Below are 57671 nucleotides of genomic sequence, written 5' to 3' on the forward strand. Positions count from 1 at the left end.
CTACGTCAGCGGGTTAGGGCGCTCAATCTGTTCATCCACGACGTGTACCACGATCGCAAGATCGTGCGGGCGGGCATCGTGCCCGCTGAACAGGTTTACACCAACGCGCAATATCGGCCGGAAATGCAGGGTGTGAATGTGCCGCTCGGTGTTTACGCGCATATCGCGGGTGTCGACGTGGTGCGCGCTGGCGACGAGGGCGAGTTCTACGTGCTCGAAGATAATCTGCGGGTGCCGTCGGGTGTGTCGTACATGCTTGAAAATCGCAAGATGATGATGCGGCTTTTCCCCGAGCTTTTCGTACAGAACCGCATTGCGCCGGTCGCGCATTATCCCGATCTGCTGCTCGATACGCTGCGCTCGGTAGCGCCCGAAGGCGTCGACGATCCGGTCGTGGTGGTACTCACGCCGGGCATGTACAACTCCGCGTATTTCGAGCACACGTTCCTCGCGCAGCAGATGGGTGTCGAGCTGGTGGAAGGCAAAGATCTTTTCGTCGACGACAACTATGTGTTCATGCGCACCACGCAGGGACCCAAGCGTGTGGACGTGATCTATCGCCGCGTGGACGACGATTTTCTCGACCCGCTCGCGTTCCGTAACGATTCGGCGCTGGGCGTGCCGGGCCTCCTGACTGCGTATCGCGCGGGACGGGTCGCACTCGCGAACGCAATGGGCACCGGCATCGCCGACGACAAATCGATCTATCCGTACGTGCCGGAAATGATCGAGTTCTATCTGGGCGAGAAGCCGATTCTCAACAACGTTCCCACGTTCCAGTGCCGCAAGCCCGACGATCTGGCTTACACGCTTGCGCATCTGCCGGAACTGGTCGTGAAAGAGGTGCATGGCGCGGGCGGCTACGGGATGCTTGTCGGGCCCGCTTCCACGAAAGCAGAGATCGAAGCGTTCCGCGAGCGTCTGATCGCGCGGCCGGCGGGCTATATCGCTCAGCCCACGCTGGCGCTGTCCGCTTGCCCCACGTTCGTCGAAGCCGGCATCGCGCCGCGCCACATCGATCTGCGTCCGTTCGTGCTGTCAGGCAAGACCGTCACGATGGTCGCGGGCGGACTGACTCGCGTCGCGTTGCAGGAAGGCTCGCTCGTCGTCAATTCGTCGCAGGGAGGCGGGACCAAGGACACGTGGATGGTCGACTGACGCAGTTGCCGCGCGGTTGCAACCACCGCGCCCGCAACCCAGCGCGCCGGGGCGTTTATCAAGAAGCCGCCGGCGCATACGGATAACCAGCGCGAGCTTTCACTTCATCGAGCTTCGCGTCATTAGATACGGAACGCCGTCATGTTAAGCCGCACCGCCGATCACCTTTTCTGGATGGCCCGCTACATGGAGCGCGCGGAGAACACCGCCCGCATGCTCGATATCAACCTGAAAGCGCTTTTGTTGCCGCAGACGCCCGAGCAGGAGGCGCGCGCACAACGTTCGGTGCTGCGCATTTCCGAACTCGAAACAGCGTTCGCACAACGCTACGACGAGCCGACGCGCGAACACGTGCTCGACTTCATGGTGGCGGACGCGAACAACCCTTCGAGTATTCACTCGTGCCTGCAGGCGGCGCGCGAAAACGCGCGTGCTGTGCGCGGTACGTTGACGACCGAATGGTGGGAGACCATCAACGATACGTGGCTCGAATTCAACGAGCGCATTTCGTCTGGCCAGGCGGCTGGGAATCCGGGCGCGTTGTTCGAATGGGTGAAGTTCCGTTCGCATCTTTCGCGTGGCGTGACGATCGGCACGGCGCTGCAGGACGACGCGTTTTTCTTCACGCAGCTAGGTACTTTCCTCGAGCGAGCCGACAACACCGCGCGCATTCTCGACGTGCGCTTTGCCGACGTCGAACCGAATTCGCGCGACGCCGCGCGTCAGCTCGAAGACTTCTATTACTGGACTTCGATCCTGAGCTCTGTGTCTGCGCTGGAAATTTACCGCAAGGTGTATCGCGATGTCGTCACGCCAGCGCGTGTGGTCGAACTGATGATCCTGAACCAGCAGATGCCGCGTTCGCTGCTGGCTTCGCTCGAAGGCGTCTGCGCGAATCTGGCGATGCTGCGAACGTCCGGCTCGAACCAGTGCGAGCGTTTTGCCGGCAAGCTGCGCGCCGAACTGCTGTACTCCGACATCCGGCAGATTTTCGAAGCCGGCCTGCACGCCTACCTGACCCAGTTCCTCGCTCGCGTGTTCGAGCTGGGCAATCTCGTCGCGCGTACTTATCTCATGCTGCCAGTCGCCTGACGGAGTGCTTATGTACCTGACGATCCGCCACGACACGTCCTATCGTTACGAAGCGACTGTCCATTATTCAATCCAGCAATTGCGCCTGACTCCGGCCAACGGCGCTTCCCAGATGGTGCGGCGCTGGAGCATCGACACGCCGGGCAAGCTCGACCCGGCCTTCGACGCCTATGGCAACGTGCTGCATACGCTCGTCATCAACAAGTCGCATAGCGAGATCCGGCTGCAGGTGTCGGGCGAGGTCGAGACGATTGCGCTGATCGACGGCCGGCTTCCCGACGACGTCGGCCCGATTCCGCTCGAGCACTTCACGTGCGCGACGCGTCTGACCGAAGCGGACGCGGCGATCCGCGAACTGGCGGGCTCGGTCCCGAGCCTCACCAGTTCGGCGAATCTGATCGCGCTGTCGGAACGGATCGTGGAGCGCGTGAAGTACCACCCCGGCATCACCGAGGTCACCAGCACGGCGGCGCAGGCGCTCGCGCTCGGCAATGGCGTCTGTCAGGATCATGCGCATCTGATGCTCGCATGCTGCCGCGCGCGCGGGGTTCCGGCGCGCTACGTGAGCGGCTATATCGAACCCGGCGACGTGCCGCATGCGGCGAGCCATGCATGGGTGGACGTGTGGGTAGACGGCACGGGCTGGGTCTCGATTGACGTCACGCATGCGGCCTTTGCCAGCGAAATCTACTGCAGGCTGGCGGTCGCGCGCGACTACGAGGCCGCGGCGCCGGTGCGCGGCCGGCGGATCGGCGGCAGGGAAGAGGAGTTGGAAGTTTCCGTCACGGTCAGCGCGCAGATGTCGCAGTAGATTGCGGCAGGGCACGGCAGCGCGCGGAAGGTGGCAGTGTAGGCTGCATTCGGCCGCGTTAGCGTTAGGTCCGCGACTGCCGGGCGCGCGAGTCTGTTTTGTGCGGGCGCCTGTCGAGCGCGCGCTCTTTCCCGCTTGACGTTCCGCGTGGCGCCCGCTGCGGCTGTCCGGACGTGGCGGTGTTCGCCACTATCAAGAACAAACCGGCCGAGGCCGTAATACGGTGAAGAGGCGCATCTGCGCCGCATTACAATAGCGCCGTTCAGTCGTTTTTCGCGGGTATCCTCTCTTATGACTTACTGTGTAGCGATGTCCGTCGACGAGGGCCTCGTGTTCCTTTCGGACACGCGGACCAATGCGGGCGTCGACCACATCAGCACCGCCCGCAAGATGTCCGTGTTCGAGCAGCCGGGCGAACGCATGCTTGTGCTGCTCGGCGCGGGCAATCTGTCGCTGACGCAGGCGGTGTTGCACGAACTGTCGGAGCCGAGCGACCCGTCGCAGCCCACGCTCTGGAGCGCGCCCACCATGGCTGACGCGGCGCGCGTGATCGGCCGCGCGGTGCGTTGCGTGCATCAGCGGGAGGCGGAAGCGCTGCAGGAATTCGGCGTCGACTTCAATTGCAGCTTTATTCTCGGCGGGCAGATTGCCAACAACCGGCCGCGACTGTTCATGATCTATGCGGCGGGCAACTTCATCGAGGCCTCGGCGGTCAACCCGTATTTCCAGATCGGCGAGGCGAAATACGGCAAGCCGATTATCGACCGGGTCCTCACGCCGTCCACGCCGCTCGACGAAGCCGCGAAGTGCGCGCTCATCTCAATGGACTCGACGTTGCGCTCGAACCTCTCGGTCGGGCTGCCGCTCGATCTGCTGGTCTATGAGAAAGATTCGCTGCGGGTCACGCGTTTCGTGTCCATCGATCACGACAACGCCTACTTCGAGATGATTCATCGCACGTGGGGCGAGCGGTTGCGTCAGGTGTTCGGCGAGATCCCCGATCCCGACTGGCACGAATCGCCCAATGTGCCGATGCTGCAGCGCGAGCGCGCGCTTGTGATGCATCGCGCGCCGGTGGGTGCGGACGGCGTGGAACACGATCTCGACGCAAAGCCCGCGCAGACTCTGGCGCAGGCGGAGAAGGGCAAGGCGCAGCGCAGGTAGCCGTCGACGTTTCGTGTTTGCTCATGGCTGCGCGCCGCAATCGACGTGGCGCAGATCTTGGCACAAGCGGATAAGCCGAACGCGCGGCTGGCCGGATGCTGCTGCGGTGCGACGGCTTCGAGCCGCTCCGTGTCCCGAACGCTTCCCTGCTGGACGCCCACGCCGTTTCCGTCGCCCAATGAAAAAAGCCAGCCTTCGGCTTGCGCCTCTGGCTGGCTTCAGAATACGGCTCGATGTCTCGAGCCGTAGGCCATGCTGTTCTATTAGAACTTGTGACGGATACCCAGGCTGACGATTTCCTGGTGGTTCGCAAGTGCATTATTGCCGTACGAACCGATCGACGCGCCTGCTGTTTGCGTAGTCGTTGCGTTGACACGCTGCGTGCCGGTTGCGTGCTGGTATGCGCCGAGCAGATACAGGTCGGTACGCTTCGACAGATTGTAGTCGGCGCCCAGCGAAACCTGATTGTAGCTTGCCGACAAATCGCCAGAACCGTGCGTGTAGGTGTAGCCCAGACCGACCAGCATAGCCGGCGTGAGCTGCCAGCCAGCGTAAGCGCCAGCAACCTGGAACTTCTCCTGCGTCGTGAAGGACGAGAATGCGTCCGGCTTGTACTGCGCGAAGCTATAACGCACGTTGAACGTGAACGGACCCGTGACAAATTGTCCCGCTGCCGACGTGATGTCGATCTGCTTGGCAGACTGGTAACCGCTGTTGATCTGCGAGTCGAACGTGGCGCCCGAGGTCGCGCCTGAACTCCAGGTGCCCGGGCCTGTGGGCGTTGCCGGGGTGATGCCACGGCTTGCCAGCGTATTGCCGTTTTCCATACGGAAGTAGCCAGCAGCAACGCTGAACGGACCGCCGCTCCACGTTGCTGCGCCCCCCCACGATTGCCCTGCGCCCGTTGCGCCAGCGACACCGCCGAGAGCGTACATGCCTTCGACCTGGAAGCCGCCCCACACCGGCGAGACGTACTTGATCGCGCTGTTCGTGCGCGAGCTGTTGTCGTTGTTGTCAACGTCGCCCGGCGTCGTGAACGTGCTGCCGAAGAAGTTGTCAGCCGTCAGCGGCTGGACCATGTCGACCAGCGGGTCGTACTGGCGACCCAACGTCAAGGTACCGTAGGCGTCCTGCGTCACACCGACGTATGCCTGACGGCCGAACATGAGACCACCTTGGCCCAGCTTGCCGTTGTTCACGTCAAAGCCGTTTTCCAACTGGAAGATTGCCTTCAGGCCACCGCCTAGGTCTTCCGTGCCCTTTAAGCCGAAGCGGTTACCTTGAATGTTGCCGGCAAACGTCTGGAACAGATGGTTGTTGTTGCGGTCGGCTTGGCCAACATACTGGATCGATTCATCGATCAAGCCATACAGGGTCACGCTGCTTTGTGCATGTGCTGCGCCTGCAGCGCCGAGCAGAGCCAGCGAGAGAGTCGACAGTGCGATTCGTTTCATCCAATTCTCCACGCAGATGATTAGTTTACTTGTTGCGGAAAGGAGAATAGCTCAGGGCGTCAATCGGTAAGAACTGGAAAAAAAAGAGTGTCGCCAAAAACCGACAATCGTCGCAAAGCCTTGTATTTAAAGCGGCTTTGAGATTGTTTCTTTTTTCGCAATATTGATTCGTCGTATTCGCATTATTGTTGTTTCATTGACTGAGACCGTATCGGAACCGGCCGTTTAGGTAATTATATGTAAGTAAAATGTAAGGAAGTCGTCTAAATCGAGGCTACGGGTTTTGGAGCGGGCACATGCGCCAGCGGCGCGACTACGCCAAAAAGCGGACTAGACACGGTGGCGCGATTGTGATCAATACGCACCATTGCGGGGCAAAGACGGTCGCAACAGCCGTTGCGCTACTCTGGCGCGATGTCGTCGTCCCGGTTGTGACGCGCGATGGTGGCCGCTGCGAGGCCCGCAGCCGCGGCGAGGGCGACCGATTTCCACGGGTGCTTGCGCACGTAGCGATTTGCCTCGACCGCTTTGCGGCTCGCCCCGAGCAACGTGACTGCGGCGAGATGGGTCGCTTGAGCTTCCGCCGAGATTACTGAGCGTCCGACGTTCAGCGCGGTCGCACGCGCGGACGCCTTTTTGCGTAGTTGCAAGCGGCGGGAGTCGGAAGCCGTCTGCGTGGCGGCTTCCGTTTCCGCGTGGGCGCTGCCGAGCGAAGCCGTCGGCGCGTCGCTGCCGGACGCGTCGGCGCCGGCGTGCAAGGCCGCGTTTGCCGGCACCGTCGACGCCGCCAATACCGATGCGAGTTTCGCGCGGCTGCCCGGCGGCGAGTCGGCTTGCATGCCCCAGCCGCCGCGCGGGTCGTTGAGGCGGCCTCGCGCGGCCGAAAACTCAGCGCCGAGCAGCAGCACGGCGGCCGAGAAGTACAGCCACATCAGCAGCACGGCGAGCGATCCCGCCGCGCCGAACGAGCTTGCCATGCCGGCGTGCGCGAGATACAGCGCGAACAGCTTCTTGCCGGCCGAAAACAGCACCGCCGCGACGACCCCGCCGACCAGCGCATCGCGCCAACGTACCTTCGCGTCCGGCAGGAATTTGAGCAGGCCGGCGAACGCAAACGCGAGCACCAGCAAACCCACGCCGAGTTGCAGCAGATTGCCGATCACGACATACGGCGAGTCGCCCCACAGCCATTTGCCGATGAACGTGATCACCGTATCGAGCACGAGGGAGACGATCAGCAGAAAGGCGACGCCGAGCACCAGGCCGAACGAGATCAGCCGCACGCGCACCAATGCGATCACGCTCGATGTGCGTGGACCGGTGTTCGGCCACACGACGTTAAGAGCGCTGTTTAGCGACGAGAAAGTGGCAGACGCGCCGATTGCCAGCATCGAGAACGAGATGATGGCCGCGATGCCGCCCGCGCTGCCGCTGTGGTGCGCGTTCTCGACGATGGTCTGCACGCCCGCCGCGGCCTGGTCGCCGAGCAGCCCGTGAATGTGGTCGAACAGTTCACCGCGCGCCGCCTCGGCGCCGAAGAACCAGCCCGCCACTGCGATCACCATGACGAGGGTCGGCGCGAGGGAAAACGCGGCGTAGAACGCAATGCTCGCTGCCATCGCCGTGCAGCGGTCTTCGGAGAACTGCTTGAGCGCTCCGATTGCCCAGTTCGCTTGCTGGCGAGCCGCGTGCTGAAGGTTCTCGGCGGAAAGCGTGTCGATGTCCATGGTCGAAGTCTCGATGGGTACGGGCGCCGGCCGGCACGCGCGACCCACTCGGCCAGGGCGGCGCAGCCTCGTATGGCAGTCTTTCGCAAACCTTGTGCCTGTGACTATAGCAAGCGCGTTAGTCTGCGAGCCGCTCGGCCACGCGCCAATGCGCACTGCCGCTAGACGCTAGAATGCGATGGGTTACCTCATCTACTTTTATAGACTGCCATGCATTCGCACGAAGCCTTAACGCAGTTGGACGTGATCCCCGCAGAAGAACTCGCCGCGCATTTGCCCGCGCATGTTCTCGCGCAGTTGCCGCCGAAAGGCGTAACCGTTTTCTCCGTGACTGACGACGCTTCGGACACCGCCGCCTTCAGCGCGCGCTACGGTTTTGGTCTTGAAGACTGCGCGAATACGATCGTTGTGCGCTATAAAAAAGACGGCGGCGAGCATTATGCGGCGCTCGTTTCGCTTGGGGCGTTGCGGCTCGACGTCAATGGCGCGGTGAAGGCGGCGCTCGGCGCGCAGCGGCTGTCGTTTGCCAAGCGCGAGGTGGCGGTCGAACTGAGCGCAATGGAGTTCGGCGGCATTACGACTTTCGGATTGCCGGCGGACTGGCGCATTCTCGTCGATGCCGCCGTGATGGAGCGCGCGCAGATCGTCATGGGAGCGGGCATCCGCGCGGCGAAGCTTCTGCTGGCGCCCGACGTGTTGCGCCAGTGGCCGCGTTGTGAGGTGGCCGACCTGACGTTGCCCGCGGAGTGAATTTCGTCAGCGTGCCCATTCAGGAGCACGCCGCATGAGCGCGAGGAATGAGCCCCCTGAGCCCAACCTTCAGGCGAACCCCACACCCGCGCGGCTCAGCAAGCGCCGGTTATGCTCGGAAAGGTTCTTCACGCGAAGCTGTTTGCCGGCTTTGCGATAACGCTCGTAAAGACCTTGCAGCGCCGCAAGCGCGGAATGATCTGCGAGCAGCAAATGACTGCAGTCGATCGTGACATCCGCCGGATCTTGCTGCGGATCGAACAACTCGTGAAAACGCGCGGTGGAAGCGAAGAACAGCGTGCCGCGCGGCACATAGGTTCTATTGTCGGCGCGGTCTTCGACATGCGCGTGAATTTCGCGCGCGTGCTGCCACGCGAAGTTCAGCGCCGCGATCACGATGCCGCACAACACGGCGATCGCCAGATCGGAAAACACGGTGATGAGCGTGACCGCGATGATCACGAGTGCGTCGTTGCGCGGCACTTTGCCGAGCACGCGCAGCGAACCCCACGCGAAAGTCTGCTGCGCGACTACGAACATCACGCCGACCAGCGCCGCAAGAGGAATGCGTTCGATGAGCGGCGACAGGAACAGGATGTACATCAGGATCATCGCGCCGCTGACAATGCCTGAAAGGCGTGAACGTCCTCCCGAATTCAGATTGATCATCGTCTGGCCGATCATCGCGCAACCGCCCATGCCGCCGAACAGACCCGAGGCGATATTCGCCGCGCCCAGCGCGAGACACTCGCGGTTCGGCTGGCCACGGGTCTCGGTGATCTCATCGGTCAGGTTGAATGTCAGCAGCGTTTCCAGCAGACCGACAATCGCGATCAGCACCGCATACGGCAGCACGACTTGCAGCGTCTCGAGATTCAGCGGGACGTCCGGGAGATTGAAACCCGGCAGCCCGCCCGCGATGTGCGCCATATCGCCGAGCGTGCGTGTGGGCAGGTGCAGCAGTTGCGCAAAAACGCCCACGCCGACGATCGCTACCAGCGCGGGCGGCGCTGCCCGCGTGACGCGCGGCAGTACATAAACGATCAGCATGGTGAGCGCGACGAGGCCGCACATCATCGCTAGCGCGCTGCCGTGCAGCCATGCTTCGCCTTGCGGCGTGCTCTGCCGGAAATGCGCGAGCTGCGCGGTGGCAATCACGATTGCGAGTCCGTTGACGAAGCCGAGCATGACCGGATGCGGGACCATGCGGATCAGTTTGCCGAGCCGGAATGCGCCGAACAGCATCATCAGAACGCCGCTGAGTATGACGGTAGCGAGCAGATACTGCGCGCCGTGTTGAACGACCAGCGCCACGATAACAACCGCCATCGACCCGGCCGCGCCCGAAATCATTCCCGGGCGACCGCCGAAGAGCGCAGTGATCGTGCAGATGAAGAACGCGCCATACAGGCCCATGAGCGGATTGAGGTGCGCGACGAGCGCGAACGCGATGCATTCGGGAACGAGCGCGAACGATGACGTGAGACCCGCGAGCACATTGGCGCGGATTCCGGAAAGCCTTGCGGGCCAACCGTGAGTAGGGCTAGCGGTATTCATCTTGAGCAAGGTGGTTTGCCGCGGCGAACGTTGCATCTGCAGATGCGGATGCCTGGCAATATGAGCGTCCTGGCCTGAGCTGTTTCGTGGGCCGGGCGTTTGCGAAAGGGGTGGATTTTACAGCAGGCCAGCGGTTTTGACCGGTGACGGTTTCAGCGTTCGCGGTGGATCGCGCTGGTTCGCGTGGAAAAGCGCAAGACCGTCGCCACGCGGTCCGCAATGCGGCCGCGTGGCTTCTCATGTCGATCAGATGATCAGGCGCGAGACCTTCGTGCCTTCGAGCGATACGCCGGCCATCAGGCCGCCGTTCGTCAGGACGAATGCTTCAACCGGGCTCGTCGCGGTCGACGTATCGATCGCGCCATTCGCGCCGACCTTCAGCACGGCAACGGTTGCGTCTGCACCGGCTGCCCAGCCCTGGCTGTTGAGGAATTTGTCGAGTGCTTCCTGCGTCATGAAGAGGAAGACGAGCGCTTTCGACTGTGCGCCGATCTGCAAGCCGAACGAGCCGGCCACCGTGCTGTAGTAGCCGCTCGTATGGCCACCGACGCGCAACGCGCCTTCGCCATATTGGCCGCCGACCCAGAAGCCCGCGGAGATCACCGACGGAAACACCAGCACCCCGCGCGCTTTCGCCACGAGTTCACGCGAACCGCCGACATTCGCATACAGACGCGAAAGCGTTGAATCGACACCCGCGTTGATCGTATCGCGCTTGCTGGCGTTGGCGGACGCCGACCCGTTCGAAGACGAGGACGTGGTGGTGCAACCGGCGAGGCCGAGACCCGCGGTAGCGAATGCCGCGCCGGCCGTCGTGATGAATTGTCGTCTGCGCATGTTATTTGTCCTTTTACGTTATCGAGGTGGTTTTTCTTTGTCGATGAAACGGTAATGCCATGACGCCGGCCGCTAGACCGGTGTCCATGATGATGCAGCATTTCCCGTGCCTGCACATGCCGCCCGCGCAAAGGCGACATGGAGGCCCGCGCGGCGCGGGTTTCGCGCACGCGGTTATGTCGAATTTCACGTTCCGCCGCTACACGGCCGGGCGAATGTTCTGGTTGTGACTGAATAGATTGTGCGGGTCGTAACGGCTTTTCACGGCGACAAGGCGTTCGTAATTCGGACCGTACGCGTCGGCGACGCGGCCCGCTTCTTCTTGCGTCATGAAGTTGACATAGACGCTGCCGAGCGAGAACGGCGCCGATGCGTCGAAGAATGCGCGCGCCCAGGCTATGCAACGGTCGTCGTCGGCGGGATCTTCCCAGCGACCATGCACGTTCATCGCGTATTGAGTGTCGCGACTCGAATACGCCGTCGCGTTCACCGGTACGCGTTGCGTTTGTCCGCCAATCTGCCCAAAGAAAATTTCACACTGCGGAGACGGCAGATTCTGGATCGACTGGAGCAGTGCCTCGATCAGGCCATCGTCGATGCTGGCAAGGTTGTGGGACTTCCAGTAGTTGCGCGATCCAGGCGCGAGCAACGGGTCGAACGCCTTTTGCCACATCGTGTAGGGCATTTCGCCGAGATGTTCGCCGACCGGCGTGCCGAAGGTCTTCACTGGCGCGACGGCCGAAGGGCCGTTCGCGGTCGGCCCCGTGTAGCACATCGCGAAGATGATGACAGGCTTGCCGTGTACGTCGGAGGGCAAGAACGGCAGCGGCGGCGCGAGGCGCAGAACGGCCCACACACTGAGTTCGTCTGGCATGTCCGACGCTGCTGCGCGATATTTGACGAGCGCGTCCCTCGCCTGATCGAGCGGTAATACGACGAGTCCGCCGAACACCATCGGTCCTACCGGGTGCAGCGCGAACACAAACGACGTAACGACGCCGAAGTTGCCGCCGCCGCCGCGAATCGCCCAGAACAGGTCTTCATTCGAATCGGCGCTGGCGTGAAGCAATTCACCATCGGCGGTGACGACGTCGGCTGAAATCAGGTTGTCCACTGTCATGCCGTATCTGCGGCTAAGCCAGCCGAAACCGCCACCAAGCGTCAAGCCTGCGACGCCCGTGGTCGAATTGATGCCCAGCGGAGTTGCGAGTCCGAAGGCCTGCGCTTCATGGTCGAAGTCAGCGAGCGTCGCGCCCGGTTCGACGTACGCGCGTTTCGCGAAGGGATCGATTCGCACCGATTTCATCAGCGAGAAATCCAGCACAAGACCGTCGTCGCATACGGCGCTGCCGGCAATGTTGTGACCTCCGCCGCGAATCGCAAGCGGCAGACCGTTGTCGCGCGCGAAGGCTACGCCGCGCCGCACGTCGGCGACACCGGCGCAGCGAAGGATCATCGCAGGGCGGCGGTCGATCATTGCATTCCAGATGCTGCGTGCTTCGTCAAAACCGGCATCGTCGGGCAGCATCAGTTGCCCGCGTACAGCGGTTTTCAGTTCCTCGATAGCGCTGTTCGACACATGAGCCATGGTTTGTCTCCAAGGTTTGGTGAGGGCGCTCGTCGAGCACCGTTGACTGACCAGGTAGATCGCAAGAATCTTGACAGCTTGGTTCAGCGTTCAGTAAACGGGGCTGTCTTATATAGTCAAACGCACGTAAACCCGCGTACGGCTCGACGCTCGTGCGGAAGCACGCAGCGCGGGCGTGCACGGACGCGAGGCGGCACTACAGCGGCGCTCGCGTGGCCAATGGTGCATGTGCTTGCGGAAAAGGTCGTGTCTGAAAGTGTTGGATCGCCAGCTGTGCGAGCGTTGCGCTACGACACATATGACAAAACGACGCAACCGTGTGCGGCCCGCGCGATCAGCGAGGCACCTCGATCACCTTCTCATGAACGACGAGAAAGACCCTCTCGCCACTGGATCGGCCGTCTTCGCGTGCACCGCCGGTAAAGCTGCCAAATGCGGGCAATACGCCGTGTCGCGGGCCGAAACGAAAGCACGGCACGCGAACCGAGTCGTTGCGTGTTGCGATTCGATAGACGGGATGCAAATGGCCGGCGAGTGCATACGCACCGTCGACGTTCTGGGGGTGATGACACAACGCCCACGGTCCTGTTCGCCACGGCTCCTGCACATAGTCGACATTGAGCGTGGCGGGCAAGGCGCCCGCATGCCGATCGTGATTACCTTCAACCAGCACGACCCGCAAAGCCGCATGCCGGGCGCGCCAGACGTGCAACGCATTGAGCATTTCGTCGGCGTGTGCCTCGCGCGCATGCAGCAGATCGCCGAGAAATACGAGCGTGCTCGGTTCGAATTCGGCAATCAGAATGTCGAGGCGCATCAGGTTGTCAGCAGTCGAGCCGACTGGCACGGGAACGCCGCGCGCGCGGAATACCGCGTCCTTGCCGAAGTGCGCGTCCGCAACGAAAAGGCAGCGCAGCGCGGGATCGAACGCGGCGCGCAAGCTCGACAGCACGAGCGCGTGTCCGGCGATTTCGACCTGCAACGAAGCAGGCTTCATGTGCGAGCCGCCTTTTCCAGTTCCGCGAGCATTCGCTCGACGCGATCCGCGAGCTTCTCCGTACTGACTTTTTCGCGTAAGCGTCCGACAATGAGCGGGAAGGCGAACGGCGTTGGTTTTTTTGGGCGCGTGAGAACGAGGCGGCTTTCGTTCATCCGTTCGAGCGCTGAGCGAATGCGTTTGGCGTCGAGTTCTTGCAATAGCACTTCGGCGTCTGCCTGATTGAGTAGTAAATTGCCGCTGTCGTGGTTGCGGAAGATATCGTAAAACAGGCCGCTGGAAGCCTGCAATTGCCGCGCGCTTTTCTGCTGGCCGGGATGTCCCTGGAATACCAGTCCCGAGACCCGCGCAATTTCGCGGAAACGCCGTTTGGAGAGTTCCGACGAATTGAGGCTCGCGAGTATGTCGTGGTCGAGTTCTTCAGGGGACAGCAAACCGCTCTCGAGTTCGGCAGCCCAATCGAATGGTTGCGCGGACAACAGCTCGAAACCGTAGTCGTTCATTGAAATGGAGAACGTGCCCGGTTTCTCTCGCGCCACTCTCCATGCGAGCAATGCGCCGAGACCGATATGCGCCGTGCGCCCTGCAAATGGATAACAGAAAAAGTGGTGCCCTTCGCGCGATTTCAGTACTTCTGCGACCAGCACGCCGGGCTCCGGCAACGCCGACCACCTCTGCTGCAATTCGAGCAGCGGTCGAACCGCGCGCATTTCAGGTTCGTCATAGATGCCGCCCGCGGCGCGCGCGAGCATGGTCAATGTCGCCTCGGCGAGTTCAGAAGAAAGCGGCATGCGGCTACCCGCCCATTGCGGCATTGCACCGCGTCCCGAGGCCGCGCGCTTGACCCATGCGGTCATGTCCTGCACTCGGATCAATTCCAGCGCCCGTCCGCCGAAGGTAAAGATGTCGCCCGGCTTAAGTCGCGAAACAAACGACTCTTCTATTGCGCCTATGCGTCCGCCCGCCAGATAAGCGACATTCAGCGTGCCGTTTGCGACGATAGTGCCGACGTTGTTGCGATGCCGCCGCACGAGGTCCTCGCGTGGCACGCGGTATAAGCCGTCGCTTTCGCGCACCACGCGATGATAGTCGGGATACGCGCGCAACGCGGTGCCGCCGCCCTCGACGAAGCCTAGTGCCCAATTGAACTCATTTTGCGTGAGATGCCGGTACGCATACGCGGTGCAAATTTCGTCGTACAGTTCGCGCGCGTCGAAACCGCCACCGATCGCCACGGTCACCAGGTGTTGAACCAGGACGTCGAACGGCTTTTCCGGCGTTTCGCGGCCCTCTATTTGCCGCTTTTCAACCGCTTCCCGCGCCGCGGCCGCTTCGACGAGTTCCAGCGCGTGCGTGGGCACGATCGTCACGCGCGACGGCCGCCCCGGCGCGTGGCCGGAGCGGCCGGCACGCTGCATCAAACGCGCGACGCCTTTGGGCGAGCCGATCTGGAATACACGCTCCACCGGCAGAAAGTCGACGCCCAGATCCAGGCTCGATGTACATACAACTACTTTCAATAAGCCACTCTTCAAGCCGCGCTCGACCCACTCGCGGACTTCCTGATCGAGCGACCCGTGATGCAATGCAATTGCACCCGCCCATTCGGGCCGCGCTTCGAGCAGTGCCTGATACCAGACCTCGCATTGCGAGCGGGTGTTCGTAAATACAAGCGACGTATGCGCTTCGCCAATGGCATTGGCGACCGCCTCGACCTGCCGCATGCCCATATGACCGCCCCACGGAAATCGTTCGATGGTCTCCGGAATAACCGTATCGACGATCAATGCTTTAGGCAGCTTGCCGTGCACGCTCACGCGCGGCGTTCCGACAGGCGCGAGAAGTACTTCGGCTGCGAACGGAAGGTTGCCGAGTGTCGCCGACAAACCCCAAACCTGCAGTTCCGGTCTCCAGTGCGCGAGCCGCGCAAGCGCGAGTTGCGTCTGCGTGCCACGCTTGTTGCCTAGCAACTCATGCCATTCGTCGACGATCACGAACTTTAAGTGCGACAGTACTTCGCGTGCGTCGGCGCGCGTGAGAATGAGCGACAGGCTCTCGGGTGTGGTGATCAGCGCGGACGGCATGCGCCGGTTCTGCCGCGCGCGTTCTGCGGAGGATGTGTCGCCGGTTCGCAGACCCACTGTCCATGGCACAGCCAGTTCGGTTGCCGAGCTTTGCAGTGCACGCGCGGTGTCGGCCGCGAGTGCGCGCATTGGCGTGATCCAGAGAACCGTGAGTGGCTCGGGCTGAGTCGCTGCCGCTCGTTTCCGGGTGACAGTGGGTGCGGACGACGCGCTCGAAGCAAGGGCGGCGAGCGCGCCGAACCATACGGCCCACGTCTTACCTGCCCCAGTGGTTGCGTGCAGCAACCCACTCGCGCCTCGTTCCATTTCGCGCCAGACTTTGCGCTGAAAGTCGAAAGGCTGCCAGCCGCGCGCCTCGAACCACGCGTGAAGCTTGTCGGCGAAAGGGCGGCGCGCCGCATCTTCGTCGATGGCGAATGGCAGCGGCTCGAATGCCGGCTCACGCGCGTCGAGCCGCGCCTGCTGCTCGCGGCTGCGCGGAATGCGTCGCGGCCGGGGCGCGCGACGCCGCTCCGGCATAGCCGTGGGCGGTGGAACTTCGCGGTTGTCGGGATCGGCCGGTTCACTCATCGAAAGCGCTCATTGGCATCGGGTTCGCATCGCGGCGATCGTTCGCAATGCAGCTTCTGTGTGGACCATGCATGTACCGTGCTGGTTCACCATATCCTCGCACTCCCACTTTGTGACCGTCCGTGATTAAATGCCGTGGCTTCACGTGTGCTTTGATAACGGAGTCTACGGTGAATAACAAGCTCGCGTCGTTACCTTCGGCGCCATTGCAAATTGCCGCTGCGCAGGCGCAACCGGTTTGCGGGGACGTGACGGCGAACATAGCGAAGACGGTCGAATTGACCGGTCGTGCCGCCGATCGCGGCGCAAGACTGGTGGTTTTTCCCGAGAAATTCCTGAGCGGATATGAACCCGGCCTGATTGCGGGCAATCCGTCGGAATACGCGTTCGGTCAATCGGATTCGCGGCTCGACCCGATTCGTGAAGCGTGCCACCGGCATGCCATTGCCGCGATTGTCGGCGCGGCCACGCGCGACGCCGATGGACTACACATCTCATCGCTCGTGTTCGATCGTCGCGGCGAAGACGTCGAGCCTTACCACAAGCAGTATCTGTATAAAAGCGAAGCGGAAATCTACCGTGCAGGCATGCGAGGCTGCATGCTGGAACTCGACGGATGGCGGCTCGCGCTCGGCGTGTGCTACGACTCGGGCTTTCCCGAACACGCACGTCATGCGGCTGTGAACGGTGCGCATGCCTATCTGGTGAGTGGATTGTTCAGCGTCAAGTCCGGCTATCGCCAGTTACGTGTCTGGTTCCCTGCCCGCGCCTTCGACAACACAATGTATGTTCTGTTGTCCAACCATGTCGGTACCACCGGCGGCTGGGATACGTGCGGCGCGAGCGCGATCTGGACTCCGTATGGCGACGTGATTGCAGAAGCCGGTCGCGAGCGGGAAGAAGTGATTAGTGCTTTGCTCGACCCCGCGGTTCTTGCCGATGTCCGGCAACGCGAAACGGCACTTGCGGACTTCGTCGCGCATGTCGACGCGCCGGCGCGCGACCATGCAATAAGGCGGATAGATTGACGGCACGCAGCAGTCGTTGCGCTAGAATGATCTGTACTACCCATCTGGAGATTCGTTTTGAAATCTATCGTTGCTCTGCTCGCTGCCACTGTACTTTCGTCCACCGCAATGGCCGCCGCTCCGGCTACGGAGAAGCTGCCTTCAGGCGTGATCGTCGAGCACCTCGTGCAGGGTACCGGCGCGCAGCCCGCGGCCACCGATGTCGTCAAGGTCAACTATCGTGGCACGCTTGCCAACGGCACTGAATTCGACGCTTCCGCAAAGCACGGCGGCGCCGCGACATTCCCGCTCAACCGTGTCATTCCTTGCTGGACGCAGGGCGTCCAGACCATGAAAGTGGGCGGCAAGGCCAAATTGACCTGCCCAGCCGCTACCGCTTACGGTAGCCGCGGCGTGGGCGTTATTCCGCCGAACAGCGACTTGACGTTCGAAGTCGAGCTGGTCGACATAGTGAAATAAGGCGGCGCAGAATGCGCTGAAAAACGGGCCCCGCTACGGATAACGCAGCGGGGTTTTTTTATGGGCATGGCATTGGGACAATGCCAGTCGGCGCACGCGGACAGGAACACATCATCAAACAATAAGAAAGAACACCGGCAAGCAGCGGCATGCTTTTAACTCACCGTCCGCTCGCTCGTTTACCAATGCTGTTGCTGTCATTCATCGTGCAGTAGGAGCGTATGCCATGAACATCGACTTTCACTACGGCGTGGTCTATATCGTTGCCCGAGTTGGCGGGATGACGCCCAGCGAGGCGCTGACTGTCGCCCATGCCTGCCAGTATGTCGACGACGCGACCACGCCGGGCATCCTCCGTTTTCAGGGCGGAGAAACATTCGAGCGCTTCGCCACCGCCCATAAGACGTTCGACTACGCCAATACCGAGAACGACCAGAACCGGCTCGTATGGGCGCCGTTCCATTTTCTGCCGGCAGGAGTGGGCGCAACGCTGGAGGAAAAAGCCGTGTGCCGTGCGGACAGCGCAGTCGCGCGCGAGGTCGTACGGCGTGCGATCCGTCAGCGCGGCGCGGAGATGGGCTTGCATCGTCTCGGGGTCACGCTTCATACGTATGTCGATACATGGGCGCATCAGGGATTTGCCGGTATCGAAAGTCCGGGGAACCGGGTTCATTCACTCGTGGCGCAGGATTGCACGCGTCATGGCTGGCTGGCCAACCTCACGCTCGCGATGCAGCACCTGATCCAGCACGTCGAGGAAGATGTCCTTACGCTCGCACTGCCCGTCGGACACGGTGCTGCCTTGCACTATCCGGATCAGCCGTGGGCAAAGTGGCACTACATCGACGGCCGGAACACGCTGATACAGAGACATAATCTGCCCGAATTCGTCGCGGCCGCGGATATGGCGTGCCGCGCGGTGCGCGCGTACGTGGCCGGGCGAGAAGACTTCGAAAACGAAGCGGGGCTGCCGGAAAACGTCAAAGAGGCCGTGACGGAATTGCTCGATACCAACCGGATCATGGACGACAACGAGCGCTTGCGCGCTGTCTGCGAGGTAGTCGGGAACGGCGGTATTCCCGGCTTGAAAGAGCCCATTCCGGATTACGTCCCCAAAGGCGTCGGCTCATGGAAATACAAAGCCACCGGACTTCGCTCTGAAGACGACTCCGGCGACAAACCGGTCTGGACCGAGGCATTCGAAAAGAGCGATTACCGGCTCTTTCACGACGCCGTCAAACAGCACCGTTTCTTGACGACCCAGGAGATCCTGCCCGCCTATGGCCTGCGGATTGCCTGACGTGCGTCCTTTTCAAAGCTCGGGTTTGCGAGGCTAATCTGCCCGCTGGACACGCGCAGAAAGGGCATCGCAAGACCAGTAACGCATGGTTACCGGCCAAAGCGGCGTTAAAAAACGAACTGGAAGCCTTTGAATATTCGAATGCTTGCCTATAGTAGAAGCGAGTATTGCCGCGACGCATAGTGGCGGCTCTTTCTTTATATAGGTGACGGGGTACCGACATGACGCCATCGAATGCTGCGATATATCAGTCGCAGACTTGCACGCCCGAGTCGTTGCGAACACTGGCCGGCTACCTGGAACTCGCGCTCGACGAGGGGGAAAGCGTGGTCCTGATGCGGATAGGTACGCAGGTACGCAGCGTTTATGTCGGCGATCCGTCCGGCGTTTTCGAGAACCTGCGGGACGAAGGCGTCATACCTGCCCAGCAGGCGGACGAGATCCTGGCGTTGACGAGAATCGGCCTCAACAGGATCACTGCCGACGACCAGCAGTACCGTTTCTTGCGCGGCGTCAGGTACATTGCCGACCGCCAGGTTGCTGTGTTTACGCCGACCTGATCTGTCCTGCAACAATTGGAAAGATAAAGAGAAGGCGAATAGCAGAAAGAAGTAAGCCGATAGTGAGACCAAAAAAACATCGAGGGCAAAGAACGAAGGCTCGAAAAAGGCGTCTATCGAGTGCATCGAAGAAAAGTTTCGTACTCCGGCACGCATAGCTGAAATAAACTGGGGTTTTTACGGCCACTCGACTATGCCTTTCTGACGCTATTCATGGCATAGTTCGATCGATTACCACATAAGGAGCAATTCAATGCCCACGTTAGAGCAGATCCAGGCAAAGCTTAAGAAGCTCCAGGCGCAAGCTGACATCCTGATTGCAAGGAAAGCACAAGTCGCAATCGACCAGATCCGCGACCTGATGCTCAAGCACGGCCTGACCACCGCAGATATCGAAGCCAAAGCAAAAGCGCGGCGAGAAGCCAATCGTCTTAATGGAAATACTGCAAGCGGCAATGCAAAGATTGCAGTTGCCGGCCAGAAAGTACCCAAGTATCGCGATCATAAAACAGGCGCGACCTGGACCGGACACGGTCGCGCGCCGGGTTGGATCGTCAGTGCAAAAGACCGGAGCGTGTTTCTGATCGACGGCGCAAGCGAATCGAACGGATTCACGAAGCTTGCCGCTAGTGGCGCGAAAGGCAAAGGTCAGCCCAAAGGCGCGCAACCGCCCAAGTATCGTCATCCAACCACTGGTGCGACGTGGAGCGGACGCGGCCCTGCGCCCGCATGGCTCGCATCGGTTAAAGATCGCACCAGGTTCCTGATAGATAGCAGTGCAGCACCGGCGTCTGGCGCTGCGAGCCAGAAAACGGCAGGCAAGGCGAAGTCGGCAGCCACGAGCGGCGTTGTCAGTAAGAAGGCCGCCGCGAAAAAAGTCGTGGCGAAAAAGGCGAAGGCGGGAGCGCAATCGGTAACGGCCAAAACAGCCGCAGTAAAAAAGTCAGCCGCGAAGAAAGTTACTGCGCGAAAGACAACCGCGAAAAAGGCTGCAACAAAGGCCGCAACGAAAGCTGCAACGAAAGTCGCTAGCAAGGCGCCAGGCCGCAAGAGGACGGCAAAAGCGGAAACGGCAACAGTAAGCACGTCCGCACCGGTCGCTTCCACTGTGCAAGCCGGCGCGTAAGCGTACTGGAATAACGAAGTACATGACCAACGCGCTCGAATCATCCCAGCAGGAGGACCAGGTTCTTCTGCTGGACTCAGTTCCTCATCCCGCAGACGACGCTGCCGAACCGTTCCTTGTCGCGAGCGACCGGCGTGTGATTCTCGCTTATCCCATTGCGGAGTCCGACTTCGAGCGGTTCGGTCCATTCGATCCGGACGACGACCCATTCTGCGCGGTGCTGTTTCCCGACACCACGTTTCATCGACTTGGGCCGCCGGGCGAGCACGAAATGCAGATCCACCCGCTTGCGTCGCAAGGTCTCGCTGCTTTCTCGGTCCACGAAGTCATCAATTCGTCTCTTGTCGAAGAGCTTTCTACAGTTTCGTTGCCCGAACCCACGAGGCGCCATTTCGTCATTACGTTTCAGCAATCGACGTTCGAATGTGTCGCGTCTGATTACACCGTGGTTGGCGTGTATGGCGCGGTGGAGATCGCCAGCCGCGAAGCATTTGCGCTGGTGCGGTAGGCGAATCGGCCGCAGCGCCCATGTCGCGCGGCGCGACTCACCTTTCTTCGCGCTAGTGGCCCGGGTCGATTAAAGGCCGGTCCGGGTCCGCAAGCGTTTTATACGGCAGTCTTGCGGCATGGGGATTAGTGGTCGTGTCGTCGATCACGCGTTCAACGTCCGCGGTTTTCGCGAGTTCGGAAAGGAATGTCTGCTTGTCAAAGCTTGCAGCAACGCAACCCTGCACATAGATAAACCGGCGTTGCAACGTGAGCCACAACGTCGACTGTTCGCGCCAATGCGTGGCGGTATTGATGTTGGCGAGACGCCGCTGTACGGCTTCGGCGATTTCAGCATCGTACAAATAGGCGTTCGATAAACGGCAGCGGCCTTCTATCCAGCAGCTGTTGCCGCGTTCAATGCGGTAATGACTGTCTGCGAGCCATTCCTGTTCGGTTTCGAGCGGTCCCAACGGCACTGGGCATCCGTCAATCGCTTCAGATATCTGAAAGAACGGATCGTGTCCGCGATTAATGCGCTCTTCCTCGCCTTGGGCACCGGGCGAAACTGAAGCCAACGCTGACGCCAGTATCACCCACATACATAGCGCCGCGCATTGCGATGCACTGGCGGGCGTCCGCATTAATCGTCTCATTGTCTTTGTCTCCACTCGGTGTGCAGCGAGACATTGTTTCGTATTAACGGCTCGCGCGCCGGTTCTCAACCGCGAACTTGATCAGTTCAGCCTGACCTTCGATATCGAGCTTGCGTTTCAAATTCAGACGATGCGTCTCCACAGTACGCACTGACAGATCATTACGTTGAGCGATCTGCTTGCTCGACAAGCCCTCGGCGAGTGCATCGAGAATATCGCGTTCGCGCGGCGTAAGCCGCTCGACCGGCGATTGCATGGCCGACGCTTGAATCAGCCGGGCACCGAGTCCCGCGCTGAAATACGTCTTGCCGTCGAGCACTGTGCCGATCGCCTGAATGATTTCGGTCGCCGGTGAGTCCTTCAGTACATAACCGCTCGCGCCTGCACGCACGGCCTGCGTGACGTATTCGAGGTTGTCGTGCATGGACAGCATCAATACTCGAATTGCCGGAAAGCGCTCATGGAACATGCCGGCGAGCGCAATGCCGTTCATTCCGTTCATGCCGACGTCCATTAACACGAGATGAGGTTCATGACTCTCCGCGAGCGCAAGTGCTTCCTGCGCATTGCCGGCTTCGCCGACAACCTCGATGTTGCGCACGGCTTCGAGCCGCGCGCGCAGCCCGTCGCGTACGAGTGGGTGATCGTCGACCAGGATAAGGCGGGCCGCTGCGTGCGAGATGTCGTTCATAAAGAGGTCTCCTGCAGGCTCGGGGTAGCAAGCTCCGTTGTGCCGACGCCGAGCGGCACGCGCGCCGTGACCAGCGTATGGCCGGGCTGGGAACTGAGTGCAAGCGTTCCCCCTAGTGCTTCTACGCGCTCGCGCATGTTGCGCAGGCCCACGCCTGAGCGGCGGCCAACGAAGGCGTGCGTGACGTCGAAACCCGAGCCGTTGTCCGCGATTGTCAGTGTGACCGCGTCGTGGGCGATTTCCAATGCGAGCGCCGCGCTCGACGCGTGCGCGTGGCGCACGATGTTGGTCAGCGCTTCCTGTGCGATACGAAACAGCACCGTGTTGACCGCATCGGGCAAAGGCGGCGCATGAGTGTGTGCAATTTGCGTGAAGCCGATTTCAATTCCCGATTGTTCGCTTAGTTCGCGGCTGAGTTGTTCGATGGCTGCCGCGACGCCAAGGTCGTCGAGCATCGACGGGCGCAGCGCATGGGAAATGCGGCGCACTTCACGCAAGGTATCGCCGAGACGCGTGAGACTCGTGGAGAGCGCGGCTTCGGCGGCAGGCACGCGGGTTTCGCTGCGTTCGAAGCGGGCAAGCGCGGACTCGAGCAGCAGTTTCACCGACACCATCATCTGGCTAATGCCGTCGTGCAATTCACGCGACAGCCGCGCGCGTTCGTTCTCCTGCGACTCGACAACCTGTTGCGCAAGCCGCTTCAGTTTCGCGTCCGCGCTGCGATATTCGGTGACGTTGAGCACAAGCGCGCACAGTGCAATCGCGGCGAGTCCGGCCAGCGCGATCGCGTCGATCCACATCATGGTGCGGTCGATATTCATCGCCGCCCGTTCGTCGATGTGCGCGAGCGTTGTGTCGACGTCGTCGAGATAGATACCTGTGCCGATCATCCAGCCCCAGCGCTCGAGCGGCACGACATAGCCGAGTTTTGACGCCAGTTTGCCCGTCGACGGACGATGCCACAGATAACGCACATAGCCGCCGCCTTGCGACGCCGCGGCGAGCAGTTTGCGGATGGTCGGCACGCCTTGCGGATCGCGCAATTCCGATAGATCGCGCCCTACGAGGTCCGGTTCGCGCGGATGCATCAGCGAGCGGCCGTGCATGTCGTAGACAAAGAAATAACCGTCTTTGCCGAAATCCATCTTTTCAAGGACGTCGAGCGCTCGCGTGCGGCGCAGTGCATCGTCGCGCGCATTGTCCTGGCTTGCTTCATAAAGCGGTGCGATTGCGGAAGTAGCCAGTTCCACATAATGCTTGAGCTCGATTTCCTTGCTGGTCATGTACGCAGCCTGGGTCGTCGCGTGCTGCGTCTGCGCGAGCGCGGTCGCTTCGCGGCGCACACCGATTTCGATGCTGGCAATAGCCGCGAGAAAAGGCACGATCGCCAGCAGAACAATCTTGGCTTTAAGTTTCATCGTTGAAAAACGGCCGGTAGGCTACGTAGTAATACGTAGCCGGCTTACGTAGTTGCGCGCTTGTGAGGACGCTTACGAAGGCGAATACTACATCCCCGCGGCGTACTGCGTCTTTGCGGGCCCCTTTCGCCCTGATGCCGCCGCGCATTTCGTATGAACGTTATGAGCCGGGCCCTGTTAATGCTGCGCCTGACAGGCGTTAGCAGCGCGCAAGGGCAAATTCCGGTTTGGCACCGCGGTATTGCAAGCAGATGCCCGGTGCCGGCTTTCCGCGTGCCGGACCACAAGTCCGGATGCGTGGTGTCAATAATAGATCTAGGAGAAGTACATGGAGACCTCCCCCACCGCCGGCCGGTCATGGCTATGGCTCATTCTTTTGCTCCCGTACATCGCGTTGCTATGGTTGCCGTTTTATAACGACACGCGTCCGTCGTTCGCCGGTTTTCCGTTCTTTTACTGGTATCAGTTCTTGTGGGTGCCGTTGACCTCGCTACTGATTTACGTCGTGTATCGAGGTGTCAAATGAGCGATCTGAATCCCGTCAATCCGGTGGCGATGACCGTCTTCATCGCGTTCTTTGTTCTCGTTACGGTGATCGGCTTCTTCGCGGCGCGCTGGAAGCGCGGCGACCTCACGCAATTGCATGAATGGGGGCTTGGCGGCCGGCAGTTCGGTACGGTGATTTCATGGTTCCTGGTGGGCGGAGACTTCTACACCGCATACACGGTGATCGCGGTTCCTGCGCTCGTGTACTCCGTTGGTGCTTATGGTTTCTTCGCTCTGCCGTACACGATCATCGTTTACCCGTTCGTGTTCGCTGTCATGCCGAAACTGTGGAAAGTCGCACATGCGAAAAACCACATCACGGCAGCGGACTACGTGCACGGTGAATACGGCGGCAAGTGGTTTCCGGCCGCTGTCGCGCTGACCGGCATTGTCGCGACCATGCCGTATATCGCGCTGCAACTTGTCGGCATGCAAGTAGTGATCAAGGGGCTTGGCGTGACCGGCGAATTGCCGCTGATCGTCGCGTTCGTGATCCTCGCGCTCTACACGTATGCAAGCGGCCTGCGTGCTCCGGCGATGATCGCGTTCGTGAAGGACATCATGATTTATATCGTCGTGATTGCGGCGGTGTGGCTGATTCCCGCGAAGCTCGGCGGCTACGCGCATGTGTTCGACGCAGCCGATACGTACTTCAAGGCGAAGGGCGGCGCGACCGGCATCATCCTCAAGCCGACGCAATTCACTGCGTATGCATCGCTCGCGCTGGGTTCCGCTCTGGCCGCGTTTATGTATCCGCATACGATGACGGCGGTGCTGTCTTCTTCGTCGGCGGCTACGGTTCGCAAGAATGCGATTTTCCTGCCGGCTTATACGTTGTTGCTGGGTCTGATCGCGTTGCTCGGCTACATGGCGATTGCGGCCGGCGTGCATGTGAAGTCGGCGTCGGACATTGTGCCGGCCCTCTTTGGCACCTTGTTCCCGTCGTGGTTCGTCGGTTTCGCCGCGGCGGCGATCGCGATCAGCGCGCTGGTTCCCGCAGCAATCATGTCGATCGGTGCGGCCAATCTGTTCACGCGCAATTTGTGGCGTCCGCTGGTGTCCCCGAACATCACGCCGGAGGCCGAGGCGTCGAACGCGAAGATCGTGTCGTTGGTGGTGAAGTTCGGCGCGCTGCTGTTTATCGTGTTCCTGCCCACGCAATATGCAATCGACCTGCAATTGCTCGGCGGCGTGTGGATCCTGCAGATTTTCCCGGCTATCGTGTTCTCGCTGTACACGCGTCGCCTGAATACGCCGGGCCTGTTCGCCGGCTGGCTCGTGGGTATCGTGCTCGGCACGGCACTCGCAATTTCACAGGGGCTCAAGCCGGTGTTTGCGCTGCATCTCGGCGATGCTGTGTACCCGATCTATATCGGCCTCATCGCACTGGTGGTGAACATTGTCGTGACGTTTGTCGTCTCTGCCGTGTCGCCGCGCCGGGTGGCAGTTAGCGCCTGATCGTCCAGTTCCTGTTCAGCTTCGCAGACGCCGCGAGCCGTAAGGCCCGTGGCGTTTTTGCTTGATTGAAAGAACGCAGCGCAGCCTGCAGCAAACGCCGTAGACCTGTACTTCGACCGATTGCATTGCCCGGCGAATGACGCCCGCCCGGGTCAACGATTCGTCGCGGATCGTTTCGATCAGGCAATCGATAAAGCATCGCGACGCGGCATCGGCCGGCTCGCCAGTGCGCACTATGACGCCGACGGTGGACTCATCGAGTTCGTCCGGCAATGGGATCGCACACAGACCGTCACGCGCCGCGCAAAGCTCGACAAGATGCCAGGGGAAAAATGCTGAGCATGTCGGTGCGCTTGGGCAGCGCGACCGCGACAGTCAGCGAGTGCCCAAGTGGATAAGTGATCCTAACTAAAAAAGGTAGCGTTTTATGCAATGGCTTCTAGAATCAACTTTATAAAAACGATGAGATTGAGTGCCAGTCGCACGGGCGGTGTTGCACTAATGAGGAGAGAGACTATGTGCGATGCAGAAGTCGCTGCTGTGTTGCTGAACCGTTGCACAGTTCAGCCATTCGACGAACCGGAGCCGTCTTACCTCGGCATACTGCGTGAAGGAAATCTGATGTTCAAACACGAGCATGGCTTCGGGGGCTTGCGCGATATTCCCGAAAGCGACGCGTGTCGTACCGAGTCGCTGATTTTTGCCGACGGCTCGCGTGCGTTGCGGGTTAGCGCGACCGGGAGCGAAGGTGGCTGGACCCGCTGGGCGGCCTTGCAACCGCTGCACTGAGCCCGGCGGCGCTGTGGTGGCGCAGGTAAAAGCGAGCGGCAATGACGCCGCTCGCGCTCGCCGTTAGAAACGGTCAACTCTGAATGGCCGCGGGTCCACCACCGTTTGCTCTCCGGTCATCATTTCGGCGATGAGGCGGCCTGTCACTGGCCCCAGCGTAAGTCCGTGATGCGCGTGGCCGAATGCGAACCATAAGCCCTGATGTTTTCCAGCGCGCCCGATCACCGGCATCATGTCGGGCGTGCAAGGCCGCGCGCCCATCCACGGTTGATCGTCGACACGTTGGTCCAATGGGAACAGCGTGCGTGCAATCGGTTCGACAGCGGCGAGTTGCGTGGGCGTTTTCGGCGCGTCGCGCAGCGCAATTTCGGCACCCGTCGTCAGGCGGATGCCGCTTGCCATTGGCGCAAGCAGGTAGCCATTTTCCACGTCGAGCACCGGATGATTCAGGTGTGCTCCAGCCCTTGGCGAATAGTGCATGTGATAGCCGCGCTTGACGCCGAGCGGCAGGGAGTACCCGAGCCTCGAAGTGATAACGTCCGACCACGGCCCGAGTGCGACGACCACCGAAGAGGCCGCGATAGTCCCAGCGTCTGTCGTCACCTCCCAGCCATTGCGAAGCGTGTTCGCATCGCCGGTGAAGATGCGTCCGCCGAGTGTTTCGAAGTACTTTGCGTAGGCTGTGACGAGTGCGTTCGGATCGCTCACCGAATCGGCTTGCGTGTAGCGCAATCCACCTTGCAATGCCTTGTCGAGATCGGGTTCGGCCTGCTGCAGGCGAGCCGCGTCGAGCGTTTCGAATTCGACGCCATATTCGCGGTGCCATTTCTCCGCGAGGCGTACTTCCGCGTCTTGGGCCGCGTTGCTGCGAAACACCTTGATCCAGCCGATGGGCCGAAGCAATGCACTCGCGCCTGCGTTTGCGGCCAACTCGCGGTGCTCGCTAATGCAGTGTTCGATAAGCGTCGAGTACGACCTCGCGATTGCAGCGTGCTTAACTGGCTCGGAATTGCGCCAGTACTTCCACAGGAACGGCGCGGCGTGGACCAGCGCATCGCCATGGTAGCGAACGTCGAGTGACTGGTTGCGCGCGTACCGAAGCAGGGCGCCGAGTCCGCGTGGGAACGCATACGGATAGACGCCTTCGCGCTGGATCAGGCCTGCGTTGCCAAACGAAGTCTCGTTGCCGGGCAGCTTGCGATCGACCAGCGCGACCCGACGGCCGCGTTGTTGCAGATGCACGGCCACGCACACGCCGACAATGCCTGCGCCTAACACTACGGTATCGAATTTGATTGCAGTCATCGGTTAAAGCGCTGAAAAGCCCGAGCCATTCGAGCCGGACCTGTTGAGAAGATAAGGTACGCGTCGAGCAGTTCCGCCGGCGAGATTGTCATCACGCCAATCATGCGGCGCAGCTCGATCGCTCTGCGCCCGGGCAATCCGGTGTCGTGAGTCATCGCCTCTTCGCTCATTGCGTTCTTGCTTGTTGCCTGTTCATCGTCAGCCGAGCGCTTCGCCCGTACGGTCTCGCAGCCAGATCACGGGTACTAGCGAGATCGCGCAGGCAGCGGCGACATACCAGGCCGGCGCGAGCGGATTGCCGGTGCGCGCGACCAGCCAGCTTGCAATAAACGGCGAGAAGCCGCCGAAGAACGAAGCGCTCACCACATATGTCAACGCAATCCCCGTTGCGCGCACATGTTTCGGGAACAGTTCCGGAATCATCACCAGCACGGGCACGATCTGCCCGGACACGAACACGGCGAGCAGCGCCGAGACCATGCAAAGCGCTGCCATGGACGGATGCGCGCTCAGAAATGCGAACGCCGGATACACGAGCAGGAGCATCGCCACGCGGGAGATCACCAGCACCCGCTTGCGGGTGAAGCGATCGGCCAGCATGCCCGCGAGCGGCGCCGCAACGAAGAGCGCGAGCGAACTGACGATACCCGAGATGACCGCGGACGTGGAAGAAAGGTGCAGCGCGCGCACCGCATGGCTCGGCAGGAAGAACGCGGTGATATAGACAGAAACCGAACCGCCCAATTCGGCGAAAGTGCCGAGAATCGTGAGCTTCAGATGCGTGGTCAACGCGGCCTTCAGCGCCCCGCGCGGCGCCGGTTCGCCGGGCTTGCGCTCGGTGAGCGTTTCTTCGAGGCGTCTGCGGATCAGCATGCCGGCCGGTGCCGCGACGATGCCGAGCACGAACGGGAGACGCCAGCCCCATTCGAGCACCGCCTCCTTCGGCAACAGCACGTTGACGAGCGTCGCGACGAGCGCGCCGAGCACGAGCCCCGCGGCGGTCGCGGCGAAGTTCCAGCTCGCAAAGAAGGCGCGGGTGTCGTCGGTCGCGTACTCGACGAGCAGCGTCGTGCCAGGCCCGAACTCGCCGCCCGCCGCGAAGCCCTGGATCAGGCGCGCCACGAGCACGATCAACGGCGCGGCGAGTCCTGCAACCGCATAGGTCGGCGCGCACGCGATCATCGCGCAACTGAGCGCCATCAGCATGATGGTCAGGACCATCGCGTTCTTGCGCCCCGCGCGGTCCGCATAGGCGCCGATCACAACGCCGCCCAGAGGCCGGACCACGAAGCCGACGCCGAATACACCGATCGACAGCAGGAACTGGTTGACCGGCGATGCACCAGGGAAGAACAACTGCCCGATCTGAATAGCAAAAAAGCTGTAGATCGTGAAGTCGTAGAATTCGAGCGCCGTGCCGATGGTCGTGGCAGTGATGACGCGGGTCTTCGTCAAACCGGGCTTACTGAGAGCAAGGGTAGACACGATAGGGTTCCCACAGAAATGGTGGAATCGACGTGAGTTATCATATACGAGAAAAAATAAATTTCTCACATACGAGAAATTTCCTTGCAAGCGGAATCCGGTGAGATGGCCAAAGTAGCAGTGAAACAACAGGCGGCGCTCAGACATGAAGCGCCACCCTTGCTCGATCACAAGCTCGTGGGCGCGCATTTGCGGCAGGCGCGCAAAGCGCGCGCACTGACGCTGGCCGAGCTATCGGAGCGCTCGGGTATTGCGGTATCGACGATCTCGAAGGCGGAGCGCGGCGACATTGCGCTGACCTACGACAAGTTCGCGGCGCTCGCGCATTCGCTCGAACTCGAATTCGACGCGATCTTCGGGCGGCGTCGCAAGCCGGCCGCCGGTGCGATGAAGCCCTCGTTTACGGCGGCGGGCAAGCAGCAGATTTACGACACGCCGAACTACGAGTACGGGATGCTGGCGAACAGTCTGACCGGCAAACGCATGATGCCGATGCGCGCACACATTCACGCCCGCGCCGTGTCCGACTTCCCCGAATACATCCGGCACTCGGGCGAAGAATTCGTTTTTCTGCTGAGCGGCAAACTCGAACTGCGCTTCGAGAACGGCAAGTCGTTCAAGCTGATGCCGGGCGACAGTCTTTACTTCGACAGCTCGGTTGGGCACATCTATCTGAGCGTCGGTGACGAAGACGCCGATGCGCTCGTGTGCTGCGTCGATACGGACGAGCATCGTCCCCGCGGGGCTATCTGAGCGAATGCGTTCGTGCTTGTACGTCGCGTGATCATGGGGCCGCGGGCCGGACGCGCGGACTCTACCGAACGCAATATGCGGGGCCGTGAGACGTCCCTGTTGCGGACCGATCTTCGGGGGACGGAAGCCGTCGTCCGCGTCAGCGTGTAAACTGCTGACTTTTTTGCATCCGGTGGTATGTTGCAAGCCCTTCAGCGCACAGCTCCCAGCGGCCCGGCGCTCATCCGCCTGCTGGCGCGTTTCGCCGATGCCGATGTCCCCGAACCCCGGCAATCGCTGTCCGACAGGCTGAGCCAGTGGCTCGGCTGGACGGACGCGATCGCGCTGTCTTCGGCGCTTACTGGCGCGCCGCCCTCGGTGCCTGCGGCCGCGCGAGCGTTCGGTAGCGCGGAGGAGGCGGAATGCGCGCGCGCGCGTGCGTCGCTAGTCAAGACCATTACAGGCGACAGCGCGTTTGCCGTCGCGAGGCGCCGCGGTGCCGGGTACGTCGAGCCGCAGGCCGTGCCGGTGGACTACGCGTTGTTTCGCCAACGCTACCAGGCCATGCAGCAGTCGATGGAAACGGGCGTCGGCAATTTGCGCGGCCGGCTGCGGGCGCTGCTCGCCGCGAAGACTCCCGCAATGAGCCGCCTCGCGCTGCTGGACGCCGTGATGGAGCGCGCGCTCGGCGAGCGCGAGCGGAATCTGCTGGCGAGCGTGCCCGTGCTGCTCGCCGGACACTTCGAGCGGCTCCGCGAGGCCGCGCAGCAGGCGCAAGGCCAGGAGCTGGAGCCGGCGGCGGACGACGGTACGCAAGCGGAGAGTGCAGCGAGCCGGGCCGCAAGCACGGCAGCAGGCAATGCCGCAGCCGCAGCCGCGGCCGGCAGTGCCGCTGAGGGCAGCGTTGAGCCGAAGGTCCACGTCCAGGCTCAGCCGCAGCCGCAAGCGCCCGCTCTTGACGCTGCGCCGAGGCCCGCCCACGCGGTCGCGCCCAATGCGTGGCTCGACGTTTTCCGCAAGGACATGCAGAGCGTGTTGCTTGCTGAACTGGATGTTCGTTTACAACCGGTCGAAGGGCTGCTCGCCGCCCTTCGTACTCGCTAACTGGGACACTATGTCCAGATTTCGTATTGAATTCGTTGTGTTCGCGGCAGGTCTTGCCGCGGTGTGCGGCATCGCTGTCGGCTATGTCGGTTCGAACTGGCTGGCGCTGGCCGTCACGTTGCTGATCGGCGCCTGCTATGTGGCGGGCGCGCTCGAATTGCGTCGCTACAGCCAGGCCACTGGGACACTCGCGCGTGCCGTGGCCGGTTTATCCGAGCCGCCGCCGCGGCTAGGCGCGTGGCTCGAACTGCTGCATCCAGGTCTGCGTAACGCGGCGCGGCTGCGTATCGAAGGCGAACGCGTTGCGTTGCCGGGGCCTGCACTGACGCCTTATCTCGTTGGCTTGCTGGTGCTGCTCGGCATGCTCGGCACACTGCTGGGCATGGTCGTGACGCTGCGAGGCACTGGCATGGCGCTCGAAAGCGCGACTGACCTCGCGGCGATCCGCGCTTCGCTGGCCGCGCCGGTCAAGGGGCTCGGCTTCGCATTCGGCACGTCGATCGCGGGCGTCGCAAGCTCGGCGATGCTCGGCCTGTTGTCGGCGCTCTGCCGCCGCGAACGGCTCGAAGCGGCGCAACGTCTCGACGTCAAGATCGCGACGAGCTTGCGCATTTACTCGCAGGCTCATCAGCGCGACGAAAGCTTCCGGCTCTTGCAAACGCAGGCTGAATTGATGCCGACGCTCGTCGATCGCCTGCAAACCATGATGGCGGCGATGGAGCAGCATAGCCTAGCTTTCAATGAGCGCCAGCTTGCGAATCAGGAGGCTTTCCACAGCAATGCGCAGGTCGCCTATACGCGGCTCGCGGCGTCGGTCGAGCAGTCGCTGAAGCGGAGCATCGCGGACAGCACCCGCGCCGCCGGCGAGGCCTTGGAGCCGGTCATGCAGGCAACGATGGCCGGCCTCGCGCGCGAGAGCGCGGCGTTGCACGCGAGTGTGGGGCAGGCGGTTCAGCAGCAACTGGATGGCCTGTCGAGCGGGTTCGAATCGGCCGCTGCGACGGTCGCCGACATCTGGAGCAAGGCGCTTGCGGGCCAGCAGCGCTCGAACGAGGACATGACGCAGCAGTTTCGCGCGTCGCTCGAGCGCTTTACGCAGACTTTCGACGAGCGCTCGGCCGGCCTGGTCGACGGCGTGTCCGCGCGGCTGGAAGCCGCGGCGGGCAACGTCTCGCAGGCGTGGAAGGAAGCGCTCTCGCGTCAGGAGCAGGCCGGCGAGACGCTTGCAGTGCGGCACGAGCAGGCGCTCGCTGCGGCGGCGGCGAGCTTCGAAGAACGTTCGGCGTCGTTGGTGCGGACCGTCGGGCAGTCGCATGCGGATTTGCGGACCGAGCTGGCCTCTCAAGACGAAGCGCGGCTCGCGGCGTGGACCGCGACGCTGGCCTCGATGGCGGCCAGCCTCGGCAAGGAATGGGAGCAGGCAGGCGAGCGCAGCGAAGCGCGGCTCGCGGCGTGGACCTCGAAGCTCGATTCGATGGCGGCCGGCCTCGGCAAGGAGTGGCAGCAGGCAGGCGAGCGCAGCGAAGAGCGGCTCGCGGCGTGGACCGCGAAGCTCGATTCGATGGCGGTCAACCTAGGCAAGGAATGGCAGCAGGCAGGCGAGCGCAGCGAAGAGCGGCTCACGGCGTGGACCTCGAAGCTCGATTCGATGGCGGCCAGCCTCGGCAAGGAATGGCAGCAGGCAGGCGAACGCACGGCGAGCCGTCAGCAGGAGATATGCGACACGCTCGCGCGGACCGCGAGCGATATCGCTGCGCAGACGCAGGCGCACGCGAGCGAGACCATCGCCGAAATATCGCGGCTCGTGCAGGCAGCGTCGGAGGCACCGAAGGCCGCCGCCGAAGTGGTCGCGGAACTGCGTCAGAAGCTCTCGGACAGCATGGTGCGCGACACCGCCATGGTGCAGGAGCGCAGCCGCTTGATGGAGACGCTCGAAACGCTGCTCGATGCGGTCAACCATGCATCGAGGGAGCAGCGCACGGCGGTGGATGCGCTCGTCGCGACGTCAGCGGATCTTCTCGAGCGCGTCGGGACAAGGTTCACCGACAAGGTCGAAACAGAGGCGGACCGGATCGGCGCGATTGCCGCGCAGATTACCGGCGGCGCCGTCGAAGTGGCGAGCCTCGGCGAAGCGTTCGGCGCGGCCGTTCAGCGTTTCGGCGAATCGAACGACAAGCTCGTCGCGCATCTGGAGAGAATCGAGGCCGCGCTCGACAAGTCGCTCGCCCGCAGTGACGAGCAGCTTGCGTATTACGTCGCGCAAGCACGCGAGGTGGTCGATCTGAGCGTGATGTCGCAAAAGCAGATCGTCGAAGATCTGCAACTGCTCGCTGCCCAGCGCGCTGCGGATGGAGCCGAGGCAGCATGAGCGGGATGAGCGAGGACATCGACGGCGGCGTGGAGCAGGGCGCGCCGATCTGGGCGGCGTTCGGCGACCTGATGTCCGTGCTGCTCGGCGCGTTCATGCTGATTCTGGTGGCCGTCATCGGCGTGCAGCTCGAACTGTCGAACAAGCTCGACCAGGAGGTCAAGCAGCGTCAGCTTGAAACGCAGCGCCGCAAGACGCTCGAGCAGGCGCTGGCGGGGCCGCTCGCGGCGGGCCGCGTGACGCTGGTGAACGGACGCATCGGCATCAGCGGCAACGTGCTGTTTGCGCTGAACTCCGACCAGTTGCAGCCGCAAGGGCGCGATCTGTTGAAGAGCCTCGCCGGGCCGTTGTCCGCGTATCTCCGCGCGAACGACCAGATCCTGATGGTGAGCGGCTTTACCGACGACCAGCGGCTGCGCGAAGGCAACCGCCGTTTCGCGGACAACTGGGAATTGTCGGCGCAGCGCGCGCTGACAGTGACCCGCGCGCTGATCGATGCGGGCGTGCCGGCGTCGTCGGTATTCGCTGCGGCGTTCGGCTCCGGACAACCCGTGAGCTCGAATGCCGACGAGCCAGGACGGGCGCGCAACCGTCGCGTGGAAATAGCGCCGGTTCCGAGGCCGTCGGCTGCGGCAGGCAAGCCCCATGAATAACAGCGCGAACGTCGACGCAAGGCCGACGCCGGGTGTGCCGCAGGCTGAATGCACGGGTGAAACGGTGCACGCGGCCGAGGCAAACCACCCACCCAGGGCCACGCCTACGAATTCCGCCGTGCAAACCCCTCGCGCCACCCTCGACGCGTGGCTCGAGCGCGGCGCCGACCGCCTCGATCCGCTGCGTTTCACTTTCATCGACGCGTTCGAACGACGTGCCGCCGCGCACACCGGCGCTGCGCGCCACGTGCTTGACGAGAAGCTTGCCGCGCTGCTCGAAACCTATGCGCGCAAAGTCGACCAGGCGGCGGCCACCGCCGGTCATGCGTCGTCTCCAGACGCGCCTGCACGCGGCACGCTTGCCGAACTCGTCGGCTACATGCAAGACGAGCCGCGGCGCCCTGCAGGCGAACGGGCCCCATACCCGGAGCTTCCCGCTCTCGACTATTTCAGGGAGACGTGGGCCAAGGTCCGCACTGAAAAGCAGTTGCGGCAGTCGCTGCAGCCGGCGCCCGGCAACGCCGGTCCGCTCAATTCGAGCAGCCTCGTGCACCGTTCGCTGTCGCTCATGCGCGAGTTGTCGCCGGGCTATCTGAAACAGTTTTTGTCGTATGTCGACGCGCTGTCCTGGATGGAGCAATTGAGCGGCGGCGCCCCGGCCAGCAAGGATGCGCCGCGCGCCGGGGCGGCGGCCAAGGGCACTCGCAGCAAGGCGCGCTGATGCCGGACGGCGTGGGCCGTGGCATATTGGTGGGGTAGCCATCGAAAGGAGCCCACCATGCGAATCCAGACGTCATTTTTATTCGATCTCGACGGCACGCTCGTCGACAGTGTTTACCAACACGTTCTGGCGTGGAAAGAAGCGCTCGACAGCGAAGGCATTCCCCTATCGGTCTGGCGGATTCATCGAAAGATCGGCATGAGCGGCGGGCTGTTCACCAATCAGCTTCTGCGTGAGACACACGGAGAGATCAGCGCCGAGCGCAGCGAGCGTCTGCGTCATGCGCACGCGGCTGCCTATCAAAACTTGCGCGCCCAAGTATGTCCGCTGCCGGGCGCGCGCGAACTGCTCGATGCCTTGACGCAAGCGGGCACGCCCTGGGCGGTGGCGACCAGCGGGCGCATGGAAACCGCTGCGGTGAATCTCGAAGCGCTCGGCGTCGATCCGGCAAAAGCGGTCGTCGTGACCCGCGACGACGTTAAATATGCGAAGCCCGACCCCGACCTTTTCCTCGCGGCGGCCGAACGCCTTGGCGTTGAGATCGAACACTCGGTCGTAGTAGGCGACAGCATCTGGGACATGCTCGCGGCGCGGCGCTGCCGCGCCCTCGGTGTCGGATTGCTGTCGGGCGGCTATGGCACCGAAGAGTTGGAGCGCGCCGGTGCGCTGCGCGTCTACGACGACCCCGCGGCTCTACTCGACCACCTCGACGAAGTCGCCTCGCGGCCTTAATCGCGAGCATCGCGCGGCCGCAATCAACGCGGCCGCGGCGGCTCGTTCCGCCCATGCTCATCCGGTTGATTCAACGCGCATAGGCTGCCGGCGCCACGCGTAACTTTGTACTGTTCGCGCCAAGAGCCCTGTACTATATGGTGAAACGGGGCCGGCCCTGCAATCTGCAATAGTTGACCGGCGTGTACGCACATGGCGGCGCGCCGGTATGTTCCATGAGCTCATGCGGTGGCCGGCGAGCCCGTCACGGTAACGCTCTGCGGCGGCCCGACGAACCACGCTAAAAACATGAACAAGTTTATTCGACCACCCGTCTCCTATCCGACAACGGTTGTTTTCGTCGACGACAACGACAACTACCTCGACGCCCTGCGCCGCTTCTTTCCGGACGTTTCCACCAATCTGTTCTTCTCGCGTCCGCAGGCGGGGCTTGCGTTCATCCGCCAGCATGCGCGTGAGAACACGCTGGAATTCGCGCCGGCTTCGGCCTGTTTGAGCGAGACCGGTTTTGATCGCTTCGTCGAGACATCGCCGCAGCGCGATGTGCTCGCGCGCGCAACGCGTTTCTCCGAAGTGGCAGCCGTCGTAGTGGACTACGACATGCCGGGCGTGAGCGGTGTCGAGTTTCTGTCCTCCATATCCAACCTGCATTGCGCGAAGATTCTGCTCACAGGCGTCGCAGACGAAACTGTCGCAGTGAAAGCGTTCAACGCCGGCATTGTCGATTTATATTTGCGCAAGACCGACGCCGATTCGGCGAACCGGCTCGTCCACTTCCTCAAAGACGCGAAGAGCCGTCACTGCTCCGAAATGGGCTGGCTCGCGTTGGGCGAGAACGGCATGACGTATTGCGACCCGCGCACGCGCAAGGTGCTAGACGAAGTGGTGAAGGACAAAGGCATCGTCGAGTATTACTGGCGGCCCGAGCAGAATGCGATTCTCATGTTCGATCGCGAGGGAAGGGGCAGTGTCTTCGTCGCGTGGGCCGAGCACGACTGGATATCTCAGGGCGAGATCGTTGCAGACGAAAGCGGCCCCGCCGAGTTGCTGAAACAGATGGCAGTGCGCGAAGTCATGCCGCTATTCTGGCCGCATCTCGCCTACCGGTCGGGCGTCGAATTCAGGATGCTCAAGCCGCAACCCATTCCCGGCTGGGGCGACGCTTTCTACTGCTGGAGCCCGATCGAGACGCCGGAAGTGGTCCAGGCCGGCGTCAGGCCGCTCACGTATGCGCAGTGGCGGAGTGACCGGGCACGCTAACGCCCGCCGGCATGTCGAGCAACATGTACGCCATCCCCACTGCCTTCGTGTCGGCCATGTTCGTCGTGTTCGGCCTCTACGTGGTCATTACGCAAGGGGTGACGCGGCTTTCGGCGCCTTTCCTTCTGATGTGCGCGGCGACTTTCGCATGGCAAGGCACATGGACGCTGCTGTTCCAGACCAAAGATACGGAAGTCGCCGGCTTGCTGGTTCGCGTCGGCTATCTGTTCATTCTCTTTCTGCCGACCACTTTCTATCATTTCGTGACAGAAGTTGCGGCGCGGCGCCGCGAGCGGCCGCTGCTGCTGGCGTCGTATGGTCTGTGCTTCGTGCTCGCGGTATTGCTGCCAGGCAATGAAGTAGTCGCCGGTTATCGGCATTTTTTCTTTGGCTACTATCCGATTGCCGGGCCGCTGCATCCGCTGCATGTCGTGCAGACGGTGCTGCTTGCCGCGCGCAGCGGCCAGCTTCTGCTTGGCGCGCGAAAAAATGCAGGCGGGCAGGCGCGCCGGCGTCTGGACCTGTGTCTCGCGGCGCTTGGCCTCTACTCGTTTGCCGCCGTCGACTATGCGGTCAACTATGGCTACCCGTTCTATCCGCCTGGCGTGTTGTTCATCGCGCTGAGTCTGGGGCTGCTTGCCGTCACGATTGTGCGCTATCACCTGATTCACCCGTATGCGCTTGCAGCTACCATCGCGCACGAGATTGCCACCCCGCTTGCCACGATCGGCATGCACGCCGACGAGATCGCGAGCGTCTGGAGTCATGTTTTCAAAGGTTATCGCCTCGCCGTCGCGCACGGCCTGTATGACGACGAAGAACATTCCGGCCAGTCCGAGCGCATCAGCCAGCTTGCCACGGCGATCAGACGCGAAGTGTCCGGCACGAGCGCGATGGTCGAAATGGCGCTGGCTTCGTACACGCTCGACCGGCTCGACCGCAGCCGTTTCAGCGCCCATCCGGTACGGCAGTGCGTGGATTCCGCGCTGGAACGCTACCCGTTTCGCGCCGACGAACGCGAGCGCATCACGATCTTGCCGATCGATCCGTTGCTGCGCTTTTCCGGCTCCGATACGGTGGTGGTCTTCGTGTTGTTCAACCTGCTGAAAAACGCATTGCATGCAATTCATGTGAGTGGCGAAGGGCAGATTACGATCAGCGCACTGGAGGACCAGGATTTCTGCATGCTGCAATTTCGCGACACGGGTCCAGGCATTGCGCCGGACGTTCTGCCGCACATCTTCGACGCGTTCTTCTCGACCAAGCGGCACGGCAGCGGCGCGGGCATGGGACTCGCGTTCTGCCGCCGCGCGACGGAGTTGCTGGGCGGCAGCATCGAATGCACGTCGGTGCGCGGTGCGCACACCACTTTTATCGTGCGACTGCCGCTGCCGGGCTCGGCAGCGGACAGGGCATTGTCCAGGTCGCCGGTACGCGAAGCGCGCCGGCGTTGAGACTTCGGTTTGAGCGCTGTGGCTTATTCCGTCAGCGCCGATAACGGCAACTCATACTCCTTCACACGGTCCACGATTCCATCCGGAAAGCGGCGGATCTTCCGGTCGCGCCCGGCGTACAGAATCTGCTGATAGCCTTGCGACACCTTGCGCCCATCGACGCAAAAGCGGAACAGCAGGTACGCCGAGCATTGCCTCACTTGCACCGTGTTCAGGTAGCAATCAACCCGCTGAAACGGAAAAGTCTCATGCACGTATTCCTGGTGCGCGCGCTTGGTCACGAACATGCCGTCCGAGCCGAGCAGGTTGTCGTGAATGCACTCGTGGAACCACCGCTCGCGGCAAACGCCTTGCCACTCGAAATAGCGGGCGAAATACGTGTTCATGAACGCATTCGAATCTTTTAGATAGATGTCGAACGAATGGACAAAGGTTTTCGGCGAATCCATTACCAGCGGGCTGTCCGAAAGATGAGCATTGCCACGATTCAAAGCGTGAGGGATAGCTTCTCGCATCAACATACGATTTTCCTTTTACAGGAACGGCTGCTTGTGGCAGCCACACATGCCGGCCAGCACGGCGGGCACATCCCATTCTCTTGGGGAAATGGCTGATATGGCTATTCGCGCGCAACAAGAGCCCGCAATTCGTGCGCGGCTCGCACGACGGGGCCCTGGTGAACGGACCATCAGTCCGACGACAGTGTTGATGCAGCGATTCTTTTATTCAGTGGGTCAGCCAACAGAACAAATCGAACTGCGACGCCGAATGCGGGAATGGGTATGAGCGAGCAGGAAACCGGCTTTGAAGCGCGTTTCAGCTTTAATGACCGATTGACAAACGGCGTTTATCGAAAGCGCATACATCACGCGGCAATTGCCGTTCACACCGCCTGGGCTTTTGCGGACAGAAAGCGGCAGACTTCGCCATGCATCGCCTGCACACCCGGGCTCGATTCGATAGCGCGCCAGCACCCATGCACGAGTCCTGTGCCGATCCACAGGTGCGCTTCTCCGCCTGCAGCCAGAATGCGTTCGGCGAACACACGGGCGTCGTCTCTGAGCGGATCGTGTTCGGCGCCTATCGCAAGCGTGGGCGGAAGGCCGTCGTAACGCGTGGCGTCGAGCGGGACGGTCCACTGGGGGTATGGCGCCGTTTCGCCCCAATACATGTCGCGAAACGCATGGACGTCGGTGAGCGTGAGCATGGGCGCTTGCGCTTCGGTATCGCGTGAGGGTGGCTGCGGGTCGGTGCCGAGCATCGGATAAATCAGCGCAAGACCGTTTATTCCTTCAATGCCCTCGTCGCGCAATCGCATCGCCACGCTGGCAGCGAGCGTGCCGCCGGCGCTATCGCCCGCGAGTTGCAGCGTGGCGCCGGCAGGCGAATCGAAGGGCAGCCGCCGTTCCAGCGCGACGAGCGTGATCTCCATGCAGTCGTCATGCGCGGCCGGTGCGCGATGCTCGGGCGCGAGCCGGTAATCGACGGCGATCACATCGAGGCCGGTATCCGCGGCAAGGCGCGCAGTGATGACCTGATGACTGTCGAGCGAGCCAAGCACGAAGCCGCCACCGTGGAAATACAGCACAGTGCCACGCGGCATCGCGCCCGCATTTGCACCGTTGCGATACAGCCTTAGCGCAATCGGATGGCCTGTCGCGGTCAGGAATTGCGCGTCTTCGGTGACGACCTCTGCCGGCAAAGGCGGAGTGAGCGCAGCCGCGTAGCGGTCGTAGATTTCGCGCTGCTCGCGCGGCGTCAACGAAGTGCTGTGCCCCGGATAGATCGCGGCGGCTCGCGCGATAAATTCAGCCATCTGCGGCTCAAGCATGCTGGCTCCGGCTACGTTGTGCGGCGGCGGGCAGGCCGATCATGCGGCCCGCGTAGGTTGCGGGCGGCAACGCGGCATGGGCGTCGGCCAGTTCCCGCACGCGAGCGGCTACGTCGGCATCGAACGCGACCGAGCGCGGCCCGCTCGTGTCGACGTGCAACAGCATCTGCTCGCCCGCGGCGACCGGCGTGTCGCTGCCGTCGGCGAACATCTCCAGGTAGAGTTGCAGCCGCTTGGCGTCGCACCCGAGCACGCGCATATCGACACGCACGCGCGTGCCTTCCTTGATTTCGTGCAGATAGTTGATGTGCGCTTCGAGTGTGTAGATCGAGCGCCCACGCTCCTTGCGCACGGCGTCTGGCAAACCGATCTGGTCGATCAGCTGGTCGGTCGCAAAGCTGAAGATCAGCATGTAGAACGCGTCGCGTAGATGGCCGTTGTAATCGACCCATTCCGCGCGCACCGTGTCGCGATAGCAAGGCAGGGCAGCGGTTTGCAGCATGGTGCGGAGTCTCCTTGTCTGATTCGTCGCCTGCTTCGCGCTTTGCGGCGTACATGGCGGAAGCGGCGCGGCACGGTGCGGTGCCGCGCATTGCGAGGCTCGCGTCAATCCGCAGGCGTCAGTCCGTGCCGCGCCTTGGCTTCGCCGATTGCGGCCAGCACACTCGTGATGCAGTCGTCGCGATAACGCTCCAACTGCTTGATCGAGCGCGGGCCGACCTGCTCGGCGGTGCCGTCTACGACGCGGTCGATCAGTTCGCCGGTCAGCTTCGGCGCTATCAGTTTAGTCCACGGCAGCTCCAGCGCGGGACCGAACTGCTGCATGAAGTGGCGCATGCCTGCATCGCCGCCTGCAAGGGCGTAAGTAAGGAACGTGCCCATGAACGACCAGCGGATGCCGGCGCCGAAGCGGATGGCGTCGTCGATCTCGCCGGTGGTCGCCACGCCTTCGTTGACCAGATGCAGGGCCTCGCGCCACAGCGCTTCGAGCAGCCGGTCGGCGATAAAGCCGGGCACTTCCTTGCGGACGTGCAGCGGGCGCATTGAAAGCGAGCGGTAAATGTGCAGCGCGGCGTCGATGGTTTCGGGCGCCGTGCGCTCCCCGCCGAGCACCTCGACGAGCGGCAGCAGATACACCGGATTGAACGGATGTCCGACGATGCAGCGTTGCGGATTCACAGCCCGCGCGTAGAAATCGCTTGGCAACAGGCCCGAAGTGGACGAAGCGATGATCGCGTCCGGCTTCGCGGCGCGGCTGATCTGCTCGTGCAACGCGAGCTTCAGTTCTTCCCGCTCGGGCGCGCTTTCCTGAATGAAGTCGGCGTTCGCGACACACGCTTCGATCGTATCGACGAAGCGCAGTCTCGACTGCGACGCGCCCTCGGCGAGGCCGACGCGCTGTAGCGCGGGCCACGCATTGGCGACCTTCTCGCGCAACTGCTTTTCTGCGCCCGGTGCGGGGTCCCACGCGATCACATCGAGCCCGTGCGCGAGCGCGCGCGCCACCCAGCCGCTGCCGATCACGCCCGCGCCGATCGCGGCAAATGTTTTGATATCGACGATCACTGCCATTGCTGACGTTTCCTTGTTTGCCTATGAGTTCTTCGATGCCCTAGCCGTTCGTGAGCATGCAACGCCGCACGCTTAAACGTATTCCCCAGCCACGCGCCGTTCGAGTTGCCGTTCTCCGCGCGCGGGCAGGCCGAGCTTGCGCCGTCCTTCGGCGGGTGTGAGCGCACGTCCGCCGAGGCGTTCGATGATTTCCACCGCGCGCTGCACGAGCGTGCCGTTCGTTGCGGGCACACCCTTATCGAGCCAGATGTTGTCTTCGAGACCGACTCGCACATGGCCGCCGAGCAACATCGCCTGCGCGACCATCGGCATCTGCATGCGGCCGATGCCGAAACCTGCCCATTGCGCGCCAGGCGGCAGGTTGTCGGCCATGGCTTTCATCGTCGTGGTGTCCGCGGGCGCGCCCCACGGAATGCCGAGGCAAAGTTGAAACAGCGGCGGCGCGTCGAGCAGGCCTTCCTTCAGCAATTGTTTTGCGAACCACAAATGGCCGGTATCGAAAATTTCCAGTTCTGGCTTCACGCCGAGTTCCTGAATGCGCGCCGCTCCGGCGCGCAGTTGCGCGGGCGTCGAAACGTAGATGTAGTCGCCATCGCCGAAATTGAGCGTGCCGCAATCGAGCGTGCAGATTTCCGGCAGCAACTCTTCGACGTGCGCGAGGCGCGTGAGGCCGCCGACCAGATCCGTGTTCGCGCCGAAGCGCATAGGATCTTCGCCCGGACCGATTTCGAGATCGCCGCCCATGCCCGCCGTGAGGTTGATGATGACGTCCGTGCCCGACGAGCGAATCCGGTCGACTACCTCGCGATACAACTGCGGATCGCGGCTGCCGCGTCCGGTTTTCGGATCGCGCACATGGCAATGGGCGACGGTGGCGCCCGCTTTCGCCGCTTCGATCGCGGCCTCGGCGATCTGCCTGGGCGTGACAGGAATGGCGGGATGCTTGCCGACTGTGTCGCCCGCGCCGGTGACCGCGCAGGTCACGATGACTTCATGGTTCATGCGTACTGGTTCCTGTAGATGAAAGTGTCGCGACTCGCGCGCTGACTCATAGCCCGAGGTAGGCCTTGACCGCGGGCAAACCGTCCTTGCCGTCGTAGGTCTTCACGCCGGCAAGCCATGCGTCGAGTACTTGCGGGTTTTTCTTCAGATAAGCCTTCGCGGCATCGGCGGGCTTTTGCTTGTTCATCACCGATTGCATGACCAGGTTCTCCAGTTGCGTGGAGAAGCGCAGGTTGCTCACGAGCTTGCCCGCGTTCGGGCAACGCTTCAGATAATCGGGCGACGTGAGCGTATAAACGCGCGCTTCGCCGTCGTTCGGACCGAATACGCCCTCGCTGCCGGACAGGTATTTCATGTCGATCTGAATGTTCATCGGATGCGGTTCCCAGCCGAGAAACACCACCCATTTCTTGTCGCGGATCGCGCGGTCCACGGAAACGAGCATGCCCGCTTCGCTCGATTCAATCAGCTTGAATCCGCCGAGACCGAACTGGTTGGTGGCGATCATTTTCTGAATGGCTGCATTCGCGCTGCTGCCGGGTTCGATGCCGTAGATCTTGCCGTCGAGTTGATCGCGATGTTTGGCGATGTCCGCGAATGTTTTGAGGCCCGCGTCATACGCATAGGCCGGCACCGCGAACGTCGCCTTCGCGCCCGTCAGATTGGGCGGCTGCAACACCTGGATCGACTTCGACTCGACGAACGGCGCGATGGCTTTTTCCTGCACTGGCCACCAGTAGCCGAGCGACACATCGAGCTGCTTGCTCTTCAGGCCCGCGAACGAAATCGGCACGGAGGCGACGGTAGTAATCGGCTGATAACCGAGCCCCTCGAAGACGGTGGACGCGAGGGCGGTTGTCGACGTGATGTCAGTCCAGCCGATGTCCGCGAAATGCACGGCGCGGCAGGCGGCCGGATCCTGCGCGAACGCAGGCAGCGCGGCAACGGCGGCGGCGAATGCGGCCGCGAGGTACGCGAGACGGGCCAGCCGCGTTTTGATGCGTAATTCCATGACGTTCCCCTATTGACGCTTGTGCGCGTTCAACCGCGCGTTGTCGAATGGACCGCTTACCGGTAAGGCTGCAAGGCACGGCTGCTATCTCACGGAATCGCCCGCCTCGATGCCCTAACGTTAATGCCCCATATTGCCGCCAAAGCGACCGTCAGCGACCCGTTCTTGCTTCCACGCGACAACAAGGGAAAACCAGCATGCGCCGGCGTGGCCTTGCGATTGAAATGCAGCAATCGGCTGGGAGATTTTTGGCACGCCTTGCCCGCCCGCGACGCGCTTGCTACGCTCGCCCGGAACCGCGGGGCGGCTTGCGCTTGCCGCTTTCGTCTCGCATCTTCGTCTTCGCATCTGACCGGGTCCCGCGCAATGCCTGAAGAGATATCGTTCCTGCTGCTGCCTGGTTTTTCGGCGATCGGCTTCATGTCGGCGGTCGAGCCGTTGCGCGTTGCCAATCGCTTTCGCGGCGAGCTGTACCGCTGGCGCATCGTGAGCCTCGACGGCACACCGGTCGCAGCCAGCAACGGCATCTCGATCAACGCCGACGCGGCAATAGCCGAAGTGAACGATGCGCGGCTGCTCTTCGTCGTGGCGGGCTTCGAGCCGCTCGCCTGCTACACGCGCGAACTGGCCGAGTGGCTCAGGCGCCTGGACCGGGCGGGCGCGACGCTCGGCGGGATAGACACGGGCAGCTTCGTTCTGGCGGAAGCGGGGCTGCTCGGCGGCGAGGACAACGTGACCGTGCATTGGGAGGCGTTGTCGGCGTTTCACGAGCGCTATCCGTCGCTGAATGCGAGCCAGGAACTCTTCGAGATCGGCGCGCGGCGCATTACATGCGCAGGCGGCACCGCGTCGATCGACATGACGCTCGACCTGATCGGCCGCAAGCACGGCGCGGCGCTGGCCTCCGCGGTGTCCGAGCAGTTCGTGGTGAGCCGCATCCGTCAGCGCTCCGACCATCAACGCATGGAGATCGCCGCGCGCTACGGCGTGCACAACCGCAAGCTGATTCAGGTGATCGGCGTGATGGAGCAACACATGGAAGAGCCGTTGACGCCCGACCGGCTCGCGCAGGAGATCGGCGTGACGCGCCGGCAGCTCGAACGGCTGTTCTGCGCGTCGCTGAAGGACACGCCGACGCACTTTTATCTGCAGTTGCGCCTTGCTCGCGCGCGTGAGTTGCTGCAGCAGACCGACATGTCCATTACGTCGATTTGCGTCGCGTGTGGGTTCGAATCACCGTCGCACTTCTCGCGGACGTATCGCGCGCGATTCGGCGCAAGCCCGCGCAGCGACCGTCAGGTGACCGGCGGTCTCGTGTCGAGGAACACGCTAATCAGCGCGCACGCCGCCGAATTATCACAATTACGACAACAGTGAATTCTTTCATCTGGGGTTTACCCTAGGTTCCTCGCCTCCTAAACTGTGTCCATCTGCTGAAGACGAACCGCCTTCAGCACAGCACAAAACAATCTCTGGAGGTAGTAATCATGAAATCCCTGATCGAAGCTGCTGTTATCGCTGCACTTATTTCCGCACCGCTCGCCGCTTTCGCGCAATCGAACCAGCCGGTCACCCGCGCACAGGTCCGCGCCGACCTGATCCAGCTGGAGAAGGCGGGCTACAACCCGGCAACGTCGAACGACTACGATTATCCGGCAAACATTCAGGCTGCCGAAGCGCGCGTCGCCGCGCAAAACGGTGCGGCTCAAACGAGCGGCTATGGTTCGGCAACGAACGGCTCGTCGCAAGCCGGCAACCGCGCTGAAGTGACGTCGAGCTCGTATTCGGCTCCGGTGTACGTCGGACAGTAACGGAATAGCGGCGCGGCGCCTTTCGCCGCGCGAAAAAAAACGGCACGTTTTTGCGTGCCGTTTTGCATTCAGATGCCACCCACGCACATGTACTTGATGACCACGTAGTCGTCGATGCCATAGTGCGAGCCTTCGCGCCCCAAGCCTGACTGCTTGACGCCGCCGAACGGCGCGACTTCGTTCGAGATAAGTCCTGTGTTGATGCCGACCATGCCGTACTCCAACGCTTCGGCCACACGCCAGACGCGTCCGATGTCGCGGCTATAGAAGTACGATGCGAGGCCGAACTCGGTGTCGTTGGCGAGCGCGATTACTTCCTCGTCCGATGAAAAACGGAACAGCGGCGCAAGCGGACCGAAGGTTTCGTCGCGCGCCACTTTCATGTCGGGCGTGACATCCGCGAGTATGGTCGGCTCGAAGAAGCCGTGACCAAGCGCATGACGCTTGCCGCCCGTCACAACGCGCGCGCCTTTGGCGAGCGCGTCTTCGATATGCGACTCCACCTTGAGCACCGCTGCCTCATTGATCAGCGGACCCTGCGTGACGCCTGCCTCGATGCCGCGGCCCACTGTCAGTTGCTCGACGGCGGCGCGCAGCTTCGCGGCGAACGCGTCGTACACCTTGTCGTGCACGTAGAAGCGGTTCGTGCAAACACAGGTCTGGCCGCTATTTCGATATTTCGATGCAATCGCGCCGGCCACTGCGGCGTCGAGATCGGCGTCGTCAAAAACGATGAACGGCGCGTTGCCGCCCAGTTCGAGCGACACCTTTTTTACCGTCGGCGCGCACTGCGCCATCAGCAGACGGCCAACGGGCGTCGAGCCGGTGAACGACAGCTTGCGCACGATCGGATTGCCGGTCATTTCCGCGCCGATCGCTTTCGGCTCGCCCGTCACCACGTTGAACACGCCGCGCGGCACGCCCGCGCGTTCGGCCAACACGGCGAGCGCGAGCGCGGAAAGCGGCGTCGCTTCAGCCGGCTTGACGATGATCGGGCAGCCCGCTGCGAGCGCCGGACCGACCTTGCGCGTGATCATGGCGGCCGGAAAATTCCACGGCGTGATTGCCGCGCAAACGCCGACGGGTTCCTTCGTCACGACAATGCGCTTGTCGTTCGCAGGAGTCGGAATGGTGTCGCCGTTCACGCGCTTGCCTTCTTCCGCGAACCATTCGAGGAACGAGGCCGCGTACTGGATTTCGCCCTTTGCCTCGGCAAGCGGTTTGCCTTGCTCAGTGGTGAGAATGAGCGCGAGGTCGTCGGCGTTCTCGAGCATCAGGTCATGCCATTTGCGCAGGATCACGGCGCGTTGCTTGGCGGTGCTTGCGCGCCATGCGGGCCATGCGGCGTTGGCGGCGTCGATGGCGCGGCGCGTTTCCGCGGTGCCCATGCGCGGCACCGTCGCGACGACTTCGCCGGTTGCGGGATTCACGACTTCGAAGGTAGAGCCGTCGTCGGCGCCTTGCCATTCGCCCGCGAGATACGCGTGGGACTTCAGCAGAGTCGGGTCTTTCAGAGTGAGCGTGGTCATTGGGCGTTTCCTCAAGCTGCGACAGCTACGCTGTCCTTGATGACGTCTTCGAGAATCGCAAGCGCTTCGTCAAAGACCGCGTCCTCGATCGTCAGCGGAAACAGGAAGCGCACCACGTTCGAATAGACACCGCACACGAGCAGCAGCAAGCCGCGTTCGAGCGCGCGTGTCTGCACGCGTTTCGTGAATTCAGCGTCGGGTTCCGTGCTGCCTGGCTTGCAGAACTCGACGGCCACCATGCCGCCGGGGCCGCGCACGTCGGCGATTTGCGGCGCCTCGTTTTGCAGCGCGATCAGCTTCGCCTTGACGCGGTCGCCGAGGATCGTGGCGCGCTCGCACAGCTTCTCTTCGTCAATGATGTCGAGTACCGCAAGCGCGGCGGCCACCGCCAGCGGGTTGCCCGCGTAGGTGCCGCCGAGCCCGCCGGGCGCGGCCGCATCCATGACGTCGGCGCGGCCAATCACGCCCGACAGCGGCATGCCGCCCGCGAGACTCTTGGCAACCGTCATCAGATCGGGCACCACGTCGTAGTGATGCATGGCGAACAGCTTGCCGGTGCGGGCAAAGCCGGTTTGCACTTCATCGGCTATCAGCAGAATGCCGTGCTCGTTGCAGAGCTTGCGCAGCGCGCGCACGAACTCGGCCGGCGCGGGATAGAACCCGCCTTCACCCTGAACCGGTTCGAAGATGATCGCGGCAACCCGTTTTGGATCGATGTCGGCCTTGAAGAGGAATTCGATGGCTTTCAGCGAATCTGCCGTGCTCACGCCGTGCAGCGGATTGGGGAACGGAGCGTGGAATACGTCGGAAGGAAAAGGACCGAAGCCCGCCTTGTACGGCGCGACCTTGCCGGTCAGCGCCATGCCCATCAGCGTGCGGCCGTGAAAGCCGCCGGTGAAAGCAATCACGCCCGGACGGCCGGTCGCGGCGCGTGCAATCTTGATCGCGTTTTCAACGGCTTCCGCGCCGGTCGTGAAAAACGCGGTCTTTTTCGGATGATCGCCGGGCGCGCGCTCGTTGAGCTTTTCCGCGAGTTCCACATACGACGCATACGGCACGATCTGATACGCCGTGTGCGTGAAACGGTCCAGCTGGTCGCGAATGGCGGCGACGATTTTTGGATGACGATGGCCGGTGTTGCACACTGCGATTCCGGCAGCGAAGTCGATGAAGCGGCGACCCTCCACATCCCATAGTTCCGCGTTCTGGGCACGCTCTGCATAGAAATCGCACATCACGCCGACGCCGCGCGGCGTGGCGGCATCCTTGCGGCTCTTCAATTCTGCGTTCTTCAGGTTCATCGCGTGGCTCCTCTGTGTCGGCGGACGCCGCGCGTCGCGCGGCACATGAAGCGACTATAGTGAGATTTGGCTCTTAGCTTCAGAGCCATTTAAATGAAAACGTTGGAGCCAATTGGGGGCGCTGAGGAGAAGGGCAGCGCCTGCATGAGTACGCCAGGCGAACTTCGGGTTTAAGAGTGCGCGGTTCCGAAGCGGCAACTTGCCAGCGCAAGGTCGCGCAGCCGCACGCGCATCAAATGCGAATCAGCACCGCACCCAACGTCACCAGTGCGCATGCAACGATGCGCCGCGCAGTAAGCTTTTCGCGCATGAAAAGCCAGCCGATCAACACCGCGAAGATCGAGCTCAACTCGCGCAGCGCGGAGACCATCGCAATGGGCAGATAACGGTACGCCTCGATGATCAGGCAATACGCGACGAGCGCGAGCGCGCCGGACGCCATGCCCTTGAGCACCACCGAGCGGCCGATGAAAAGCCCTTTGGCGCCGCCGCGCCAATGCCACGCGAGCAGAAACTGCGGCACGTTCCAGATCAGATAGACCCACATGATGTAGCTCAGGCCATTGCCTGCGACGCGCGCGCCGATTCCGTCGACGACCGAATATGTCGCGATGAAAAATCCCGTCAACAGCGCGAACGGCACGCTCTCGCCGGAGAAGCGCATGCCGCGGCGAAACGCGAGCGAGACAATCCCGATCGACACCAGCGCGACGCCGATCGCGGCGAGCGGTTTGAGCGATTCATGCGCGAACACCAGCGCGCCGACGAAGACGAGCATCGGCGACAGGCCGCGCGCAATCGGATAGATCTGCCCAAAGTCGCCGCTTCGGTAAGCGCGGATCAGCGCCAGCAAATAGCCGTACTCCAGGACCACCGACGCAAAGATATACGGCCACGCGGCAGGCGCCGGCAGCGGCAAGACGATCACACCGACCGCGCTCACGGCGATGTAGGGAATCGCCATCATGCCGAGCAGCCACACACGGTCTTCGGACAGATGCAGGAAGGCGTTCCACGTGGCGTGCAAAAGCGCCGACAGCAGGACCAGCAGGACGACAAGGGTTTCCATCGAAGGTCAGGACAAGGTTGGCTGGCCTGACTGCCGGCCGCAAGCCCGTGATTATTCCAGCAGAAGACGCAAATGGACGAGTGCACGACCAGAGTGAAGGGGCTTTATGGGGAAAAACGAGGCGATTTGTGGCGCGCTGGATGACGTCATGATGACGTCCATGCGACGTCCATGCGACGTCCATGCGACGTCCATATGACACGCGTATGTCAGCATTTCCTCGCTGCGCAGCCGTCATGCATGCCGGCCTGCGGCCAGGCTATATTGCTTCATTCGCCGTGCCGTCCCCGACACCCAGCACTCCTCGCGACGCCCCCATGCAGCCTTTGAGCTTTCTTCCCGACAGCTTTGCCGAGTACGAAGATCTCAAGGCGATCCTCGATCAGGGCAGTGCGAGCTTTGCGATCCGCACGCTCTGCGAGACGACGGTGCGCGGCCGGCGTTTCGGCGTGCATGTCGCGAGCATCGGTTCGACCGATCCGCGCGCGCCGGCCATCGGCTTCTTCGGCGGCATTCATGGACTCGAGCGAATCGGCTCTCAACTCGTGCTCGATTACATGCGCGCGCTGCTTGCGCGGCTCGAATGGGACGAACTGCTGGTCCGGCAACTTCAGTCGATTCGCCTTATCTTCGTGCCGATCGTCAATCCGGGCGGCATGTGGGCGGCCACGCGAGCCAATCCGAACGGCGTCGACCTGATGCGCAACGCGCCGCAAAATGCGGACGAGCGCGTGCCGCTGTTGGCGGGCGGCCAGCGCGTCGGCGCCTGGCTGCCGTGGTATCGCGGACGCCGCGGCGCTCCGATGGAAGCCGAGGCCGCCGCGCTGCTGCAGGTAGTCGAAACGGAACTGGCCGCGCGGCCCTTGAGCATCGCGCTCGATTGCCATTCGGGTTACGGCTGGAACGACAGCATCTGGTTTCCGTATGCGCGCACGCGCAAGCTGATGCCGCATCTGCCGGAAATGTACGTGCTGAAAACCATGTTCGAGCGTTCGCATCCGCATCATGGATATACGTTCGAGCCGCAGAGCCATCAATATTTGCTGCACGGCGACCTGTGGGACTTCGCGTACGACCGCGCGCCCGCGCCCAACGTCTTTCTGCCGATGACGCTCGAACTCGGTTCGTGGCTATGGATCAAGAAGAACCCGCGGCAGTTGTTCTCGCGTCAGGGAATCTTCAATCCGGTGAAGGCGCATCGCACAGCGCGTGTTTTGCGGCGCCACGCTAACCTGCTCGATTTTCTGGCGCGCGCCGTTTTTTCGGCGCAGCGCTGGCTGCCTCAAGGCAATCGCCGCGAGCAATTGCTGCAAAGCGCGATCGATCACTGGTACGGAGCGGACAACGCATGAGCAAGTGGATCTTGCTGCGCGGACTGACACGCGAGACACGTCACTGGGGCCGTTTGCCCGATGTGTTACTTGAAGCCGCGGGCGCTTCGGGCGTGAGCCTGATCGACTTGCCGGGCAACGGCGAATTTGCGCACTTGCGCGCGCCTGCGACCGTCGCCGGGATGGTCGACTTCGTGCGCATTGCTGCCGTGCAAGAAGCGGCGGACGGCACGGGCGCGGTCGGCACCCGCCCAACGGACATAACCACGCGCGGCCCATTCAACGTGCTGGCGATGTCGCTCGGCGGCATGGTCGCGACTGCCTGGGCCCAACGGTACCCCGACGAAATCGGGAGCCTTGTGCTGATCAACACGAGCATGCGTCCGTTCAGCCGCGTACACGAACGGCTGCGTCCGTCCGCATGGCCGGGTCTATTGACAATCGCCATGCATTGGAACGACGCGGTGCGCGCCGAGTCCGCCATTCATCGATTGACGTGCAACAACGTCGATACCCTTGAAGCCGATCTTCAATCATGGAGCATGATTCGCCGCAGCGCGCCGGTGAGCCGCGGCAATGCGTTGCGCCAGTTATCAGCGGCGGCGCGCTTTACCGCAGGCGCGGCCAAACCGGCTTGTCCGCTGCTGATTCTGTCTTCGCACGACGACCGGCTCGTCGATCCGGTTTGCTCCGCGAAGCTGGCCGCAGCGTGGGGCGCGCGTCATCGCGAACATGCATGGGCAGGCCACGACCTGCCGCACGACGATCCCGCGTGGGTCGGCGAACAGGTGAGTGCATGGCTTGCGCATGAAGCCGTTGACGCGGACCGCAGGCGGCAAATGGCGATTGCGCGCTTGCAGCATAAAGCCGGGCAGCGGGTATAACCTAAGTCGGTGCATGGGTCGCATTGCGGCGTGCAGGCGCATAATCCTTGTTCAAACGATGCATGCGATCCGGGCGATACCCGCCACTGCCGACAGCCGGGGAGTTCATCATGCAAGCAAAGAACGAAGAAGCCGTCACGCACTTGCTGAACGATGTCGTCGAGTTTGCACGAGGGCGCTTGCCCGAGCCGACGTTTCACATCGTCGAGCCCTTTCTGCGGCACTACTACGATTTCGTCGACGTCGACGATCTGCAAAGCCGCTCCATTCTCGATCTGTACGGCGCCGCGCTCGCGCACTGGCAGACCGCGCAGCGCTTTGTGCCCGGCAGGGAAAGGCTGCGCGTCTACAACCCGATTCTCGAGCAGCATGGCTGGCACTCCGATCACACGGTAATAGAAATCGTCAACGACGATATGCCGTTTCTGGTCGATTCCGTTTCGATGGCGGTCAATCGGCAAGGTCTCGCGCTGCATTCGGTCGTGCATCCGGTGTTTCGCATCTGGCGCGCGCCTGATGGCGACATCGCGCGTGTGACGCAGGGCGCGGAAGAAGCTGCCGACACGCGCTCGCAATTGGCCTCGTTCATTCACTTCGAAGTCGACCGTTGCGGCGACGCGGCGAAACTGGACGCGCTGCGCGACGACATCGCGAAAGTGCTGCGCGACGTGCGCGCCGCGGTTGAAGACTGGCCGAAAATAGTGGAACTCGCACGCGTCACGATCAAGGCCATGAAAGCCGGCGAGAGCGGGCCGGATGCGATGGAAGCGCGCGCGTTTCTCGAATGGATGGTCGCCGACCACTTCACCTTTCTCGGCCACCGCGACTACGAACTCGTGCAGCAGGGCACGGGCTACGGACTGCGCGCGGTGCCCGGCTCGGGCCTCGGCATCATGCGCGATGAACTGCGTGCAACGGATGGAGCCGCACCGACGCCAGAGGTGACGGTCTTACCGCCGGCCGCTGCCGAAGTCATTTCGAGCGCCTCGCCGATTTTTCTGACCAAGGCCAATTCGCGGGCAACCGTGCATCGGCCCGGCTATCTGGATTACGTAGGCATCAAACTGGCGGGTGCTGACGGCAAGGTGGTCGGCGAGCGGCGCTTCATTGGCCTCTATACGTCGACCGCGTATTTTGTGTCCGCGGCCGAGATTCCGATCGTCCGGCGCAAGTGCGCGAACATCGTGAGGCGGGCCGGATTCTTGCCGAAAGGTCATCTGGCGAAATCGCTCGTGACAGTGCTGGAAACGTATCCGCGCGACGAACTGTTTCAGGCCGACGAGAACCAGCTCTACGATATCGCGCTCGGCGTGCTCCGTTTGCAGGAGCATCAGCGCACGCGCCTTTTTGTGCGGCGCGACCGCTTCGACCGCTTTGTGTCGTGTCTCGTGTTTGTGCCGCGTGACAAGTACAACACCGATTTGCGGCAACGTATCGCCAATCTGCTCACTGACGCATTCAACGGAGCGAGCGTCGAGTTCACGCCGCTGCTTTCCGAATCGACGCTCGCGCGCATTCACTTCGTCGTGCATGCAAAGCCGGGCGGCATGCCCGATGTCGATACCCGCGAACTCGAAGCACGTCTCGTGCAGGTCTCGCGCCGCTGGCAAGACGATCTCGCCGATGCGCTGCTCGACGCGTTCGGTGAAGAGCAGGGCAATCGTCTGCTGCAGCACTACGCGGATTCGTTTCCGCCCGGCTATCGCGACGACTATGCCGCGCGCACGGCGGTGCGTGATATCGAACTGATCGAGCGCGTGCAGGGCAGCGAGCGCCTCGCGATGAACCTGTATCGTCCTATCGAAGCCGGGCCGCGCGCATTCCGCTTCAAGGTCTATCGAGCGGGAATGCCGATCGCGTTGTCGCGCAGTTTGCCGATGCTCGAACACCTGGGCGTGCGTGTCGATGAAGAGCGGCCGTATCTGATCGAAGCGCTGGGCGCGACGCCTGCGTGGATTCACGACTTCGGGCTCGAAGTGGTCGACGACGCCGAGTTCGATATCGAACGCGTGAAAGATCTTTTCGAAGATGCGTTCGAGCAGGTGTGGACCGGCGCGATAGAAAGCGACGACTTCAACCGCCTCGTTCTACGTGCGCAACTGAGCGCGCGCGAAGTGACGATACTGCGGGCGTACGCGAAGTATCTGCGTCAGGTGGGCTCTACTTTCAGCGATGCGTATATCGAGCGCGCGGTTACCGGCAATCCCGCGATTGCGCGCATGCTGGTCGAACTCTTCATCGCGCGCTTCGACCCGTCATTGGCCGGCACGCGTGAGGCGCGCGTGGAGAGCTTGCTGAAGACGATCGACAGCGCGCTCGACCAGGTCCCCAATCTCGACGAGGATCGGATACTGCGGCAGTTTCTCGGCGTCATCAAGGCCACGCAACGCACCAACTATTACGTCTTCGATGCTGACGGAAAGCCGAAGCCGTATCTATCGTTCAAGTTCAACCCTGCGCAAGTGCCCGGCTTGCCGGAGCCCAAGCCGATGTTCGAGATATGGGTCTACTCGCCGCGCGTCGAAGGCGTGCATTTGCGCGGTGGACGTGTGGCGCGCGGCGGCTTGCGCTGGTCGGACCGCCGCGAGGATTTCCGCACTGAGGTGCTGGGTCTGATGAAGGCGCAAATGGTGAAGAACGTCGTGATCGTGCCGGTCGGCTCGAAAGGCGGCTTCGTCGTGAAGAACCCGCCGCCGCAATCGGAACGCGATGCCTGGATGCGCGAAGGCATTGCGTGCTATCAAACGTTCCTGCGCGGTTTGCTCGATCTGACCGACAATCTCGCGGGCACGACGGTCGTGCCGCCGCGCGACGTAGTGCGGCACGACCCCGACGATCCGTATCTGGTGGTCGCCGCGGACAAAGGCACGGCCACGTTCTCCGACTACGCGAACGCGATCTCGCAGGAATACGGTTTCTGGCTCGACGACGCGTTTGCGTCGGGCGGCTCGGTCGGCTACGACCACAAGAAAATGGCGATCACGGCGCGCGGCGCCTGGGAGTCTGTCAAGCGGCATTTCCGCGAAATGGGCGTCGATACGCAGACGATGGACTTCACGGTGGTCGGTATCGGCGATATGTCCGGCGACGTGTTCGGCAATGGCATGCTGTTGTCGCCGCATATCAGGCTCGTGGCCGCGTTCGATCATCGACATATTTTCCTGGACCCGAATCCCGATCCGGCAGCCAGCCTTGCCGAGCGCGGACGTCTCTTTCTTCTCGATCGATCGAGTTGGGCCGACTACGACCCTTCGCTGATTTCAGCGGGCGGCGGCGTGTTTCCGCGCACGGCCAAGACCATTGCTCTTTCGCCGGCCGTGCAATCGGTACTCGGCATCAGCGCAGCGGCGCTGTCGCCGGCCGAACTGATGCGTGCGATTCTGCATGCGCCCGTCGACCTGCTCTACAACGGCGGCATAGGCACGTATGTGAAGGCATCGCGTGAAACGCACCTGCAGGTTGGCGACCGCGCGAACGATGCGATCCGGGTGAACGGCGCGGACTTGCGCTGCAAGGTCGTAGCCGAAGGCGGCAACCTGGGGCTCACGCAACTGGGCCGTATTGAGTTCGCGCAGCGCGGCGGCCGCATCAATACCGATGCAATAGACAATTCGGCAGGTGTCGACTGTTCCGACCATGAGGTCAACATCAAGATTCTGCTGGGACTCGTGGTGGCCGACGGCGAGATGACCGACAAGCAACGCAACGCGTTGCTTGCCGAAATGACCGACGAAGTCGGCCTGCTCGTGTTGACGGACAACTATTACCAGACTCAGGCGCTCTCGATTGCAGGCCGTTATGGTGTCGAACTGCTCGACGCTGAAACGCGCCTCATGCGCTATCTGGAACGCGCCGGTCGCCTGAACCGCGCGATCGAGTTTCTGCCGAGCGACGAAGAAGTGGCCGAGCGGCAGGCCGCGAAACAAGGACTCACTACGCCGGAGCGCGCGGTGCTGCTCGCGTACAGCAAGATGTGGCTGTACGACGCGCTACTCGATTCTTCGGTGCCCGAAGACCCGCTCGTCAGCGACATGTTGATCGAGTACTTCCCGAAACCTTTGCGCCAGCGCTTCAGCGAGCCGATGCAGCGTCATCCTCTGCGCCGCGAAATCCTTGCGACTCATTTAACCAACGCGTTGGTGAACCGCGTGGGGTGCGAGTTCGTGCATCGGCTGATGGAGGAAACCGATGCGCAACCCGGCGACATCGTGCGGGCCTGCATCATGGCCCGCGATGTGTTCGATCTCGACGATGTGTGGCGCAGCATCGACGCGCTGGATAACCGCGTCGCCGACGACGTGCAGGCGCGCATGTTCGTCGAGGTCGCGCGGCTCGTCGAACGATCGGCGTTGTGGTTCCTGCGGCATCTGTCGTCGCCGGGCGTGAACAGCGACGATGTGACCGGTCTGCTCGCGCGTTGCCGCGACGCCGCGCAGCGTCTCGCGCCGCAGTGGCCCGGTTTGTTGCCGGCTGCCGATCTCGAAGCGCTATCCGAACGCCAGCGGGTGCTGGTCGACGCCGGCGTTGATAGTGAACTCGCGGTGCGCATTGCGAGCGGCGAGATTTCAGCGGCGCTGCTCGACATCGCGGAAGTGGCGTCCACGTGCGAGCGCAAGCTCGAACTGGTGGCGGGTGTGTACTTCGTGCTCGGCACGCTGCTCAACTACAACTGGATCAGCGAACGCGCGGCTGCGCTACCCGCGCCGTCGCACTGGGACATGCTGGCGCGCGCGTCCGCATTGGCCGAACTTGCGCGACTCAAACGCGCGCTCACGATGAGCGCGCTTGCGAGCGCCGACGACGCGGCCACGCCGGACGCGCTCGTTCAGGCATGGCGCGACAAGCGCGCGACGCAGCTCGAGCGTTATGCGCGCCTGCTTGCCGACCTGAGGGCCACTGGCGGTGCGAGCCTGTCGATGCTGCTGGTGATTGTTCGGGAAATGGCCGCACTCGAGAGGGCATGAGCATTGCATGGAGGAAGCGGTAAAGAAAGGCTGACCAAATGTCCACGCACGCGGTGCGCATAGCACCGCGGTTGGACGCACGCTGCCCGGCATGTCCATAATACGGATTCCCGGCACGTGAAAGCCTTTTGAAAATCGACCAACGCCCTCCACGACGATGAAAGAAGAATCGCCGAAAGCCATTATTTATGCGCTTGCCGCCAACTTTGGCATTGCCGTTTGCAAGTTCGCCGCTGCGTCGTTCACCGGCTCCGGTTCGATGTTCGCCGAAGCTATTCACTCCACCGCCGACTGCGGTAATCAATTGCTGCTGCTCTTCGGCCTGCGCCAGGCGCGCCGGCCGGCAAGCCCATTGCATCCGATGGGCGGCGGGCGCGAGATCAACTTTTATTCGCTGCTGGTCGCGCTGCTGCTGTTCTTTGTCGGCGGCGCATTTTCAGTGTACGAAGGCGTGCATCGCCTGGTCGCGCGGGAGCCTCTGCAATATGCGTATGTCGCCCTTGTAGTGCTCGGCGTCTCCGTGGTGCTGGAGGCGTTCTCGCTGTGGGGCGCGATGAAGGAGATCCGCAAGGTGCACCCCGAGAAAACGCTCTGGCGCTGGTTCCGGGAAACGCGCGAGTCCGAGTTGCTGGTGGTCGCGGGCGAGGATATTGCCGCGCTGGCCGGCTTGGGAATGGCCTTCGTGGCCGTGCTGCTTACTTTGGTGACCGGCAATCCCGTCTATGACGCGCTGGGTTCCATCGCCGTTGGTTTGCTGCTGATGGTGATCGCCGGCCTCGTGGCGCGCGAGGTGAAGTCAATGATCGTCGGCGAATCGGCAAGCCCCGAAGTGCGGCGCGCAATCGAAGCGCATTTGCGCGCACGCGGTGAGATTCGCAGCATCATCAACATGATTACCCTGCAATGGGGACGTCATGTGGTGGTCGCCGTGCAAGCTGAGATGATCGACTACGCAAGCGGCCGCGCGCTGGTCGACGCGATCAACGTGATCGAGGCAGATCTGCAGGCGGCGTTTCCGCAGGTGCGCTGGGTATTTTTTGAACCAGACGTGCCACGCGTCTGACCATGCTTTTTCCGCGCACGTGACTCGCGCAGGGCTTTGCGCGGGTCACGCAATCGATACTTCACGTAGTGGAAAATAATTTCTTCGCATCTATACTTCCCTCGGCTTGAAAGCGGCACTCTCCCAAACTGCATCACAAGCAAAAGGAAGATCACGATGCTGACTCGCACATTCAACGCTCT

General features: G+C 62.3%; 51 protein-coding genes and 1 pseudogene (2 of these 52 only partly in view). 29 read left to right on the forward strand and 23 right to left on the reverse strand.

Annotation, left to right across the window (positions count from 1 at the left end; genetic code table 11):
• The 4 genes from BCA01S_RS14640 to BCA01S_RS14655 all read left to right on the forward strand — a co-directional run.
• Positions 1-1158 carry the 3' portion of a circularly permuted type 2 ATP-grasp protein gene (locus tag BCA01S_RS14640; RefSeq protein WP_027777539.1) on the forward strand. 252 nt of this gene lie to the left of the window's left edge, so only the last 1158 of its 1410 coding nucleotides appear in the window; the start codon falls outside the window, past its left edge; its stop codon occupies positions 1156-1158.
• A 141-nt stretch (positions 1159-1299) separates the two neighbouring features.
• Entirely contained in the window at positions 1300-2250 is a 951-nt protein-coding gene (locus tag BCA01S_RS14645; RefSeq protein WP_027777540.1) for an alpha-E domain-containing protein, read from the forward strand.
• Positions 2251-2260: 10 nt separating this feature from the next.
• The gene (locus BCA01S_RS14650) at positions 2261-3061 is read left to right on the forward strand and encodes a transglutaminase family protein (RefSeq protein WP_027777541.1); all 801 of its coding nucleotides are present in this window, start codon (positions 2261-2263) and stop codon (positions 3059-3061) included.
• A 291-nt stretch (positions 3062-3352) separates the two neighbouring features.
• Positions 3353-4225 carry a proteasome-type protease gene (locus BCA01S_RS14655; protein ID WP_027777542.1) on the forward strand — a complete coding sequence of 291 codons (873 nt, stop codon included), beginning with the start codon at positions 3353-3355 and terminating at the stop codon, positions 4223-4225.
• A gap of 263 nt (positions 4226-4488) precedes the next feature.
• Here the strand turns inward: BCA01S_RS14655 and BCA01S_RS14660 are convergent, their stop codons facing one another.
• Both BCA01S_RS14660 and BCA01S_RS14665 read right to left on the reverse strand, forming a co-directional pair.
• On the reverse strand, positions 4489-5679 hold the full coding sequence (locus BCA01S_RS14660) for a porin (protein ID WP_027777543.1): 1191 nt from the start codon (positions 5677-5679) through the stop codon (positions 4489-4491).
• A gap of 401 nt (positions 5680-6080) precedes the next feature.
• Positions 6081-7406 (reverse strand): YihY/virulence factor BrkB family protein, encoded by a 1326-nt coding sequence (locus BCA01S_RS14665; protein ID WP_027777544.1) that lies wholly within the window; start codon positions 7404-7406, stop codon positions 6081-6083.
• Between the two features lie 210 nt (positions 7407-7616).
• Between BCA01S_RS14665 and BCA01S_RS14670 the strand changes: the two genes are divergently transcribed.
• Positions 7617-8156 carry a YbaK/EbsC family protein gene (locus BCA01S_RS14670; RefSeq protein ID WP_027777545.1) on the forward strand — a complete coding sequence of 180 codons (540 nt, stop codon included), beginning with the start codon at positions 7617-7619 and terminating at the stop codon, positions 8154-8156.
• A 69-nt stretch (positions 8157-8225) separates the two neighbouring features.
• Here the strand turns inward: BCA01S_RS14670 and BCA01S_RS14675 are convergent, their stop codons facing one another.
• From BCA01S_RS14675 to BCA01S_RS14695, 5 genes are all read right to left on the reverse strand, one after another.
• Positions 8226-9713: a SulP family inorganic anion transporter gene (locus BCA01S_RS14675; protein WP_027777546.1), complete on the reverse strand. Its 1488-nt coding sequence runs from the start codon at positions 9711-9713 to the stop codon at positions 8226-8228.
• 246 nt (positions 9714-9959) lie between these two features.
• Positions 9960-10550, reverse strand: coding sequence for a BPSL1445 family SYLF domain-containing lipoprotein (locus BCA01S_RS14680; RefSeq protein ID WP_027777547.1), 591 nt, complete (start codon positions 10548-10550; stop codon positions 9960-9962).
• A gap of 199 nt (positions 10551-10749) precedes the next feature.
• Complete coding sequence (locus BCA01S_RS14685; protein WP_027777548.1) at positions 10750-12138, reverse strand: FAD-binding oxidoreductase; 1389 nt, start codon at positions 12136-12138, stop codon at positions 10750-10752.
• 334 nt (positions 12139-12472) lie between these two features.
• Positions 12473-13135, reverse strand: coding sequence for a ligase-associated DNA damage response endonuclease PdeM (gene pdeM, locus BCA01S_RS14690; RefSeq protein WP_027777549.1), 663 nt, complete (start codon positions 13133-13135; stop codon positions 12473-12475).
• On the reverse strand, positions 13132-15789 hold the full coding sequence (locus BCA01S_RS14695; protein WP_027777550.1) for a ligase-associated DNA damage response DEXH box helicase: 2658 nt from the start codon (positions 15787-15789) through the stop codon (positions 13132-13134). Before BCA01S_RS14695 ends, pdeM begins: the two co-directional genes overlap by 4 nt.
• Positions 15790-15959: 170 nt before the next feature.
• On the opposite strand from BCA01S_RS14695, the gene BCA01S_RS14700 reads away from it, so the two are divergent.
• The 6 genes from BCA01S_RS14700 to BCA01S_RS14725 all read left to right on the forward strand — a co-directional run bounded on the left by BCA01S_RS14700 (position 15960) and on the right by BCA01S_RS14725 (position 20770).
• On the forward strand, positions 15960-16817 hold the full coding sequence (locus tag BCA01S_RS14700) for a carbon-nitrogen hydrolase family protein (RefSeq protein ID WP_027777551.1): 858 nt from the start codon (positions 15960-15962) through the stop codon (positions 16815-16817).
• 57 nt (positions 16818-16874) lie between these two features.
• Positions 16875-17276 carry an FKBP-type peptidyl-prolyl cis-trans isomerase gene (locus BCA01S_RS14705; protein WP_020068186.1) on the forward strand — a complete coding sequence of 134 codons (402 nt, stop codon included), beginning with the start codon at positions 16875-16877 and terminating at the stop codon, positions 17274-17276.
• Between the two features lie 226 nt (positions 17277-17502).
• Positions 17503-18576: a DUF6765 family protein gene (locus BCA01S_RS14710; protein WP_027777552.1), complete on the forward strand. Its 1074-nt coding sequence runs from the start codon at positions 17503-17505 to the stop codon at positions 18574-18576.
• 221 nt (positions 18577-18797) lie between these two features.
• Positions 18798-19136: a hypothetical protein gene (locus tag BCA01S_RS14715; protein WP_027777553.1), complete on the forward strand. Its 339-nt coding sequence runs from the start codon at positions 18798-18800 to the stop codon at positions 19134-19136.
• A gap of 253 nt (positions 19137-19389) precedes the next feature.
• Positions 19390-20262 (forward strand): H-NS family nucleoid-associated regulatory protein, encoded by an 873-nt coding sequence (locus BCA01S_RS14720; protein ID WP_027777554.1) that lies wholly within the window; start codon positions 19390-19392, stop codon positions 20260-20262.
• Between the two features lie 22 nt (positions 20263-20284).
• The gene (locus BCA01S_RS14725; protein WP_027777555.1) at positions 20285-20770 is read left to right on the forward strand and encodes a hypothetical protein; all 486 of its coding nucleotides are present in this window, start codon (positions 20285-20287) and stop codon (positions 20768-20770) included.
• A gap of 52 nt (positions 20771-20822) precedes the next feature.
• Here BCA01S_RS14725 and BCA01S_RS14730 read toward each other — a convergent pair whose 3' ends face one another.
• From BCA01S_RS14730 to BCA01S_RS14740, 3 genes are all read right to left on the reverse strand, one after another.
• Positions 20823-21350 carry a hypothetical protein gene (locus tag BCA01S_RS14730; RefSeq protein WP_027777556.1) on the reverse strand — a complete coding sequence of 176 codons (528 nt, stop codon included), beginning with the start codon at positions 21348-21350 and terminating at the stop codon, positions 20823-20825.
• Between the two features lie 97 nt (positions 21351-21447).
• Positions 21448-22095, reverse strand: coding sequence for a response regulator (locus tag BCA01S_RS14735; RefSeq protein WP_027777557.1), 648 nt, complete (start codon positions 22093-22095; stop codon positions 21448-21450).
• The gene (locus BCA01S_RS14740; protein WP_027777558.1) at positions 22092-23513 is read right to left on the reverse strand and encodes a cache domain-containing protein; all 1422 of its coding nucleotides are present in this window, start codon (positions 23511-23513) and stop codon (positions 22092-22094) included. Before BCA01S_RS14740 ends, BCA01S_RS14735 begins: the two co-directional genes overlap by 4 nt.
• A gap of 328 nt (positions 23514-23841) precedes the next feature.
• Between BCA01S_RS14740 and BCA01S_RS14745 the strand changes: the two genes are divergently transcribed.
• Both BCA01S_RS14745 and mctP read left to right on the forward strand, forming a co-directional pair.
• A complete protein-coding gene (locus tag BCA01S_RS14745; RefSeq protein WP_020068194.1) occupies positions 23842-24039 on the forward strand; it encodes a DUF3311 domain-containing protein in 198 nt (65 codons plus the stop codon).
• Positions 24036-25517, forward strand: a complete 1482-nt coding sequence (gene mctP / locus BCA01S_RS14750) for a monocarboxylate uptake permease MctP (protein ID WP_027777559.1) — start codon at positions 24036-24038, stop codon at positions 25515-25517. Before BCA01S_RS14745 ends, mctP begins: the two co-directional genes overlap by 4 nt.
• Positions 25518-25619: 102 nt before the next feature.
• On the opposite strand, the pseudogene BCA01S_RS39505 reads toward mctP, so the two are convergent.
• Positions 25620-25902: pseudogene (locus BCA01S_RS39505) on the reverse strand (LysR substrate-binding domain-containing protein); the annotation flags it as partial.
• A gap of 131 nt (positions 25903-26033) precedes the next feature.
• On the opposite strand from BCA01S_RS39505, the gene BCA01S_RS14760 reads away from it, so the two are divergent.
• Positions 26034-26306, forward strand: a complete 273-nt coding sequence (locus BCA01S_RS14760; RefSeq protein WP_027777561.1) for a hypothetical protein — start codon at positions 26034-26036, stop codon at positions 26304-26306.
• Positions 26307-26369: 63 nt separating this feature from the next.
• Here the strand turns inward: BCA01S_RS14760 and BCA01S_RS14765 are convergent, their stop codons facing one another.
• The 3 genes from BCA01S_RS14765 to BCA01S_RS14775 are packed head-to-tail and all read right to left on the reverse strand — an operon-like array spanning position 26370 to position 29096.
• Entirely contained in the window at positions 26370-27602 is a 1233-nt protein-coding gene (locus tag BCA01S_RS14765) for an NAD(P)/FAD-dependent oxidoreductase (RefSeq protein WP_027777562.1), read from the reverse strand.
• A gap of 5 nt (positions 27603-27607) precedes the next feature.
• Positions 27608-27781 carry a hypothetical protein gene (locus BCA01S_RS37995; protein ID WP_156955057.1) on the reverse strand — a complete coding sequence of 58 codons (174 nt, stop codon included), beginning with the start codon at positions 27779-27781 and terminating at the stop codon, positions 27608-27610.
• 28 nt (positions 27782-27809) lie between these two features.
• Entirely contained in the window at positions 27810-29096 is a 1287-nt protein-coding gene (locus tag BCA01S_RS14775; protein WP_027777563.1) for an MFS transporter, read from the reverse strand.
• Between the two features lie 105 nt (positions 29097-29201).
• On the opposite strand from BCA01S_RS14775, the gene BCA01S_RS14780 reads away from it, so the two are divergent.
• The 8 genes from BCA01S_RS14780 to BCA01S_RS14815 all read left to right on the forward strand — a co-directional run bounded on the left by BCA01S_RS14780 (position 29202) and on the right by BCA01S_RS14815 (position 38120).
• Complete coding sequence (locus BCA01S_RS14780) at positions 29202-29849, forward strand: helix-turn-helix domain-containing protein (protein ID WP_027777564.1); 648 nt, start codon at positions 29202-29204, stop codon at positions 29847-29849.
• Positions 29850-30026: 177 nt separating this feature from the next.
• Complete coding sequence (locus BCA01S_RS14785; RefSeq protein ID WP_027777565.1) at positions 30027-30932, forward strand: DUF3348 domain-containing protein; 906 nt, start codon at positions 30027-30029, stop codon at positions 30930-30932.
• 10 nt (positions 30933-30942) lie between these two features.
• Complete coding sequence (locus BCA01S_RS14790; RefSeq protein ID WP_027777566.1) at positions 30943-33300, forward strand: DUF802 domain-containing protein; 2358 nt, start codon at positions 30943-30945, stop codon at positions 33298-33300.
• 5 nt (positions 33301-33305) lie between these two features.
• Positions 33306-33953, forward strand: coding sequence for an OmpA family protein (locus tag BCA01S_RS14795; protein WP_027777567.1), 648 nt, complete (start codon positions 33306-33308; stop codon positions 33951-33953).
• Entirely contained in the window at positions 33946-34674 is a 729-nt protein-coding gene (locus BCA01S_RS14800; RefSeq protein WP_244145990.1) for a DUF2894 domain-containing protein, read from the forward strand. Before BCA01S_RS14795 ends, BCA01S_RS14800 begins: the two co-directional genes overlap by 8 nt.
• A gap of 57 nt (positions 34675-34731) precedes the next feature.
• On the forward strand, positions 34732-35406 hold the full coding sequence (locus BCA01S_RS14805) for an HAD family hydrolase (protein WP_027777569.1): 675 nt from the start codon (positions 34732-34734) through the stop codon (positions 35404-35406).
• A 288-nt stretch (positions 35407-35694) separates the two neighbouring features.
• Complete coding sequence (locus BCA01S_RS14810; protein WP_027777570.1) at positions 35695-36666, forward strand: response regulator; 972 nt, start codon at positions 35695-35697, stop codon at positions 36664-36666.
• Positions 36667-36689: 23 nt separating this feature from the next.
• Positions 36690-38120, forward strand: a complete 1431-nt coding sequence (locus BCA01S_RS14815; RefSeq protein WP_027777571.1) for a sensor histidine kinase — start codon at positions 36690-36692, stop codon at positions 38118-38120.
• Between the two features lie 23 nt (positions 38121-38143).
• Here BCA01S_RS14815 and BCA01S_RS14820 read toward each other — a convergent pair whose 3' ends face one another.
• The 6 genes from BCA01S_RS14820 to BCA01S_RS14845 form a co-directional block, all read right to left on the reverse strand.
• Positions 38144-38641, reverse strand: a complete 498-nt coding sequence (locus BCA01S_RS14820; RefSeq protein WP_020068209.1) for an acyl-CoA thioesterase — start codon at positions 38639-38641, stop codon at positions 38144-38146.
• A 362-nt stretch (positions 38642-39003) separates the two neighbouring features.
• Positions 39004-39951, reverse strand: a complete 948-nt coding sequence (locus BCA01S_RS14825; RefSeq protein ID WP_027777572.1) for an alpha/beta hydrolase — start codon at positions 39949-39951, stop codon at positions 39004-39006.
• On the reverse strand, positions 39944-40453 hold the full coding sequence (locus BCA01S_RS14830) for a thioesterase family protein (RefSeq protein WP_027777573.1): 510 nt from the start codon (positions 40451-40453) through the stop codon (positions 39944-39946). The genes BCA01S_RS14825 and BCA01S_RS14830 overlap by 8 nt, the downstream gene beginning before the upstream one ends.
• 104 nt (positions 40454-40557) lie before the next feature.
• On the reverse strand, positions 40558-41523 hold the full coding sequence (locus tag BCA01S_RS14835) for an L-carnitine dehydrogenase (RefSeq protein WP_027777574.1): 966 nt from the start codon (positions 41521-41523) through the stop codon (positions 40558-40560).
• Between the two features lie 72 nt (positions 41524-41595).
• Complete coding sequence (gene cdhC / locus BCA01S_RS14840) at positions 41596-42525, reverse strand: 3-dehydrocarnitine:acetyl-CoA trimethylamine transferase CdhC (protein ID WP_020068213.1); 930 nt, start codon at positions 42523-42525, stop codon at positions 41596-41598.
• Between the two features lie 46 nt (positions 42526-42571).
• Positions 42572-43537 carry a choline ABC transporter substrate-binding protein gene (locus tag BCA01S_RS14845; RefSeq protein WP_027777575.1) on the reverse strand — a complete coding sequence of 322 codons (966 nt, stop codon included), beginning with the start codon at positions 43535-43537 and terminating at the stop codon, positions 42572-42574.
• 366 nt (positions 43538-43903) lie between these two features.
• Here BCA01S_RS14845 and BCA01S_RS14850 point away from each other — a divergent pair, with 366 nt between their 5' ends.
• Together BCA01S_RS14850 and BCA01S_RS14855 are read left to right on the forward strand one after the other, a co-directional pair.
• Positions 43904-44914, forward strand: coding sequence for a GlxA family transcriptional regulator (locus BCA01S_RS14850; RefSeq protein ID WP_027777576.1), 1011 nt, complete (start codon positions 43904-43906; stop codon positions 44912-44914).
• 110 nt (positions 44915-45024) lie between these two features.
• Positions 45025-45348 (forward strand): DUF4148 domain-containing protein, encoded by a 324-nt coding sequence (locus BCA01S_RS14855; protein ID WP_027777577.1) that lies wholly within the window; start codon positions 45025-45027, stop codon positions 45346-45348.
• A 68-nt stretch (positions 45349-45416) separates the two neighbouring features.
• Here the strand turns inward: BCA01S_RS14855 and gabD are convergent, their stop codons facing one another.
• The 3 genes from gabD to BCA01S_RS14870 form a co-directional block, all read right to left on the reverse strand.
• Positions 45417-46877, reverse strand: a complete 1461-nt coding sequence (gabD, locus tag BCA01S_RS14860; RefSeq protein WP_027777578.1) for an NADP-dependent succinate-semialdehyde dehydrogenase — start codon at positions 46875-46877, stop codon at positions 45417-45419.
• Positions 46878-46888: 11 nt separating this feature from the next.
• Positions 46889-48178, reverse strand: a complete 1290-nt coding sequence (locus BCA01S_RS14865; RefSeq protein ID WP_042318663.1) for a 4-aminobutyrate--2-oxoglutarate transaminase — start codon at positions 48176-48178, stop codon at positions 46889-46891.
• 232 nt (positions 48179-48410) lie between these two features.
• Positions 48411-49247 (reverse strand): EamA family transporter, encoded by an 837-nt coding sequence (locus BCA01S_RS14870; RefSeq protein WP_027777580.1) that lies wholly within the window; start codon positions 49245-49247, stop codon positions 48411-48413.
• Between the two features lie 317 nt (positions 49248-49564).
• Here BCA01S_RS14870 and BCA01S_RS14875 point away from each other — a divergent pair, with 317 nt between their 5' ends.
• The 5 genes from BCA01S_RS14875 to BCA01S_RS14895 all read left to right on the forward strand — a co-directional run.
• A complete protein-coding gene (locus BCA01S_RS14875) occupies positions 49565-50599 on the forward strand; it encodes a M14 family zinc carboxypeptidase (protein WP_027777581.1) in 1035 nt (344 codons plus the stop codon).
• The gene (locus tag BCA01S_RS14880; RefSeq protein ID WP_027777582.1) at positions 50596-51462 is read left to right on the forward strand and encodes an alpha/beta fold hydrolase; all 867 of its coding nucleotides are present in this window, start codon (positions 50596-50598) and stop codon (positions 51460-51462) included. Before BCA01S_RS14875 ends, BCA01S_RS14880 begins: the two co-directional genes overlap by 4 nt.
• Before the next feature lie 110 nt (positions 51463-51572).
• Positions 51573-56426: an NAD-glutamate dehydrogenase gene (locus BCA01S_RS14885; RefSeq protein ID WP_027777583.1), complete on the forward strand. Its 4854-nt coding sequence runs from the start codon at positions 51573-51575 to the stop codon at positions 56424-56426.
• A gap of 157 nt (positions 56427-56583) precedes the next feature.
• A complete protein-coding gene (locus tag BCA01S_RS14890) occupies positions 56584-57489 on the forward strand; it encodes a cation diffusion facilitator family transporter (RefSeq protein ID WP_027777584.1) in 906 nt (301 codons plus the stop codon).
• Positions 57490-57645: 156 nt separating this feature from the next.
• A protein-coding gene (locus tag BCA01S_RS14895; protein WP_027777585.1) for a purine-nucleoside phosphorylase crosses the window boundary here: on the forward strand, positions 57646-57671 show its start. The gene runs 1048 nt beyond the window's last position; 26 of the gene's 1074 nt are visible here — the first part of the coding sequence; it begins with the start codon at positions 57646-57648; its stop codon lies beyond the right edge, outside the window.

This window comes from Paraburkholderia caledonica NBRC 102488 (genome assembly GCF_000685095.1).
Taxonomy (GTDB): domain Bacteria; phylum Pseudomonadota; class Gammaproteobacteria; order Burkholderiales; family Burkholderiaceae; genus Paraburkholderia; species Paraburkholderia caledonica.

Coding starts and splice junctions, on each gene's coding strand:
- BCA01S_RS14645 (WP_027777540.1), top strand. CDS start 1,300: ATGTTAAGCCGCACCGCCGATCACCTTTTCTGGATGGCCCGCTACATG.
- BCA01S_RS14650 (WP_027777541.1), top strand. CDS start 2,261: ATGTACCTGACGATCCGCCACGACACGTCCTATCGTTACGAAGCGACT.
- BCA01S_RS14655 (WP_027777542.1), top strand. CDS start 3,353: ATGACTTACTGTGTAGCGATGTCCGTCGACGAGGGCCTCGTGTTCCTT.
- BCA01S_RS14660 (WP_027777543.1), bottom strand. CDS start 5,679: ATGAAACGAATCGCACTGTCGACTCTCTCGCTGGCTCTGCTCGGCGCT.
- BCA01S_RS14665 (WP_027777544.1), bottom strand. CDS start 7,406: ATGGACATCGACACGCTTTCCGCCGAGAACCTTCAGCACGCGGCTCGC.
- BCA01S_RS14670 (WP_027777545.1), top strand. CDS start 7,617: ATGCATTCGCACGAAGCCTTAACGCAGTTGGACGTGATCCCCGCAGAA.
- BCA01S_RS14675 (WP_027777546.1), bottom strand. CDS start 9,713: ATGAATACCGCTAGCCCTACTCACGGTTGGCCCGCAAGGCTTTCCGGA.
- BCA01S_RS14680 (WP_027777547.1), bottom strand. CDS start 10,550: ATGCGCAGACGACAATTCATCACGACGGCCGGCGCGGCATTCGCTACC.
- BCA01S_RS14685 (WP_027777548.1), bottom strand. CDS start 12,138: ATGGCTCATGTGTCGAACAGCGCTATCGAGGAACTGAAAACCGCTGTA.
- pdeM (WP_027777549.1), bottom strand. CDS start 13,135: ATGAAGCCTGCTTCGTTGCAGGTCGAAATCGCCGGACACGCGCTCGTG.
- BCA01S_RS14695 (WP_027777550.1), bottom strand. CDS start 15,789: ATGAGTGAACCGGCCGATCCCGACAACCGCGAAGTTCCACCGCCCACG.
- BCA01S_RS14710 (WP_027777552.1), top strand. CDS start 17,503: ATGAACATCGACTTTCACTACGGCGTGGTCTATATCGTTGCCCGAGTT.
- BCA01S_RS14715 (WP_027777553.1), top strand. CDS start 18,798: ATGACGCCATCGAATGCTGCGATATATCAGTCGCAGACTTGCACGCCC.
- BCA01S_RS14720 (WP_027777554.1), top strand. CDS start 19,390: ATGCCCACGTTAGAGCAGATCCAGGCAAAGCTTAAGAAGCTCCAGGCG.
- BCA01S_RS14725 (WP_027777555.1), top strand. CDS start 20,285: ATGACCAACGCGCTCGAATCATCCCAGCAGGAGGACCAGGTTCTTCTG.
- BCA01S_RS14730 (WP_027777556.1), bottom strand. CDS start 21,350: ATGTGGGTGATACTGGCGTCAGCGTTGGCTTCAGTTTCGCCCGGTGCC.
- BCA01S_RS14735 (WP_027777557.1), bottom strand. CDS start 22,095: ATGAACGACATCTCGCACGCAGCGGCCCGCCTTATCCTGGTCGACGAT.
- BCA01S_RS14740 (WP_027777558.1), bottom strand. CDS start 23,513: ATGAAACTTAAAGCCAAGATTGTTCTGCTGGCGATCGTGCCTTTTCTC.
- BCA01S_RS14745 (WP_020068194.1), top strand. CDS start 23,842: ATGGAGACCTCCCCCACCGCCGGCCGGTCATGGCTATGGCTCATTCTT.
- mctP (WP_027777559.1), top strand. CDS start 24,036: ATGAGCGATCTGAATCCCGTCAATCCGGTGGCGATGACCGTCTTCATC.
- BCA01S_RS14760 (WP_027777561.1), top strand. CDS start 26,034: ATGTGCGATGCAGAAGTCGCTGCTGTGTTGCTGAACCGTTGCACAGTT.
- BCA01S_RS37995 (WP_156955057.1), bottom strand. CDS start 27,781: ATGAGCGAAGAGGCGATGACTCACGACACCGGATTGCCCGGGCGCAGA.
- BCA01S_RS14780 (WP_027777564.1), top strand. CDS start 29,202: ATGGCCAAAGTAGCAGTGAAACAACAGGCGGCGCTCAGACATGAAGCG.
- BCA01S_RS14785 (WP_027777565.1), top strand. CDS start 30,027: ATGTTGCAAGCCCTTCAGCGCACAGCTCCCAGCGGCCCGGCGCTCATC.
- BCA01S_RS14790 (WP_027777566.1), top strand. CDS start 30,943: ATGTCCAGATTTCGTATTGAATTCGTTGTGTTCGCGGCAGGTCTTGCC.
- BCA01S_RS14795 (WP_027777567.1), top strand. CDS start 33,306: ATGAGCGAGGACATCGACGGCGGCGTGGAGCAGGGCGCGCCGATCTGG.
- BCA01S_RS14800 (WP_244145990.1), top strand. CDS start 33,946: ATGAATAACAGCGCGAACGTCGACGCAAGGCCGACGCCGGGTGTGCCG.
- BCA01S_RS14805 (WP_027777569.1), top strand. CDS start 34,732: ATGCGAATCCAGACGTCATTTTTATTCGATCTCGACGGCACGCTCGTC.
- BCA01S_RS14810 (WP_027777570.1), top strand. CDS start 35,695: ATGAACAAGTTTATTCGACCACCCGTCTCCTATCCGACAACGGTTGTT.
- BCA01S_RS14815 (WP_027777571.1), top strand. CDS start 36,690: ATGTACGCCATCCCCACTGCCTTCGTGTCGGCCATGTTCGTCGTGTTC.
- BCA01S_RS14820 (WP_020068209.1), bottom strand. CDS start 38,641: ATGTTGATGCGAGAAGCTATCCCTCACGCTTTGAATCGTGGCAATGCT.
- BCA01S_RS14825 (WP_027777572.1), bottom strand. CDS start 39,951: ATGCTTGAGCCGCAGATGGCTGAATTTATCGCGCGAGCCGCCGCGATC.
- BCA01S_RS14830 (WP_027777573.1), bottom strand. CDS start 40,453: ATGCTGCAAACCGCTGCCCTGCCTTGCTATCGCGACACGGTGCGCGCG.
- BCA01S_RS14835 (WP_027777574.1), bottom strand. CDS start 41,523: ATGGCAGTGATCGTCGATATCAAAACATTTGCCGCGATCGGCGCGGGC.
- cdhC (WP_020068213.1), bottom strand. CDS start 42,525: ATGAACCATGAAGTCATCGTGACCTGCGCGGTCACCGGCGCGGGCGAC.
- BCA01S_RS14845 (WP_027777575.1), bottom strand. CDS start 43,537: ATGGAATTACGCATCAAAACGCGGCTGGCCCGTCTCGCGTACCTCGCG.
- BCA01S_RS14850 (WP_027777576.1), top strand. CDS start 43,904: ATGCCTGAAGAGATATCGTTCCTGCTGCTGCCTGGTTTTTCGGCGATC.
- BCA01S_RS14855 (WP_027777577.1), top strand. CDS start 45,025: ATGAAATCCCTGATCGAAGCTGCTGTTATCGCTGCACTTATTTCCGCA.
- gabD (WP_027777578.1), bottom strand. CDS start 46,877: ATGACCACGCTCACTCTGAAAGACCCGACTCTGCTGAAGTCCCACGCG.
- BCA01S_RS14865 (WP_042318663.1), bottom strand. CDS start 48,178: ATGAACCTGAAGAACGCAGAATTGAAGAGCCGCAAGGATGCCGCCACG.
- BCA01S_RS14870 (WP_027777580.1), bottom strand. CDS start 49,247: ATGGAAACCCTTGTCGTCCTGCTGGTCCTGCTGTCGGCGCTTTTGCAC.
- BCA01S_RS14875 (WP_027777581.1), top strand. CDS start 49,565: ATGCAGCCTTTGAGCTTTCTTCCCGACAGCTTTGCCGAGTACGAAGAT.
- BCA01S_RS14880 (WP_027777582.1), top strand. CDS start 50,596: ATGAGCAAGTGGATCTTGCTGCGCGGACTGACACGCGAGACACGTCAC.
- BCA01S_RS14885 (WP_027777583.1), top strand. CDS start 51,573: ATGCAAGCAAAGAACGAAGAAGCCGTCACGCACTTGCTGAACGATGTC.
- BCA01S_RS14890 (WP_027777584.1), top strand. CDS start 56,584: ATGAAAGAAGAATCGCCGAAAGCCATTATTTATGCGCTTGCCGCCAAC.